This is a genomic window from Paenibacillus sp. J31R109 (genome assembly GCF_059692055.1).
Window position 1 is genome coordinate 1036677 of the sequence record NZ_JCAUAR010000001.1, and the last position, 57671, is coordinate 1094347.

Here is a 57671-nt window from a genome sequence, read left to right on the forward strand (position 1 = left end):
TAAAATGCAGAACGTGCCCACATCCGGCATGAAAGTGTCTGGTATAGCAGCCAGTTATTCAACATGATATCCATCTCAGGACTAGGTGTAGAGACCTTAATCGTACTCATTTCATCGTCCCAAAACTTGATCACATCCTCGTATGCCTGATCGCAAACATGAGTTTGACGATACTTCTGTGTAAGCTCAGCCGCGGTGTCACGAGAATCCTCACAGCCTAGTAGGATGTAAACAATTTGTTCAGAATTAGGCTTAATTACGAATTTGGATTGAATTGCTCCACAGCCCTCATAGGATGGCCCTGTTGTGCCTGACAAATGAAGTCGGTTCATGACAGAAGGATGGTCTATACTGCCGTTCCGGCCAATAAACTCCAAGCGATCCGATGTCCATGTCATGTCCCTATTGGTGCTAACAGCCTCCTGATGGTTTCCCTTCTCCCACTCTGCCGATGCTTCCATTTGCGGATGAATCGCTAAAAACGCGGTTGCGTCGCGGAAATTCTCTTGATACGTATTTCGTGCCATTAGTACTTCATTCTCTGAATCCCATTCCGAGACGATGAAAGAAGCATTCCCTTCACGATGCACACCAAGTACCCATTCCGCATAATAAGTAACCGATATTTTCCGCTGTTCGGACGTTGTGTTGTGCAATCGTAATTTGATTACTTTAATGGGATCTTCAAGGGGAACGAAAACGGTCATGTCTTGTTGAAGACCATGACTCTCATGTTGATAGCGCGTATACCCTCGGCCATATACAACCTTATAGTTGGAAGTCACTTGCTCGCGAGCTGGAGTCAACGACCAATACTCCATGCTTTCTTCGTCCCGTAAATAACATACTTCACCTGGTTGATCGATGGAGGGATCGTTTGACCATGGCGTCAATTTACATTCGCGGCTGTTGCGCCACCATGTATACCCTGTGTACAGTTCCGATGTTATACATCCGAATTTCGGGTTAGCCATGACGTTTATCCATGGTGACGGCAGGTAATTACCGTTTTTAAGAACGATGTGGTACTCGCGTCCATCTGCCGTAAAACCTCCCCAACCGTTGAAGAAGAGGAGATCATTCGTTTCAACAGCCTTTGCAGGAGCAAAGCGGTTTGGTGGTGCAGTTATCGGAATTGTCTCATCCGAAGTGTAGCTCGGAATAGATGCTTTTAATTGCGCCTTTAGACTTGGACCGTCCGCTCGCAGCACAATACGGGATATTGCATACAACAATGACTTGTCGCCATCTGCTAATTGAGTGACGGGCAGCACGTGAACGCCCCCTTGCCCTGATCCTTGTCCGCTAATGATTTGTTCGACCATGCGCCGAAGAGCTTCCTGCAAATCCTGCTGATATCCTTCGACCGATTCATTCAGTATCACAAGATCGATGAACAGCCTGTTATGGCGCAAGTACTCATAGCCAATGATTAGCTTGTTAATAAATGAAAGATTGACTGCATCTGAAACCCGTACTATGACGATGGGCAAGTCACCTGATATCCCATTAGCCCACAATCCCTGCTGTCCCTTTTCGTTAACAGCAATACTACTCTCCCGCTCTGGGTGTAAGGGTGCCGCGTATAACGTACAACCCGCAAGCAATTGAAAAACAGCTAGATCAGCAATAGATATATGTAAATGCTGAACTTCAATTTGACTCCTCGTCCAAGCAAGCTGAAAAGATCGTTCGATTTGTTGTTTCTGAGACAACTGCTGCACAATATCTATTGCTTGTTCCTTCGACTCTGTTACGCCAGTTAGAGCTGTCAATTCAACTTGTTCACCAGCCTGTAGCGTTAATCGCCGACGCATGATAAATGCAGGATCCGCCACCGACCCAACCGTGCTGCCAAGTCGGGTTGTAATTCCCTTAGGTCTTGATAACGTATATCCCCTACCAATAAACCGTGTACGATCGGTTTCAAATTCTACCGGCCCAAGTGACCTGCCGCCAGCTGTTAATATGTGGTACGCCCATACGGATTTCTCTCCAGCATCTCGAGGACGTTTACGGGCGAGCAGGCATTCTGCCCCTGCTTCAAATTGTGTTTCAATAAATAGTTTAGTAAACGCTGGATGCGCTTTATCCGCATTATGAGGTGCTAATGCGATTTCGAGAAACGTCGTCACCTCAAGCGTCCGAGCTTCACTCCCCTTATTGACAATCGTTAAACGACGAACTTCTGAGTTCGACTCAGGCGATACACAGATTTCAAGAGTCGTGTGCACATCCCCATCTTCACATAAGAACGTAGAACGATCTTGTGCGAACTGCGTAAGTTGCTTATTTGACGGCAAGCGACATGGTTGAAAAGTCGGAGACCACACTTTATCCGATATGACATCCCGAATATACATATAACTTCCCCAGTTGTCCGTCACTGGGTCTTCCCGCCAGCGGGTTACATCCATGCCTTCAAACCGTATGAATCCGCTGCCGCTATTAGAAATCATCGTGGTAAGTGTCCCGTTCGAATGGATATTTACTTCCGGTACTGCCGTATTGGCAGAGTCATATTCCCGTAGAGGAGCTATATGAGCCGGTTTCGGTTTTTCGATTCGTGACTGACCGGATAATTCACGATTTATTATTGTATTCCGCGGTGGAATCCGCTCTTGTAACAAAAGTTCAGCAGCCTGCACACGTTTATCGCGATGAAAATGATCAACCATTTTACTCGGCAGCAATACATTGGCAAGCGTCAGTAAACTCATTCCTTGATGATGCGCCATAAAACTTCGAATGATCTTGTAAGTATCCCCTTCCGGCATACGTCCCGGGGTATAATCAATGGCCTCGTAAAAGCCATATTGTCCGCGCGCACCTAGGTTCTCCATTTGTTGCAAATCCTTCAAGCCTTCACGCAGGGCAAAAGGAAGTGCCATGACTGTCGCATACGGCGCCAGAACCAAATCTTGCTCAAGACCGCGTTTGAAACCTAGGCCTGGAACACCGAAAGCTCGGTATTGGTAATTCATTTGGTAATCAAACGCGTAATAACCGGATTCTGAGATACCGAAAGGGACACCCCGCTCGTGCGCATATTCAATTTGTCGGTTCACGACACCTCGATACGTACTCTCCCAGATCGTGTTCCGATAGGTGCGCATAATCAGCCCAGGCATCAAGTATTCAAACATTGTACCGGACCATGAAACCAGAGAAATCTGATTCCCTTGCCTTTTTACCGTTCGACCGAGCGCATTCCAATGGGATACAGATATTTGCCCTAGTGCAATCGCAACAAAGCTTGTCTGTCTAGCCTCGGAAGCTAAGAGATCATAGAGAATGTTATCCCGCTGGTTCGAAGACGCATGAAAACCCAGTACGAACAGTTTGGCCTTATAATCATAAAGCGGTCTGAAGTCGGTAGCCATGATCAATGTCTCTAGACGATCGATCAGCTTGTTGCCGAGCTCTAGCCAATCACTAGAGGCTATTTCGGGTGATGAGTTCTTATCTTGCTTCACTTCGTTAAAAACATAAGGATCTTCTTGTCCGATGTATGTCACTTCTTCAGGACTTGTCTGATCGAGCTCAGCGGAAAACTCAACTTGTAAGCCCGAATTGCCTGCAATAATTGACGGAAATGGATTTTTGCCACGTGTGAAATCAATCTTTAGCCAATGGGCTAATCCTTGCTTAACTGTCATCAAGCTTGCCACGAAATTCCCCGAATCCACTGTTGAGACATAGGCCGGCGGCAGTACATCAAGGGAAATGGTATCGTACCAGTTATATAGATGCCCGTTCCATTTGTCTAACTTTTCGACGGTGCCCACAGTCCGTTCTAAACGCTCCACAAGCTCGGGAGTATTAATAAATCCGAAGTCCCGAGCAGCTAAGGCAGCTGTCAACAAGAAGCCAATATTGGTTGGAGACGTGCGATGCGCAACGCCATTTGGAGGATCCATTTGCACATTATCCGGTGGTAGAAAGTGATCTTGAGGCCCCGCATAATCCTCATAAAATGCCCAAATTTGTTTAGCCAACACACGCATTTGGTCTTCTTCCACTGGGGTGAACTGCAGCTCGTTATGTGCAATGGGTTGATCCAGCCAGCGTACAGCGAAAGGAGCTCCAGCCCAAATTAAACAGAGCGTGAAACCTATCCATCTTAGTGAAGTCTCCTGCTGCAGCGCTACAACGATCACAAAGAGAATAATTAATCCATATCCGACACGTGCTCCTAGAAGCAACGCCTGTGGTTTCCCCTTCGCATTTCGTTCAATTTGAGAAGAACTTGTCCATTCAAGCATATGACGTTTGCTAATCAACAGTCTGTATAGGGACTTACAGATCGCATCTAGAAGAACCGCACATTGAAATGGTAAAGTTACGATATTCATTAGCACGTGTAAAACCGTAGACACTATCCTACGTGGATGCGAAATGACGGTCTTTATGTGAACAAGTTGCCGGATGATCGGTAATAGCATGGTTACGAGAATGAAAGAAAACCAACCTATCGAGGATCCAGGCAGAACAGTTAAACCAAGTGCCAATAGTATTAAATAAGCAATTGGAAGTAAGCTGCGGCGCAAATTATCGATCACTTGCCAACGTGTAATAGCGGACAGATCTACGGGTCTTAATGTTCCGCGACGGTCGCAAACATGAGAGAAAAGCCAACAGAGCAGCTGCCAATCTCCTCGGACCCACCTGTGCAAGCGCTGTTGATAGGCTAGGAACTTTGACGGGTGGTGATCGATCAGTTCAACATCCGACAGTAGAGCTGCCCGCAGAAAGCCTCCTTCAAGCAAATCGTGGCTAAGCACTGTATTTTCAGGAATACGTTCGCATAGAAGCTCTGCAAATATATCCACATCAAAAATACCTTTTCCTGTAAAAATCCCCTGCTCCATTGCATCCTGGTAAGGATCTGAAGCGGCAAAGGCATACGGGTCCAATCCTGGCTCCGAACAAATGTAGGCAAGCCTCGATTGCATAGCTGACTCATAACTAGTTCCAATCCGAGGCTGCAGGACTCCGTATCCTTCAATGACCCTCGTTCGCGCTTGATTTAAGCGTGGTCTGTTGTAAGGAAGATGCAGCGTGCCAATCATCCTCTGTGCGCTTCCCATCGGAAGCTGTGTATCCGAGTCCAAGGTTATTATGTAGCGAAATGACCGTAGATTTTCCGTATCACCTATCAGAGAGTCGAAACTCGTCACCTTACTCCCTTTCATCAACTCGACGAATTCCACTAATTTCCCGCGCTTTCGTTCCCATCCCATGAAAACTTCCTCAGCAGGATTCCACTTTCTGCGGCGCTGAAAATAATGAAAGGTGGTTCCTTCTGGGATCGCATACATCCGATTGAGTGTAGCCATTTTTTCTTTGGTAAAAGTAACAAGCGCTTCGTCTTTATGAAGTGTTTCCTCAGCAGCATCAGTAAAATCTCCCAAAAGAGCGTAATGTATGTTTGGATCGCGGTTAGCTAAATAATGAATTTCCAGACGATCAACAAGCTCTTCTACTTCTTCTGTAGTCGACCATATGGCAGGAATGACGACCATCGTGGTTGCAGTGGAAGGTACGCTGTTTGAAAAATCATAACGCAGCAAGGGCCGAGGGCGTATCATTCGTTCAATGCCAAAGTGGAGCCAAGTAATGACCCATTCGCTTACAGGAAGGGAAAGCATAAGTAAAACAACTACCCACCCTACCGGTGTAAATCCTCGAGTTCCGCCAATCCAAGTACCAAAGGCAATAAGTACAAGCATGAACAGTCCGATTAACAGAGATAAATAGGTACCAGTCGATCTTTTGGCAATACCTGTTCCACGTAATGGTCTAGTTTTGCTGCATAAACGCAAGGCATTCTCTAACTTCTTGATTCCCGCTCGTTCAAATAAAAAATAGGCCACAAACGTCGATCGTGGTAAGTCAGTTGCCTGCCCTTTTTTTTCACTCCACTGTTCATGCTCTTCCTTCGAAAGAGCTACTGCATGTGTGGCAATCAAATTTTCGGGTATGCGCATACGGTGTGCTAATTTTTCAACTTGATTCAGGATTTCATTCCTGCTATAAGAATCAAGAAGCGAATAGTCATTCGTACTATCTTGACGAAGCGTTTGATCTAACAAGCTAATGCGTTCAAATAAGCTATTCCAATCCATACGCTCATTTTTTCGCAAGCTGCTGATTAAATTACCTGCCCTAACCTGAAAGGAGGATTGAAGCTGATGCTCGTACGATACAATGCGGTCCAGATCAATAGAACTATTCTCTAATTTGCAAACTAACCATTCCCGTACTGTCCCTGAATCCTCTGCCCACTCCCGCAAGTGACTAATTAAATGAACGATCCATGGACCTGATAGCGGTAATTTTTGCTCTGCTTCTTCTAAGACTGCGTTAATCGTCTCTGGATTTAACTTGGTAGGTTCTATTTTTGAAAGTAACTGCTCGACTTGTACGCAAACCTCCCGACGTTCCCGTACAAGTGCCATCGTTTCAGATAGCCTTCCAATTAAAGACATCCTTAGTATGAGTGAAATGGAACAGACTTCAGCAAGTTTCAACGCCGATACTTCTTGATATGCGTTCATATAGGATACAAGGGTTTCCTCATCCATTGTACCGTCAACTTGTTCCAAATAATCCTCACAAAGACTCTGGATTCGAAACATACCCTTCTTTTGTAAAGAAGGTAAGTAATCAAAAGAGCGGTTGGTAAGATTAGCTTTTACTTCTATTGCTTGTTCCTCAATAAATTCAGCATTATCAAGAAGCCATTCTTCCGCTGGTAAGGCACAACTCGCAGGACTGTTTTGCAACGATATAACAAAATCCCTTAAACTCTCTATGTTTTTCTCAAATTGATTCCATATGTATTTGGGTTGGACTCGCACTAACGTTGGCGTATGCTGTAAGGCAAGTTCTCGCGCTCTTTGACAAATTTTATCTGTATGATTTACCATTGGCCCCTCCGGAGATCAGTTTATACAATTTCTTGTCTTACTGTCGTCCGGTATAACGAGAATTCCGGGACATTCAAATTATCCCCAGTTTTGTATAATATCATTAGTAAAATTTATCTATTGGTTATTAACGCACCCTATCGGTACGGATGATAACCAGTTGACTGCACTGTGAATATTATCGAATTCACGATAAAGCAATTCAGTTGCATCTTTCTTTTCAATAGATTGTCCTACGTTGATATTAGGAACTGTTTTCTCTGGAAAGACGATAGCTATAATTTCTATGCCAGCGTCTAATAATTTAGGAAACCATTCGTCAGACAACCATTGTGTCTCCTTGGCTATAAACAGACTATGGCTTTCATCGAAAAATGCTTTTTTCGCTTTTTTTAACGCTGCAAGTTCAACTAATTTATTAAGGGGGAGGCAAAAATCTTCCTCATGAGCCAAATAACTCCATCGAATGACGACAGATTCAATCACATCATCCCAAAAAATATGAGCTTTCTCAGAAAAGTAATAATGTAACATGATTAATCTCTCCTCTCACTTGCTTATCGAATAACCGTTACTATCGCGATAGTAGTATTAGCTTCTCAAAATCAATTTATTATTTTAACTAGTGGTGCTGAAGCGAAAATAAAGAGGCCGCAGTATATGCAAGCCTCATCCTTAATACCTAGGTTTATCAAACGTCCATCCATTAGGGACTATTTAGTTCATCTTCCCTGATTAGAATAGCGCCTCCTATAGCGATAAGCAAAGGACTTGATACAAGCGCTATACAAAGCAAAATAAAAGAAATCAATGCTGCCATTCGTCCATCTCCTCTCAAATAGGTTATGACACCAACCGTACTACTCATAAATATCTTAAAATTATTGAGGACGAATGTAACCAACCAATTACTCAGTTATTACTGCCATCCACTATCGATACTTCTACAATTGACACTCACTTCATGTCCAACGATAAAGATGGAAAAATCGGTTACTTTTCATAGATTAGTGGTATTATAAATAGTAAATTTAACTGGTTCGATAGAATATTCAAGGGGATTTGAAGATGTGGAAACCTGATCGCAAAAGTCATATAGCTCTTTACGAGCAAATTGCCGACCATCTCGAGCAAAGAATCTCGTGTGGAGAGTTCCCTCCGGGCAGTTTGCTACCATCTGAACGGAAACTTGCTGAACAATTTGATGTGAATCGTAGCACTGTCATTTCAGCATTCGCGGAACTTCGATCCATGGGTATTATTGAAAGCCGCACAGGCAGCGGGACTCGAGTAAGTACCTCCAAATGGGGAGCTACTCCGAAGAATACTCCAAACTGGAGTCGGTTTGCCGAAGGAAGTAACTTTCTTCCTAACCCAGCATTTTTGAGAAGGATCCGTGAAGCACTAGCTCAAAATCCATCACTGATCGATTTTGCAAGCGGTGAATTATCGGCTGATTTAGCTCCAACTGATGAAATCACTGCGTTAATGCGTGAAAATGCCTATACATCTTATTTGGGTTACGATAACCCCCAAGGTTCGATGCCATTAAGAGAGGCTTTAGTAGAATATCTGAATACATATAGAGGTATCCGAACAACGGCATCCTCAATTCTCATCACTTCGGGATCTCAGCAATCATTATTTTTAATCGCACAGTGTATTCTGTCTCCGGGCGATGCAGTTGCAATTGAAGATCCATCCTATTGCTATTCGCTTCCTATGTTTCAATCGGCTGGGCTGCGTTTGTTCCGCTTACCGGTCGACAATCATGGCGTACAGCCTGAAGATATTCGCGCATTATATAAAAAACACCGTATAAAGATGGTGTTCTTGAATCCAAATTACCAGAATCCAACTGGAACATTACTAAGTAATGAAAGACGCAAACAACTTCTTGATATCGTTTCTGAATTAGGAATCCCCGTTGTAGAAGATGATCCATTTAGCTTAACATCGTATGAAGGCGTCCCTCCTCAGCCTCTCAAATCAATGGATACTACGGGTTCGGTTCTATATATTGGCTCATTCTCCAAGATTGCAGCTTCTGGTTTACGAATCGGATGGATGGTAGCACCTCACGCCATTGTGGAACGGCTAGCCGATGCTAGACAACAGATGGATTTCGGATTGAGCATTATTCCACAGCAGGTCGTCGGACAATTTTTTCAGTCATCCTATTTAGGTCCACATTTAGAGCGATTACGTATAGGGCTACAATTTAAGCGGGATTTACTCATTCAATCGATAGAAAAAGAGCTTTCAGGTCTAATCGAATACGTGATTCCAAAAGGCGGATTGCATCTATGGTGCAAATTGATACCGAATATTTCAGAAAGTAAATTGTTAGAAGAATCCATTAAAAAAGGGATTGTCTTTGTACCCGGAAGTGTTTATGGTTCCGATTTGGGTTATGTGCGGTTTACATTCGCCAGAACGAAGCCGGAGGAGATTGTACTTGGAATATCAAGATTTGCTCTTGTATTACGTCAGTTGATTGAATGAAGAACAAATGTGTTTTATTTTGAATGTTCCCTATATAGAGCCATCTTGTAGGATATTCGCGCCTAAAACCAAATTGTCATATTTATTTGCTTCATCGTAATTATTAACCCCTACTCTCAATCTCTTTACTTGATCAACTAGCATCACTTAAAAAAGACAACGAATTCGACTTATGCGAAGACGTTGTCTCTTAATTATTAAAAAGAGTACCAAATAAATGCGATTAGGGCTAATATTCCTGCAGCAATTGAAATCACATAAAAAGCAGTAAGTCTGACCCATTTCACACCCGTTTTTTGAAAATATGTTTGATCCCCTTCACGATTTTTACGCGAAAAACCAATAATGAGAGTAGTAACTAAACCGAATAATAAAATAATGGAAAATATTACATAATACAGTGATGAATTCATATGAAACCACCTTTCTTTTTCTTTACCCAATCTCAATCGAATTATAAATGAAATGCTTCTTCAACTCATCAACCAGTTGCGTTCAATTTATACCATCCAATTTCGCAAAGCGGATTATGTTTTACTAGAGACGGATCCTAACGCCAACGATTATTTGAAAAACCTGAAAGCAAGCCCTCTTTGGAAGAACACAAAGTTTGACGCAAGGCGGAGCTATGGCATATGAGACATTAATCATGGAAGAATCTTTGCTACCAGCGTTTGGTACACAAGAACGTGATCTTCAATTTAGAGAATATATGAAAAGTTTGCAAAGTCATACGGATCTACTTTTTCAAGCCATAGCTTCTCAAACAGGTGCTAACGTCAAAGTGATGTGGGCACTGGTCTCACACAATGTGCGGCAACTCTATTCTCGGCTTGTTGAGGATCAAAAGCACTGGCGAACGAAGAACCGTTTGGAAATTATCCAAAGAGATCAAATGCTCTTGTTTGAACCAGGAAACGATAATCGATTTGCAGTTAAGCTTCACATATTCAAGCATCCGGAATGGCACGGCTCACACTTCTATTTACGGCCATACTGTTGCTTAGCTTATCAAATTGATTCTGGAGGTGGGACAGAAGATTACTGCACGACCTGTCCTAAACTCAATCCAGAAGAAAGACTGCAGCTGCTAAAAGAAAACAAAAAGCATTAAAGTGTGGTGCCTCCACTTGTTTTGCGATGTGTCCATTCTCTTGCTTGCGTCGGATACGTGCCCTCTACCCCATGTCCAAGCGTTAAATTGCCGGTATTAGATGCTCCCCTTCAATTAACACGTCGTAGTTGGGAAAATGAAACACTCGAACATCTCTGGTATGAGTTCTTGCGCTAGAGGCCGCAACCGATCCGCTTCTGAGGCCGGGATCCATCGATATGGCCAGCGTAGTCGCGTACCTACGCTCGACCATCCGCCAATAGCTGAAAGTAGCTTGTCGCATGCTGCATTACAATAGCCTTGCTCCGTGATATAGGGAGTAATATACTGTGTCATAAATTGTACAATACGTTGTTCTTGTTCGATTGCTCCAGGCAGATCCGTTCTCATCCGCTCGTACCAGCGTTGAGCGCCAATCGGGCTTAGGCAGGCTACATTGGAATAAGCCCCATGCGCTCCACGCGCATAGCCAGATGCTAAGAAATGCCCTGGTACGAAGATTGAAATTCCTTTGGCATGCGTATTCATCGCATTGTACCAACGATCATCACCACCGGCGACTTTAATCCCGACGACTTCGGGTATTTCCGTATGAATGCGCGCATACAGCTCCGGTGGAATGATTCGCTTCGCATGTGGAGGATTATAGACCACAATTCCGATTGGATTCGCCGCCTCAGCGAACCTTTTCAAACACGCTAGAATCTCATCGTCCTTAAGAGGGAACCAATCGGCCAGAATGATCTGAATCGCACTCGGCTTCCATTCCACCGCGCGCTTGATTCTTGCAAGTGACAACTGAGGGCTCATATGGCTCGCACCGACTTGGAATGGCAACTCCGCCTTCTGACAAGCCTCAGCCAGCATCTCGTTCACGCGAACAAACTCCTCTTCGGATTGTGTATGGAACTCCCCAGCAGTCCCATTGGAATAAATCCCACTGACGCCTGAGGCGATTAGGTAATCAATTTCTTCCTGTAACCTTACATAATCAATAGAATCGTCCTCATTAATTGGCAACAGTAGTGTTGCGTAATTGCCGATAATTTCGTCTGCGTTCATTGGTTTCATTCGTCTATTCCTCTTCTTGGGACAATTCGTTCCCTCTTATAATGTGCATCTATACCTCGATCATAAGGGAAACTGTGAACAGAACGATGCCAATTTTCAAGGGAATACTCTCAATTTTTAAGTATCAGCCGAATTAGGGCTTCCCAGTTCTATTGTTGATGTTTGCTATCACGTATAATGGAACATATAGAATTAAAAGGAGCGTGCTTCATGCTGCCGCAATACTTATTTGAATATCCAAATATGCATAGCGATTTTCCTTTTTATATAAAAGAGAAACAACACACAGATGTCCCTATGCATCGGCACGATTTCATTGAATTACTATTCGTATTAGAAGGTGAAGGTACGGAGTGGATTAACGGTCATGCGCATACGATGAAGTCGGGCACTGTCGTATTACTTCTGCCCTATCAATTCCATAGCATCCAGGCGGATCCTAAGAATCCATTGAAAATGATTATCTGTAACTTCGACATGACCTTAATTTTTGCATGTCGGGAGGCCGAACTCGGTTTATTTCAACTTGTTTTTAACGATGAAGGTTTATCGCCTTACGTTCAATCCGAAGGGACCGATCTTGAACTTATTAAGGCTTCATTTCAGAATATGTTAACTGAGTATAACGACAATAAAATGTGGAAGCAGCTTCTCATTCAGGCGAATATTTTGGAAGCGCTAACGCGGTTCGACCGATTGCGCCGAAAATCTACCCATGTTGAGAAACCGGTTTCAAAAATAAAGAAAACAGACCGTTGGGAAATTATTCGTTATGTGTATGATCATTATTTGCAGCCCCTTTCCCTTGTCTCGCTTGGTCACGAGTTCAAGCTGAATCCTGTGCAAGTTAGTGAGATGATTAAAGAAAGACTGGGCATTGGATTCGCCCAATTTATTCAAGAATTGCGTGTGCGACATGCCTGCTCCCTGCTGAAAACCACGGAATTGCCCGTATTTGATGTTGCCATCGAATCAGGTTTCGGCTCATTCCAAACGTTTTTCCGCATATTCAAAAAGATGAAAGGCACCACACCAGGCAGTTATCGGAGTCTTCGCTAGATGCGATATTTGTTATCGATGCTTCAGAGTCACTACAAAAAAAGCCTTCATAGCCCTTATTGGGCCGAAGGCTTTTCGCGATTTATAAGACCATCATGAAGTAATTTTTCTTTAATTTGTTTGATAGTCAACCCTTCTTCTTCTTTCATTAGACGAATTTGCTCAAGCCGTTGTAAGGCTAATACACGCGGGTATCTTCTTGTCAGTCTAGTATCCTCTTGCTGAAATGAGATCATATCCTCTTCGGTGTAATATTTGATGGTACTGTATCGAACGCCAGAAAGTTCAACCAATTCGCTAATACTTACATATTCTGATGATAATATTGTTTCTAAACTTCGTTTTCTCCCCATATTTTCACCCCTACGTTGCTGCACTGCTCCAAGCTACATGCCAGATTCAAGATTTTGGATAGCAATATCAACCGTTCTAATTTTTTTATAAAGGTCCCCTTTGCGAAATATCGCTAGTCTTTGTTTTAACGTTTTTTGTTCGTAATCCGAAAAATAATCGGTAAGCATACTTTTACTGTGTAAAAATAGCACTAAAGCGACGGTATGTTCTTCTACATTACCATCTTCTAATAACTCAGCTCGAATTTTCTCGACGATGTGTTTCCGTGCATGTGCGACATCTGTATATTTTTTTGCTGGAACAACAAATAAAATCTCCGTATTTTCAATCTTCATTACTCCTTTATCTACAAGGCTTTCTAAAACCATTTTATAAATGTCTCTTTGATTATAGTAAAAATATGATACCCACTTTTTTAGTTTCTTTGGTTTTTCAGCAGCAATAATGTCGAGTAATTTGTCCAGATACTTTTCACCTGTTGATTCTGAGTTTGAAATTTTGACTGTCTCATCACCTTCAAAAATAACATTACCATTCAAAGAAAGTTCCACGAAACAAGCCATTACCGTATACAAGGCAATATTCATGCGAAAAATGGCCTTTATTTTATTCGTCTCACGATCTAACGCTAATAAAGTAAACTCTTCGGGGACTGATAAATTGTGCAACATGGTAATATCAACCATCCTTTCAATCATTTTTACTTACTACTTACTACTTACTACTTACTTTAATGTCTCAAATACAAAAAGTCAAAGGGTTTATTCATCAATTTTTAATTTGACATACGTAAACAGGCTACCGTTAATTACGGTAACCTGTTGGTATGGAAATTTTTAGTTATCATCAGCGTTTCTTTCCTGTTATTCCTTCACTGCACCCAGCATGATGCCGGATACGAAATATTTTTGAAGGAATGGATACACGATAAGCATTGGCACCATGGCAATAAAGACCTTGGCAGCATTGAGTGTCCTGTTGGATAACTCAGAGAGCTTTTTATATTGTTCTGGTGTCAAGTTGGTTCCAACAGGGATGTTAACAACCAACTGCTGAATATAGGTTTGCAGCGGATATTTATCAGATGTATTCATCAGCACCAGACCGTTAAAGAACTCATTCCAGTGATAGACACTGATAAACAGCGCTACTGCTGCTAAGACAGGGATAGAACATGGAATATAGATCCGAAACAAAGTGGCCCAAGGGCCTGCACCGTCTACAATTGCCGCTTCGCTAAGTTCTTTAGGGAGATTCCGAAAAAAATTCATAATCAAAATTACATTAAATATTGGAACACCACCGCCAAGCACTAGTGCCCAGATGGAGTTGATTAAACCATAATTCTGGATCGTGAGATACCATGGAATTAGACCACCATTGAATACCATACAAAAAACTAGGATCCACATAAACGTATTGCGTGCTTTAAATTCTCTCTTAGATCTGGCCAGAGGATAGGCCATCAGAATACTAATTAACATGGAGAATGCCGTACCTAACACGGTTCGTTGGATTGAAATCCAGAAGGAATTTAAGAAAAGTCCATCGTTTATGATCTCTTTGTAGGAGGCTAATGAAAAACCAATGGGATAGAGTGTGACCAACCCTGCGTTTGCAGCTGATTTATCGGAGATGGACACACAAAAGGTATACCATAACGGGTATACGCAGCTAATTAGCAACAATCCTAGGAGAGCCACATTGACAATCTCGAAAGTACGCGAACCTAACGTAATATTTCTTACCATTGCAATGCCTCCTTTTAAAATACGGTATAATCTGCATATCTGTACGCTAACCGGTATGAGATAACGATGAGCAAGAAGCTGATGACCGATTTGAACAAACCTGCAGTTGTTGCCAGTGAGAATTGCAGATTCTGCAAGCCAAGCCGATAAACCCATGTATCTAAAATATCACCTGTGGAGTAGACAAGTGGATTATAGAGATTGTATACCTGATCGAAACCTGCATTTAGCACGTTGCCAAGGCTCAGAACGCCCAGCAGTACGACGGTTGTCGTAAGCGCCGGAAGTGTTATATTCCTAATCATCTGCCACCGATTAGCTCCATCGATCGCAGCCGCTTCATATAAATTCATGTTGACGCCAGTCAGTGCTGCAAGATAAATAATGGCATTGTACCCGAACTCTTTCCACACATCGGTGCCGATAACCAATTGACGAAATATACTTGCATCTGCCATAAAAAGCTTGGGATCTCCCCCGAACATTTGAATGACGGTGTTGACAACACCGTAATACCCGAAAATGCCAATAACGATCGTCGCCATAATAACCCATGATAAAAAATGAGGTAAATAAACGATGGTCTGAACAAACTTTTTATATCGCAAGTTGGTAAGCTCATTGAGTAGAATCGCAAATACCAAGGGAATTATTAAATTGAATACAATTTTGCCCACAGCGATAATAATGGTGTTCATAATGACCGATTTGCTGTCATTTAATTGAAACATATATCTGAAATTTTCCAACCCAACCCACTCGGAACCGAGTATTCCCACTCCGGGATTATAATTTTGAAATGCCATCACGATGCCGAACATCGGTACAATACTGAACATAATAAGCCAAATCATGCCTGGAAGCAGCATGAAGTAATAATGCTTTTGAAAACCCATTTTCCTCATAACGGTTGTCCCCCATCTCAACAGCCATATTGAAATTTGCAAAAGGCGTTGAGTCTGCCAACGCCTTTTACAAGTATAGACAAGTTATTTCTTAAGGAGATCCGCAACTTCCGCTGAGATCTGATCCCCACCCTGTGCCTTCCAATCTTTAACAAACTTATCAAACGAATCGATTGGCGTTTGGCCAAGGATGATTTTTAGAACAGTCTCATCTTCCATCTTTTTCAAGTTCGCCCATTTGGTCTCCATTGTCGCTGTTTGGTTATAGGTTACACTGAACACTTTTTTATTGATCGGGATCGTTGAGAATGCACGGTCGCCAATCAGCAGTGAATAGAGACGTTGGAAATCGCCGAAGTTGGTCTTATCAAAGTTGCTGACGTTCAAGTTATCGTACGGCGGTTTAACTACGCTTTGTACCTTCTTTGCATCTGCGTACATCAGTTTATACAGGCTGTTCGGCACATTGTAATCTTCTGGTTTCTTTTGCCCGTTCAGGACTTTAAGAAGCTCGGTATATTCATACTCCGTTTCATTTGCCGCAGCCATGACGTTACGCAGCGGATACCAAGACACAGCAACGGATAGGTTGAATGTGGCTTCATCGCGTACAAGCGCGTTATTCATGATGAGAATCGCTTTGACAACATCTGGCTTCGCGTTCTTACTGATGAGCGTATACGTACTGCCTGTCGTTTTCATATGAGTGTTCCATTTCCCGTCATCCGTATAAACAGGATAGGCCTGCCAGTTGGCATTCGGATCGTTTTTGAAGGAATCCCCGTTTCCGTAACCGCCATTCCACCACGGACCAAAGAAGATTCCCGCCTTGTTGGCATTGATCGGATCCCCTACGTTGTCACGGGTACCAACCTCTGGGTCAATGAGTCCCTTTTTGTACCAATCAGCTAGTAAAGCCAATGTTTTCTTGGTATTGTCTGTCGTTGTTCCATAGGTAACCGAACCGTTACCATTATCTAGCCAGTAGCCTGGATAGGCATCTAAAGCACCGAATAACGGATCAAAACCACCCATGTTGTTGGAAGAAACGAGGAAGGTTGCGTATGGGAACGTATTTTTTGAAGGTCCTGCAATGCCGATTGTTTTGTCTCCGCCCAATTTGTTGTCAATGAAGGCTTTCGCTGTTTTCTCAACGTCTCCCACTGTCTTGGGCACCGGCATATTTAGTTTATCGAGCCAATCTTTGCGAATCCACATGATGTGAACACCATCTGTATCCACGGTGATATTAGGCAGTGATGTCATTTTACCTTTGTAACTTGCGTTTTCCAACGCACGTCCTTGTGTACTAGCCATAATTTCCTTGACTTGCGAAGAGGCATACTGGTTAAACGAATCGGTGATATCGTACAGTAATCCTGAACTGGCCGCTTTCGTCATAAAGGACCTGTCGTCTACAACCATGCCGTCTGGCAGTTTGCCGGATGCAATAGAGAGACTCACTTTTTGCTTATAATCATTACCAGTTGCTGCCGTCCAATCCACGATAATATTGATGTTGTACTTTTCTTTCAGATAACGTGTATATTGATTGTTTCCTACACTATCACCTTGCGGCAACGTTTTGTCTGTTGGATCCACAACCATGCCAATATGAACATCGACCGGAGATGGAAATTTGGAAAATGCTACATCATCACTAGTTTGTGTTGCGGTTGTACTTGAAGGCGCTTTCACTTCAGGTGATGCAGAAGCTTTCACATCTGATGTTGAAGGCGTCTTCGTTTCTTTTGTTTCATTTGGAGACGTACAAGCTGCCATGCTTGAAACTAGAAATGTCGTCAGGAGTACGCTTACAAGTTTTCTTTTCAACTTAATCCCTCCCTTGTATCTTTTCATCCCAATTATACATGGAAGGTTTATAGAAAAAGTCCGAAGGATGTATCGCGTTTAAAGTGAACGCATGCTCGCAGGGGGGGTATTTGTTAGATGTTAAGTGATCAAATCTCTCTGTGACGCTGTGCCCGAAATTCGGTTGGAAGCAGCCGCGTCTGCTCGTAAAATATTTGCGAGAAGTATTTTGCGTCACCATACCCAACTGCATGGGCAATCCATGTCACTGGCCGATTCGTTTCAGATAAAAGCCGCTCTGCAGCACGGATTCGTTCTTGCCGGAGATAATCGTTGAAAGTGGTTCCAGTTAATTTTTTAAAACACTGACAAAAATAACTGCGACTCATATTCACATGCTCGGCAACATTCTCTGCATGTAACGTGTCCGCTGTATGTTCGCGAATAAATTGGACGGCCTTGAGCATGCAGATCATCGTTTTCGATAAATCAGTTGACTTCGTCACTTGCGTATAGATGAGCATCCGATATCGGCGAATCCATTCCACAGCTGACCGGATGTCGTCGATTTCAGACCAGAACCCCGTGTCGAGCTTAGCGGCGATCTCTACTTGTGAGATTACACGCATAAATAGCGCTTCAAGCCTACGAACTGAACGATTCATCGCAATCGTTTGCGTGCATAAATGCTGGAATATAGCCTCATTATATAGCCAGTAAAGGGAGTGCCAATCGTGTTCGAGCTTGCGCCATTGCTCATCCTCTACGCTATCATTTTGGATTAACAATGAAGTCGTGGCCCCAGTAACCGATATGTGCTGTGGAAATTCGTCAGCTAATTTAAGACGGATTCGTTTGAGAATTTGTTGGTCATCCTCTAGCTCTAGTCGTACTTTAGAAATATAATCGAGAACCCCCAATCGGTAAGCGGATTGAACAGTTTCAAAATCTTCATGAAACGTTAACATCACAGAACGCAAAGTCGGGTGTTTGATACGTGCTGCCTGTATCAATTCGATCCCTGACATCACGGGCATGGAAATATCGACAAACATCAGATCCACCGTATGCTGGTCTAGAAATTCCAATGCTTTCGCGCCATTTGCAGCTTCCCCAGCTACGGTCATGCCATGCTCGGACCATGGCATGATGGAAATAAGTCCTTTTCGCGCGAGTTTATCGTCATCGACAATTAATACTCGAATCATATCAGTTTCTCCTTTCAATAGGGGAGATACATGATTACCGTTGTACCTTGGTTCGGAGTGCTGTCAATCTGTAGACGGGCTCTATCTCCATAAAACGATTCCAACATAGATCGTACATATCGCAGGCCGATCCCCCTCCCTCCCTGCTGTTGATCAGGCGTTTCACGTTGCAACAAGGCAAGTGTCTCTTCGCTAAGTCCTTTGCCATCATCGCGAATGATGATTTTGATGATTCCAGCTATTTCGTAAGGAGCAATTCGCACTTCCAGCTTGCCTTGATCATCAAGGCCATGACAAACGGCGTTCTCTACGAGAGGTTGAAGAATAAAACGAGCGACAGGACTATCGAGATAATCACCTTCCGGAATATCCAAATTCACTTGAAAATCGTATCGCTTTTGCTGAAGATCAAGATAAGCGCGCATAACTTGTGTTTCGGTTCGGAGTGTCGCTGTTTCCTGAGTTTTCCCTAAATTGTAGCTAAGCAAAAAAATCAATGTCGATACGAACTTGTCGATTTCAGGCTGCCGGTGCATGACGGCTAGCCAACGTACCGAATTTAGCGTATTCATCAAAAAATGCGGATTTATTTGATAAGCCAGTTTCTCTATTTCCAACTGATGACGCCGTTTCTCTTTATGTTCAACATCAATAATTAATTGTTGAATCTGTTGCTTCATTTTATTAAATTGATCAAAGAGCTTGTCAAACTCAGAAATGCCAGTACGATACTGCATCGCATCCATGTGCCCTCTTCCGAGTGCTACCATTTCCGTTTCGAACACGCGGAGCGGTCTGTTGATCAGTCGCAGCAGCAGTAACGCGATGGATAAAAGGATGATTAGAGCGATTCCCAATATTATCAACATATGATTTTTCCAAGTGTAAAATTCGTGGTTATAGCTCTCTACAGGCAGCATAAGGGCGATATGATAACCATAATCACTCACTAATTGATCCCATATATATCCCTCGCTTATACCCGAACTCCCGCCAAGTACCAAGTTTTGACCGACTGTAAACACACTTGGATCACTGCTGTATTTAATTTGCTTCTCTTGATCACTCAAAACCAGTACATACGGTAAATTTAGACTGGATGAAAGCTTACTAATGTCCGTCGCGAGATCGGACTTGGCTTCGACATAAATCACTTGCTTCGTTCCATCGGAAAAAGTAATTTCGCGTGTCACCGACACGACTTGATCATCGCTGAATCTGCATAGGGACAAATGTGGCGATTGGTAATTGATGCTCTCGTTGCCAGCTACAATAGGTAAGGATTGCAAGGTAAAATCTTCACGTAACGGTAAATTAGAATAAAGCGGGTGCTTGTCCTCGGGATTATAGTACATCACCAACTCCATTGCAGGGTTTGAAAAGGAAATCAGTCCGATATTGTTCGATACACTTAGGGAGAGCTGAAGTCGTTTGTAGAGATCGTCAGTGGAGAAATACGTATCCATGAGGTTGCCGACATTACCTTGAGGTGTCATTTGTTGAGTGACTTGTAGCAGATTATAGTAAACCTGCGTGAGTTTCATAGATTGCTGGTATAAATCGAAGGCCATATTCGTTTTAATCTTGTTTTGCTGCATCGTGTTAATCGCATTGTACGAGACAGACGCCATTAAAATGGAACATCCCAGAAAACTCGAAATGAGCGTAACAACAATTCGTTTCCTGAGTGAAGAAGTACCGAAAGGGTTACGCAATAATCTAGCAAAACCTGTCTTACTACGAATAACTTTCAAGGTCAAAGTATTGATCAATGTAATGCTGCGCACATTCACCACCCCATAGTTGAACTACCTTTAGTAAGTTAATTCTCCAAATACTTCCTTAAAGTTTTACGTTATGAGTATTCGATGTGGATTGAATTTCTCCTTCTGTGCCTTTGTGAATCATGTGCAAAAGGGATGAAGAGCTGCCTCGGCGGCAGCTCTTCATTTGTTAATGTTATATCTTAAGCTACCGTCACGATGATGGGTTGCTTCTTTGTAATTATGATGGTGTGCTCATGTTGCGCCGCAAAGCCGCCGTACGGTAGACATAAAGTCCACCCATCTGACTGCTCAACAACGTAATCCGCACCGGTTGATAAGAAAGGTTCAATCGTAATGACTAACCCCTCCTTCAATACGCGTTTATCGTGCTTGTTATAGAAGGGCAGAATATCTGTTGGCGCCTCATGCAAGGATTTCCCAACACCGTGGCTGCACAAATTCTTTATGACCGCGTAACCTCCTATTTCAGCTTCGGTTTGAATAATTCTACCGATTTCATTCAGTCTTACGCCATGTGTGAGTGAAGAAATAACCTTCATCATCGTTTGGTGTGTATAATTGCAGAGGCGCGTTAAAGACGTATGATAGGGTGGCATTTGAAAAGAGTTCCCCGCATCTGCAAAATAGCTTCCACGTTCTGCAGAAACATCGATGTTAATAAGATCGCCTGGCTGAATTTTCCGATTTCCTGGTATACCATGAGCAACTTCTTGGTTGATGCTGATGCATGTGTTGCCCGGGAAGTTTTTGGTTGTTTTTGGTGCAGAGACGGCTCCATGGCTATTTAAAAATCTTTCTCCGATATCATCCAATTCATTCGTCGTCATTCCGACACGTGCTTGACGTTTCATTTCTGCTATTGTCAACGCAACGATTTTACCGATTTTCATAAGTTCATCGATATCTTTCTGGGAACTGATTGTCATAGAAAGACCTCCTTTATTATTCTCTTCCAATTTTACATTCGCGAAAAGTCTAAATCAATGTAACGTGTTAACTTTGTTTATTTAAACAGAAGAAAAACAAAACGCCATCTTCTGTGTTCGCCGCGCCATAGGGTACGTCATGTAACTCCAAAATATTCTTGGAAATCGCGAGCCCCAATCCAGTTCCGCCTTGTGCGCGGTGACGTGCCGCATCGCCTCGATAAAAGCGGTCCCATATTTTATCTAGCTGGTCTGTAGGAATGTGAGCACCTTTGTTTTCAATACCCACCTTAACCTGATCGGGTTCTTCCAGTATGGAAATGATTATGTGCCCTTGTTCTGGCGTATAGCGAATCGCATTGGTTAAAAAATTCGTAATCACTTGCTCGATCCGATGTGGATTGGCCAATACTGAAACAGTTGCAAGCTCGGTATGCACATGAAGTTGTTTACTACTGAAAGCCACGGATAGCTTTTCACACATGTCCTCGATAAGCTTATCGATGCGGAACGTTTCCATCTTCATGGTATAGGTGCCGGACTCAAACTTAGCTAACTCCAGCATATCCTCAATCAACAGATTCATCGTATCTACTTCTTTATCCATGGCATCGAAATAATAATCTTTTTTATGCGTAGCAACGCCATCTTTCAGAATTGAAATACAGCTTTTCACAATACTTAGCGGCGTTTTCAGCTCGTGAGATACCCCCGAAATGAATTCTCTTCGTGTATTTTCCAATTGCTTCTCTTTCTCAATATCACTATGCAGCTGTACGATATAGGAGTTCAAGGATTGGGAAAGGGAATTAATACTTTGAGATAAGTCGCCGATTTCATCATTGGAACGTATAGTAATCTTTTCCGAAAAATCTAAACTTGCCATCCGCTTAGTCGTCCTATTGATTTGCAGCAACGGGTTCGCGATCTTTCTCGAATAATACCAAGCAGCAAGAACAATAAGAAGCATGACAAGACCAATCAAATAGACATAATAATCTTGGAGCATCTGCACAGCTTCATCTACGGGTTGTAGGGAGGCCATGGCGAAAATATATCGTGTAGTCCCATCTTGATCTTGGATCGGGTCAATGAATAGTTTGTATTTCACATCATTTTGTGTAAAGTCAAGAATTTGCAAAGATGAATTGCTGATTTTCGCACCATCGAATAGTAAATTTGTTTGAAAATCCTTCAATCTGTCCATAAACAAACGATTGGTATAAATAAAGCTAGAAGATTCATTGCCAGTTGGGAATTGAACTTTGGTAATCGTACCGCTCAGTACAGTGTCCGGGGGTAAGGTTTTCTCTGATTTATTAAATTTAATATCGATTTGTAGATCGTAAATCCTCTTGGATAACAACTCATTTTCCCACAGGATATTCCCTTTTTCCACTAACTGTACACGATATGGAATTAACGCAAGTTCCTTCTTATACGTTGAAATAGCAACACGTGCTTTCGGGACCAGTAGCGATTTCGCTTGACTTGGTGTGCTCGACAAAATCTCATCGATGCTGATCATATGATAAAGCGGAATTTTTACCGTTTTACCTGCGAATTCCGAATTCAGTTTCGATTCATCAACCTTGACTTCCACATAGAAATCGTTCTCATTTTTCAGGTTACCAAAGTTATCTAGCGTAGTAATCCAAGCATTGTTTTCCCTATAAAAATCCTGTTCCAACTTCTGAATAGAAAGTACATCTCCACTACTTTTTAAATAGTTTTCTTTATAGGATTGGATGTTCGTTTGAATGTCGTTCACTTTTCGGGCGGCGTAATATTGCTTGAAAAAAATCGTTTGCCCTAGATAAATTGTCATTAAGATAAATAGGCATAATAAGGTGGTCAGCGAAAATAGTTTAACGACAATACTCGCTCTCATATGTGCCCCTCAAACTTATAGCCTGTTCTCACGATCGTCGTAATCAGCTTTGATTTATCTCCCAGTTTACTTCTTAGATTACGGATATGCGTATTGACTGTCCGATCATCCCCCTCATATTCATAGCCCCAAATTTTTGAGATGAGCTGATCTCTCGAGATGACAATGCCTTTATTTTGCATAAGGTAGGCTAATATTTGAAATTCTGTATAAGTGAGATGGACTTGTTCCCCGTCTACAATCGTGGTTCGTGAAGAAAAATTTATCCCGATCCCATGTATAGTTAACGTATCGCTACTGGCTTGAGACACAGGGACATTCGATCGTCGTTCTTCCCTATTCCTGCTATCAATCAGTCGTTTAGCTCTGGCTAATAAGACGGCAGGACTGTATGGCTTGGTGACATAATCATCAGCACCGAGCTCAAAACCTAACAAGGTGTCATCTTCATCCACTCTTGCTGTCAACATAATGATGGGGACATTCGAAGTTTTTCTTATTCGTCTGCAAACAGCCCAACCATCCAGCTCTGGCAGCATAATGTCCAACATAATTAAATGAACGTCATTGGCTTGAAACAATAATAATGCCTCTTTACCTTCTGCCGCTTCTAACACCTGATAGCCTTCATTTATGAGATAATCTTTAATAATTTCACGTAAAATATCTTCGTCTTCTACAATTAAAATAGTCTTTTGCATCTGATTGCTCCTACTAGGATTTTGATTACTATTCTTACCTACTTGTTTGTAACATAGCCAGATGAAGATGGTGTAAAGAAAAAAGAACAGCTGCCTCTGTCGGCAGACCTGTTCCTTCTTTGTGGAGCGATTTATTTACTCCATGGGGTTTCCGTTTTATGTTCGATAACCTGTTCTACTTTTCTTGCAACTTCGTGTTTCATGGAACTGCCGCTTTTCGGAACTTGCCCCTTATTTTCAGCTTGAATTTGTGCGTCAACCTGTGTTTGTCCGATTACATCTAGCAGTTGCTGCTTGGAAACATTTCTCGACGCTGCAATCTCAACGACAGATTTTCCAGTAGCTAATTCTTGTTTTAATTCTTGCGTGCTCATTTTTAAAAGGGAGATTAATTTTTCATCGTTTAGGAAAAAATCTGCCGTATGATCAGCTTTGCCATCTGTTGAAAATAAACCTTCCACTTTAACCGTATCAGGCGTTGGTTCACCTTGTAATACAGTTTCAATTTCTTCAGGTGTTGGTGTATGAGCAGGCGCTTGTGTCTGTATGATTTCAATTATAGGCTTTGGGGTAGCAGTTGAGGAATTCGATGCACTCGCTGCATAAGCACTAGCAGCTCCTACGACTAAAATGGCTGAAATACCAAGTGTCGTGAATAGTTTTGTTTTGTTGTTAACCATGTTAATAACCTCTTTTCATTGTTTTGTTTGCTGTTACAGGTATAAATATAAGGCTTGTATGTCAAGATGAAGTGAAGTTCATATCAAGTTGAAATGGAGATTTGATTAGCTTGAGATGCAAAAAGCCAGCAAACTCACAGTTTGCTGGCATCTCATATAAAATCGATTTATGATTCCGCTGTATTTAGTCTCGAACAACAGCAATCCCAGGTGGGAAGCTTTCGTTCCACTCCCCGTTCTCATAACGGAGTCGAATCGTGCCCGTTGGCACATTCAGCTGCAATGAAAACGATGTCCAAGTCGCTGGAAGCTGTGGACGAAACGCAATTTCTTTCCACCCCGGCTTCGCAGGTTTTAGGCCGATAATGTCTTCGATCAGCACAGGAACCGGTCCGCTGGCCCATGGATGGCACAAGCTAGTGTTCCATTTCTGATCTTTCCCCCATGCTTCGAAGCAAGTGGTCGCGCCTTCTTTCAGCATATTGCCCCAAGAATGCTCATCGTCCGCTGAGAGCAAGTCATAGATCAACGCATACTCTGCCACCTCAGCAAGTGCTTTCATGACAAAGTAAGAGAAATAAACGCCACATGCGAAACGTTTGGTCCGGATCATGTCTACAATCGTGGTGACCGATTCCTCTGGGGCTATATGGTATAGCAGCGGAAGTACATTGGCATGCAAGGCATGATGCGTACTTTGCTCTGAATCCGTAAACAATCCTTTTTCCTTATCATAGAATGCCTCAATAAAGCTCATCTTTAATTGCGGCAGTCGATTCTCATAGTCAACATGAAGCAAGTCTCTTATCTCGTTAACGGTACTTACACAGCCGATATACAGCGCATTAATGACGTTATGACAGCCAGGACTGACTGGCCTGCTAAGTTCAAAATCATAGTTGTCACGTAAGTTTTGTGGCCAATCGACCAGATTCCATTTGTCCATGACATCCTTTAGCAATCCATCTTCGCGCTCAAATTGCGTGAAATGCTGTAATAAACCTTCTGCAAAAGGGTACATTTCCTGAAGAAATGCCATATCTCCACTGTATCGGTAATAGGTCATGAGTTGCATCGGCCACTGCAAAGAGAAATCAGCGATTTCTTGCATATAATGTCCAGGTACAACAGCCATGATCCCTTCACACACGAACGAGCTGCGAGCGAATTGCTCAATAGCTTTACGGAATAGCCGCAAATCGCCACTGAGAAGCATATGTGAGTGACCAATAATCGTATTGTCTCCCAAATATTGACCTTTTTCTCGACTAGGACAATCTACATAATTCTCCTGCGATCCATAGCGGACTCCGTTTTTACAAATGTCAAAAATTTGATTCATCCGCTCATCCGAACTATGGAGCAGACAGCTTTGTTCATCCATCGGATAATGTCTGACTACAGCGTGGAATGATTTTGGTATCAACGCTTCCTCGGGTCCCTGCACTTCCACATAACGAAATGCTTTGTAATCATATGTTTCAAAGTAATCGATATCGCCAGATAACGTCCACTGATCATGGTAAAGGCAATTGCAACGCATTTCGTAGCGAACTGCTTGATCCCCGGTCATCAGTTCTTCCCCTGAGAATATATGCACCAGATCTCCCCCATTTCCATGGGCACTCATGGCGAACTGGCCTGTCAATTCACTCCCGAAATCAATCAAAAAATGACCTTCCCCAAGCCGTTTGACATGTGCAGGTTGCTTTTTATAGACGGCAAGCAATGGCGTTGGTTGCTGTACGAACGTATAATCCGTTCGCTCCGCGGCTTCTGCATAATCCCATTCGGAATCGTCGTAACTGACTTCAGTCCAGCCCCGATCGGTTAGCCTTGCGTCCAGATTTTCTGTAAATTGCGTATCATAGCCGAATTTTATGCCTGGTTGATTATCTTGAGCTCGTTTCACTTTCCAGGTACCATCAGTTTTAAGCAGAAGATTCTCACCTGCCCATAGTTCAGCTATCAAACCTTGCCGATAGTCGGCGCTGTTATACGCACGATTTAACAACCCTTGATAATAGACATGAACGGCAATTGCATTTTTGCCTAATTTCAAATAGGAACGTACATCTACTTTATTGAAATAGTAATGATTCGCATCATTCTGTGCTGGCCCTTGAGCAACGAACTCGCCATTGATGTACAGCTTATAATAATCGTCTGCCGTCAGGTGAAACCAAATTTCTTCCTCATTCATCGCCTGACTATCTAATGGAATTGCAGTTCTTACATACCAATGATGATGCTGTAAATCAGGATCGTGTGGTTCGATTTCAACCACTTCAAGTTCTTTATGGAAGAGATAGGATTTTTTCAAATTAGCAAAAGAACGATCTGTCAACCAACTTGCCTGCCACTCCTGTGTCAACCAAACCAACTCCACTTCACTCAAATGATATACAACTATGGAGTCATCATAACGTGCGATCTTATGTGAATCAATATACACTTTTTCGCTTAGATCACATTTTTATAATTACGTATTATTTTGTATACACAACGGGAAAATCGGCTCCGGTCAAAAGTTCACCTGGTTGTACATGGATATGTTTCCGCATAGGGTGATTCCCGACGGGCACATAACGAATGTTACCCGGCATGTAATGTACAGCAATCGCACGACGCTTCATCTCCGAGTGATTAGGCAACGAACCGTGCCAGGTCATACAGTGATGGTAGCCGACCTGACCTTTCTTGATTTCAAACGGTACTGGTTTTATCTCCACACCTGGGGGTAACAATTCAGGGCGTTTATGCTGCGGCATATGATCTTCACCGTGAAGCAAATGTCGTTGATGATCTCCCCAAGTATGACTACCGGGTACCATCCACATGCAGCCGTTCTCAATAACGGCATCGTCCAACGCCACCCAAGCGCTAATCAGCTCTGATGGTTGAATGATCGGCCATAGGGGATGATCCTGATGCCACTTCGTTGGGCCACCTGTGAGTGGCGGCTTATATTGAATTTGATCATGCCAAATCCGCAATGTGTCAGTACCCGCGAGTTGTGCAACATCTTCGCATAAGGTGCGATTAGCGGCATGCTGCAAATAAATATCACTGGCCATCCAAATGTTAACGACCTGAACAATGGTTTCATTTGCTTCCATGCTCATGCCATATTCACTTTTTTCTGCTAAATTACGATTTAAAACCGGTTTCTTCACCGTTTTCCCTTCCAATACGAGATCCAGTTCACGACGCAGAAGCTCTACTTCCTCATCGTTTAGCACTACCTCACCTTTTATAAAACCATCTCGCTCAAAAGCCTTCACTTCTTCCACTGTCAGCATGTCGAATCCCCCATCTACGATTTGTTGGTAGCTGTTGTTCTTGCTTACAAGATCAAGTGTAACAGTCTACTTGCCACAAGTCGTTGCAGGAATGATTAGAATTAGTTGCACTTTCCAAAGGTTTTCAAGTACAAATAGCGAATTAGGTGAGAACAAAAGATCGATAAGGGAGACAATTACATGGAACATTCTCGTTCACTAGGGCCGATGAGCTTATTGCTTCCTGCTGTGAACTATGCCAATATACAGAACGCTGCGGCCGGTACAGCTTACGGTCCTCGAACCATTCCTGATTATCAGATTGTTTATGTCATTTCTGGGCGCATGAATTTGTTTATAGGCTCTGAAGAATATGAAATTTTGCCAGGCGATTGTGCTTTTTGGGGAGCAGATACGCTGCATAAACTTACCGTTCATCCAGATAAGCCCGCCACGTTCATCAGTCTTCACTTTGATTGGACGCGTATGTCTCCAGAGCCTATTCATCCAGGTCCAAAGCTGAAAAACTTTCATGAGAACCCGCCATATGAGCCAGCGCTGCCCTATACAGTTGAAGTTGAGAGTTACGGCAGCGTGTCGTTCCCTGTTCATTTTAGATTCTTGGAAGGTGAACGGATTTTTCATCAAATTGTTCAAGAATACAAAGAAGAAGATCATGGCTACGCCATCGTATTAAGAGGACTTCTACTACAAGTCTTAACTCAAATCATACGTCGTGAGTTAGATGTTGCTTCCACGCATAGTTCTAAACGAACCATGATTAGCAATGCTTTACAGATGATTAAGGAACATCCCGAGCAAGCATGGAGTATAACAGAACTAGCCAAGAGCTGCGGCTATCATCATATTTATTTTTCCCAGTTGTTTAAAGAGGTCATGGGTGTTTCACCGAAGCGATACATGATTCATAAGCGAATACAATTGGCAAAAAAGTTGCTTTTAAAAGAAGAAAAAGTCGAGGTTGTTGCTAGTAAGCTTGGCTATACTTCTATCCATTACTTCAGTCGGCATTTTAAATCCATAAGCGGAATGTCACCGTCTACTTTTAGATTATATGGGAATGAAGTGGGCGACTTATAAGCTAGTTTTTGTCAGCCAGTCATAACTCTCTCTATCGGATAATGGACCTTTGCATCCTTTAATCCGCCACCAATGAAATACAAGCAGGTTGTCAATCCGATCCTACCGAAAAACATCAGAAACATGAGTATACATTGGGCAAATATGCTAAGTTCCGGCGTTATCCCAGTAGACAATCCTACCGTTCCGAAGGCGGAGCAAACCTCTAATACAATAGCTATAAGTGAATGTTGCTTGTCGGTCACACAAATCGCAATGATAGATAGGCTGCATAGCACAATCGCGAGTAGCGTAATAGCTAATGATTTCAGAATGTCATCCGGATGGAGCTCACGATTCCATATTTTGATCGAGCGGTTTCCTCTCGCAAAGTGATAAATATAGAGGACATTTAAGGCGAAAGTGGTCGTTCGGATTCCTCCACCTACCGAATTTGGCGATCCACCAATAAACATATAGAAACTCATAAGCAGGAGTGTTGGCAATGTGAAGTCATTAATATTCATCGTTGTTAAACCGGCACTTCTAGTCGTTGTCGATTGAAACAAAGCATAGAAAAAACTCTCGTGCCACGACAGATTTTTAAAATAATATTGATTTTCAAACAATAAGATAAGGATTGTTCCAATCACAAGTAAGATCCCATAGGTTAGTGTAGTTAACTTAGTAAATAAAGAAAAGCGGAAAAGGTAATCTGCCTTTCTTCGACGATGTGAGAAATAGGCCTTCACTTCAATTAACACAGGGAACCCTATCGCCCCAAAAATAATGAGAACCATCGTGACCAACTGGACAAAATAATCATGTGCATAAGGGATAAGAGATTGCCCAGTAATATCCATGCCAGCGTTCGTCGTCGCACTGACTGCTGCAAATAATCCTTGAATAAACGCCTCTTGCCAGCTATCATAATAGGCCAAAAAGCGCACACCAAATATCAATGCCCCGACCAATTCCGTCAGGAGAGTAAACCTCAAAATCTCTTTAACTAATTGGACAAGGCCAGATAACGCGAACTGATTGTTATCCACCATAATCATGCGACGCTCACGCAATCCAATTTTTCTACCAACCAAAAGCCAAAAAAAAGTACTCATCGCCATGATGCCGATACCTCCGAATTGCAAGACGAGCATAATGACAAAATAGCCGAATGTGCTGTAGGATTCGGCCACATTAAATACACCAAGGCCCGTGTCGCTTACAACACTGACAGCTGTGAAAACAGTATCAAACATGGTAATGTTAACGCCTGGCTTATGCACCGCTGGAATACTGAACAGTATGATGGATAACAGAACTGCTACTAAATAATAGCCGGTAATCACTTGGGCAGGTGATCGCTTTTCAATCCAATTCCGCGTTGTACTCCACATGGGTAACCTATTCCTTTCATACTCTTCAATCCAATACTTCTTGAATTTCCATTATTTTGGTTTGCCCAGCATGCGGATTTAATATACCCAAACAAGAAGCCGTCCCCAAGTAGAAGAATCTACTTATGGAACGGCTTCTATACAAAGTTAATATATGACATCTACCCCTGATTGCCTTCGACAGCGATTAGAACTACTGCTGCGGCTAAGCCTAAGCGGCGATCAAGCTTGTCGTTCGTGTCAGCGGAAAAATCAAGGTTTAACTTTTGAACGAACGGATTAAAGTTTTGTTTGAACTCAGCGACCTTTGTTCCGTTTAACTCTACATTGTAATGCTGAGGAATCAAATTTGTCAGAAACCTCCGTAGTAGTGCTAACAGCGCGTTATCTTCTTTAATCAATCCAATCTCCGAATCATTAGGGCCCAAAATCGCCCATTCATCTTTGAAGATCGACTTTAAGCCTTTTCGTTGCAGAGAACCTACCTTTTGCCCGGATTCTACATCTACTACGTCAAAGATGGACGAGAAATCAATAACACTTCGCGCTTGAATGCTGATCAACTCTTGTTGCATGGTTTCATCCCCGTAAATTCGGATGTCTTCCTTCAACTTGAAGGCTTTCATCTTGGAGAACAGAATAGCCCTATCGTCCATGTCGAAAATATCAATTTTAGCGCCAAGTAGAGAAAGGATCTGTTTTCTAACTGCGAATTTTTGTTGTTTAAATTTCGGATTCAAGTCTTCACCCCTCTCTGTTATATGACATAATAGTTCCACATTTTCGCTTCATATTCCTGCATCTCTGTCGATTAATGTCGGTATTTTGTATTTTTTGTTGTTTTAAAAAGTAACGGGGACCTCTACTAAATCTTGAATGCTGCCGTCGCGGGCACTGCGTGTGTACACCATCAATGAACCGTTTGGTGTAGTAGGTGATCGATCAAATTTGAGTTGTACGTCAAATAATCCGAAGGCAGGAGCACCCTGAGCAGCTGTTGCGGCTTTTTCTTCTGTAATGGAACGTCCCATTGCGTCGCGAATTTGGTAATTGATCGTCGCTTCGAAAGCTCTGGCGCTCCCCATCAATCGTTGTCCGGAGGCAATCTTCGTTCCAGGTAAAGGCTCATATACGACGATATTCGTCGAGGATGGCAGCGGGATGACCAACCGGAATCCGGGGTAAATGACATCAGGTGATAGCCCCTGACGATTGCGGTTAGCTCGAATTAACTCACTCATCGGTGTTCCGAAGCGGCGGGAAATACTGAACAGAGTGTCCCCCTGCTCTACTTCGTAGGCAAAAGAAGCAATAAACAGCAACTGAGCGACTTTGAGAACGTCCGGTTGCTGGATTTGATTAAGTCCCGCCAACATATCAACGCTTACAGAGAAACGCTCTGCGATCCTAAATAAGGAATCACCCAGCTGAACCTGATATAGAACAGAGCTTTGCTCCGCCATTCCTGGCAATCTGGCTAACAGCACTTGACCAGGGTAAATTCGGTTAGGGTCTGATAAAGGTGGATATAGCGCATTAATCTGAACTAGCGACGGTACGTTGGTACCCAGTTGTTCAGCAATCGAATACAAGGTGTCCCCTGGGTGAACGGTATACAGCAAGTGGGTTCCTGATGAAATCGGCATGGAAACGCAACTCCTTCTTCAAAATAGGTATATACCCATCATATGCCGTATTCGTCTTTTGTTTCGGAGGAATGATACCCTCCAATGACTAGGAATGAGATCCTCTTCGCTATAACATATTCCCACCAGGGTTCGATCCAGACAAGATGTCCAAATAAAATAAAGCCACAAGACAACCCAGCATGTCTGGTTGTCTTGTGGCTTTATAAGGTTTTTTTATAGTGGATTCGCTTGCGACTGTTTTTTACTTCCTGGTGCAAACCAACCTAAGAGAGCTATCGCAATCAAAACGCCATAGAAGATTAGCGTCCAGACTGTGCCATGTGGGAAGCTATGATCCAATACACCGATATCTTCATGGGATAGTGTAATGACAGCAAGCTTCACGCCGACCCAGGCAACAATCGCGTAAGCCGTGGTTTCGAGTGCTGGCCGCTCAGCAAGCAGTTTCACAAACCACGTAGCAGCGAATTTGATTAAGACGAGTCCAGCGATTCCGCCAAGTAAAACAACTAGGAATTTTCCTCCGTCCATACCGCCGAAATCAGCGAGCGGTGAGTCCGGTAGACCAAGTGCTAGCGCTACTGCGGCAAGAATGGAATCAATCGCAAATGCGAGATCAGCAACAGCAATTTTTCCTACGGTTGGCCAAAATCTTTTTCCTGCTGCATCTTTCTTCAAGTCCTCGCGATTATTTTCATTTTCCTTGAAGAACCGAGCTTTGATAATGTGCTTTAACCCGAGATATAACAGGTAAGCCGCACCGATCGCCTGTATTTGCCAAACGTTCGCAATAAATGATATGGCAAACAAAGCCGCGAAGCGGAAAACAAAGGCCATAATGATCCCATAGTTGATCGCTTTCTTTTTCTCATTATCCGGTAAATGCTTCGCAATTACTGCCAAAACAAGCGCATTATCCGCAGATAACAAACCTTCCAAACCGATAAGTATCAGTAAAGCCCATGCATACTCTAACCAAATTGAATCCAACTTTCCATCCCCTTTCAATGTCAAACGTCACTTGTTAGCTTGTCCGAATATAATATATCACTTTGCTGCTGTCAAATAGTTTTAAGAATAGTCTCCCTTATATTACCACAACTTCGTGAAAACATCCCCTCCGGTGTTTCAAGCACGAAAAAAAGCCTGATTCCTCAGGCTTTTGCATGTATCCAAACTATAACAACCATTCTCCCACAATGCCTGCAATCTCCCACTGACCATCTGATCGTCCCAGTAACGTGACGGAATTGCCTTGCACAGCTGTACCGATAAGGGATTTCCCTCCACTTGGTGTCAGAATGCTCTTACCAGGCTGTGTCACGAGATTAAGTCGATTCGAGGCTTCTACAAAAAAAGTATAAGTAACGGATGCTTTTGCTATGGGTAGTGTCAGACTAACCTCTCCAGATGAGCCGGCATTAGTGATTTTGAAACCGATGTAATCGAGAGTGATGGCGCCGGAGGACGTGAACGTTTGAATGGGCAGCGGACTTTTTTCTGCATAAATGTCCTCTGAAGTGGGATCTATCGAATAAATGCTTTGACCTCTACCTTTGATGGAGCAGTTGAGATAGGCCACGTTCCGTATGATTTCTGATTTGTTTTTCTTTAAAGAAAATCCTCGTTTAATCAAGGGGACTTGTCGTGAATCAATGGATTCACAGTCCATATAGACCGCATTTCCAATAGCGGTTCGTACCTGTGCGGGCACCGTTGTAAGGATGAACGAGGAACCATATCCGTAAGGATCATCGGGCTGATTAACTGTATTGCAGTTGATCGCTTTACAGCGAATATAGGATCTCTTCGCACTGTCTGCGGAGAATGATAAGTCAGAAAATCCGCCGTACTGCTCACTATCTGCAATACAATCAATCAATTTAATTTCACCTTGGACGGCTTTGGCGCCATCTCCTCCATAATTCATGGAATAACCAAATGAATTGCCTTTCGTGATGCAGCGATCAAAAACGATATCAATTGGCGCACTAACCGCAGTTGGTTTCAACAAAGTGACTAGGAAACCACGACCTGTATTCCCTTCCGCCACACATTGGATGAAGCGAATATTTTTCAGCAGATCCAGTTGGCCATTCGGCTCAATATCGACGCCACTCTGCGGAGCTGTCCCTTTCGTGTTGGTGAAGCGGCAATTTTCCACAGTAAGGCCATCTACCGAAATAACGGATAAACCTTGTCTGCGGTTATTGTCCGCTCGGCAGTTTCGGATCACAATATTCCGGCAGAAAGCTACTGTCGATTCAAAATATCCGATATAAAACCCGTCTCCACCACTGTCATTGGCATTGATATTCTCAATTACAACGTTCTCGGATCCGCTAATATCGAAAATGTGAGCCTGTTCACCGGACGTATACGCCACTTTGTTCATACGAAATATGGCACCATTCCCATTGATATATACGTCTTTAACGGTTTTGATACGTATTAACCGTTCGTAAGTAGGACTTACCCGGCTTAAAGTATCTATCGCTTGAATAATCGTCCCCGGCTCTAGTTCGATCGCGATTTGGCTTGGAATGAACAATTGTCCCGTTAAGTAAAAGCCGCTCCGCTGCTTAGGAATAAACAACTTGTGGCCAGAAGCAGCGTTCAAAGCTGTTTGTAAAGCCAACGTATCGTTCGTCAAGCCATCCCCTTTAGCACCGAACCAAGTTGCGATAATCGTATCCTCATACATGCGTTTGAATCGCTTGCCATTCGTAGATACAAGTACAGTTCCCGTGTTATCCGCGGTACTCGTGTCATTCGGATCATACCGGAAGAAACCTTCTTGCATCTCATTCGTTACGTAGTAAGCCAAACTCGGATTAGGATCAAGTTCAGTCCTCAGATCCTCTAGTTTGACTGTGACGCACAATTGCATATCCAGTAATTCCAGCAATTCTTTCTTTCGATTTTTATTCGCTATACCGTATACGGAACCGGTTACTGTCTGATCTTTGGCGAAGACTGTGGACCTTCCCGCTCCCTCCCACAGTCCTGTAGAGATTGCAGCAATTCCTCCCAGTCCTAACGTGGCGAGCAGCTTCCTGCGACTAATTAATGGTTTATTCCTCTCTTCCCGAACTGTTGTTCCCTCTGCGTCCATGTTATGTGCAGCTTCTTCTACATCATTTGATTGGTTAGATGGTTTAGACATAGCTATCGTTACTCTCCTTTTCCCGACATGCGGGGTTTAAGTAGGGTTGCAGGAATGTCAGCCTTTCAATCCAGTCGAAGCGATTCCTTGGACAAAGTATTTTTGAGCAAATAGAAAAACGAAAAGCACAGGCACAATGGTAATAACGGCTCCAGCCATAACGAGCGTCATCCGATTTTGAACTTCGTTTTTCAGAAACAGCAGTCCGAGAGGCAGTGTAAACATATGCTTATCCTGTAAGTAAATTAGAGGTTCTAATGTGTTATTCCAGGCGCTCATGAAGGTGAACACAGCTAACGCTGATAAGGCTGGTTTCGCTAAGGGAAGATAGATCTTATAGAAAATTTTCCATGGATTTGCGCCATCTACCCAAGCTGCATCATACAGCTCTTTCGGCAAAGTCTTATAAAACTGGTGCAGCAGGAAGATACCAAATGCCCCGCCGAGAAAACTCCTCACAATAAGCGGATAATACGTATCAAGTGCACCGACGGACTTCCAGATAAAATACGTAGGAATCATCGTAATTTGGGATGGCAGCATCATCGTACCTAACATCGATAGGAAAATAATGTTCCTACCGCGAAATTGAAAGAAAGCTAAACCGTAGGCTACGATCGCACAGGAAGCTACGGTTCCAACCAAATCCATCAGCGTGACAAAGATGCTGTTCATGGTGTATTGCAGGAAATTTACCTCGATCCATACCTGCGTATAGTTATGCCATACGAAAGGCTCTGGTATTAGTTTTGGTGGTAAGGTTAACTCAGAACCCGCTGCTGTCAAAGAAGTTGAAAGCATATACAAGAAAGGAACAAGCATGATAAAGGATCCAACTCCTAATATCACATAGGCGGCAGTTCGTAAACCAGGGTTTGTTTTATTCATAATGCACCCACCTCTTTTCCGTGACCTTCTGTACAATCGTGATGAGCAGAATGATCAGGAACAGTCCCCACGCCATGGCGGATGCGCTGCCCATTTTAAAGTTTAGGAATGAATCGCGGTAAATCAGGATGTTCGGCACCATATTCCGATCGGCTACAGAAATGACATCACCTAGCATAACTAGAAACACGTCAAATGCATGAAAAGCAGAAATCGTTGAGAGAATCATCACCATATACAACATAGGAGACACGATTGGCATAATGATTTTAGTGAATAGAGTCCAACCTGTCGCACCATCCATCCGTGCCGCTTCCAACATTTCTTCCGAAATATTCTGCATGCCAGCTAAAATAATAACCATCGAATAGCCGGCCCCTTTCCAGACGTTAATGAGGGCGATAGATCCAATGACTAACCACCATTTTCCGCTGCGTATCCAATCAACCGGCCCAACCCCCATCGTATGTAAAATCCAGTTTAACAAGCCAAATTCATTGTTAAAGATCCATAGCCAGATCATCCCCCCTGCTACCCAAGGTGTGATTACAGGGAGAAAAAAGATAACCCGGAACAAGGATTTACCTCGAATTTGCTGATTAAGCAAATAGGCTAGAATGAGGGCAACGAACGTCTGAAGCGGGACGAATAGGATGGCAAAATAGCCGACATTACGCATGGAAAGCCAGAAAACTTTCTGATGTAGGAATTGGTTCCAATTGCGCAAACCGATCCATTGCGGCGGGTTGAATAAATCCCACTTCGTAAACGTGATATATAGTGAAAATACGAAGGGAAACAAGAAGAAGATAAGCAGCTGCAGGACAAAAGGTAAAGTGAAGGCGAAGCCCCACCAGCCTTGTTTGCGCATTGGAACACCCCTTTTTAAGTACAAGCAGGTTTATTTGTTATCGTCGAGAACTTGTTGGACTTTTTGTTGAATTTCTTTGGCTCCGTCTTCCGGTGCACGCTTACCGTCCATGATATCGTTCAAGATCGGGCCGGCGGCCGCTCTCCATTCGTTCCAGGATGCGTTCTCATCCAGTGTACCACCCGCTTCTTCAATCCCTTTGGTATAGGCCTTCTTGTTTAGCGGTTTGCTCGTCGATTTCTCAAGCTCCGCCAGAGCGGTTTTCTTCACAGGTAAACTTGTTCCGCTTTCCATAAGCAACCCTTGCCCCTCATCACTCAAATAATACTTGAGGAATGTCCATGCGGCTTCTTTCACATCAGGTTTCGATTTGGAATATAAAACCCATTGGTTCACAACCATCGGAACGAAGCGTTTGCCATCCATACCGATCGGCATCTTAACCGTGTCCCAATCAAGGTCCGGTTTGCTCTTATTGAGTGAAACTTGCGTTGCATACTGCATGAATGTCATCGCCGTCTTCCCATTTTCGAAAAACTTGCCTGTAGCTGCAGCTTCTCTAGTAGGACTAACCTTCAGTTTATTGATCGTATCGGACCAAGCTGTTAGCCCTTGAATCGATTTGGGATCTGTGAAAGTTGCTTTGGTTAATGATGAATCGAGTGAGGAACCGCCATACGCCCTCATCCAAGGCAGCCAGCCTAGTGTGATATTACTTCCTGCCTGGAAGCCGTAAATATCTGCTTTCCCATCTCCGTTCGTGTCTTTTGTCAACTTCTTAGCAGCTTCTATCATATCATTGTAGGTCCAATCATCCGTCGGCAATGGGATGTTATTATCTTTGAAAATTTGCTTATTAAAAGCCAGCGCCCCAGGGTTGATCCCGTGCGGAATTCCGTATATTTTACCGTCCAGTTTGGCGGACGTAAGAGCACTTACATAGTCATCGGTCTTCATATCGCGCTTAATGTACGGTTCTAAATTCTCCGCAACACCTCGTTTCCCATAACCAAGAACAACAGCATTTTCTTGCAGCCAAAGATCTGGCGGGTTATTTCCAGCAATGCGAGTAACGATCTTCGTAACAAAATCCGCCCAAGGCGTCTCCTCAATTTCCAGCGTAATGTTCGGATACTTCGCTTGAAAGTTCGTTATGATTTTCTTACTAGTGATGTCATAACCGCCGGGCAAGCCAATTTTCAGTGTGACATCTTTTAATGGAGCTGGTGTTGCTGATGCCTGGGCCGTTCCACTTGTGCTGCTAGGTAAAGTATCCGCTGGTTTCTCGTTTGAACAGGCCGTGAGTGATAGTGCTGCAATGATGCTAATGACGATTGTCTTTTTGTTCATGAGTATGACCTCCCTTTTAAGAACAATTTCGAATCCATGACATACGTAACTTATTTAGTTACTTGCAGGATTTGACCATCCAGCAGAAGCTGTTTTCGCAAAATGCCATAATCCAGATCCTGCAATGCACATTGATGCTCTAGTGCCAAAGCGGCAGCTGTCGCTGCAGATTGACCAAGAATCATAAACACAGGTTCCATTCGAATAGAACCATAGGCGATATGTGAGGAAGACAAACAGACCGGTACGACAAGGTTTGTGCACTCCTCCCCTTTGGGAATGATAGATCGATATGAAATCGGATAAGGCCCATTGGGACTAATTTCAACATTTCCTTCATTGATACAACGACCATCAAGAACCAATCGCCTGCAATTGTGGGAGTCCATGGTATAGGCGGCTAAGCCAACCGAATCCTCTTCTACTGTGAAGTGGCGACAATGATGTTCTGTCATGACGACGTCTGATATCATACGCCTTGCCTCACGAATATACAGTTGGTGCGGCCATCCGCCGGTAGCCGTAAACTCATCAGCTGGCAGACCCCACATCTTAACCTCTGCTCGAATCGCTGCTGGGATGGTGTCGTCATTGGCCAAAAAATAAAGCATGCCCATATTGTAATGAAGATGCTCTTGAAAGAGCTGCTCACGAATCCTATAGCTTGCTTCGGGCCAAGCATAATTACGTCCGATATAATCGGTTGAAATGGCTCCCCAATTATTCAAGTCACTCTTCCCGCCGGGCATCACCTTATTGAGCTTCATGGCATCCCAGACGCCGTTACGGATATATCTCCCCAGCAAAGCGAATTCATCACGATTGTAGTTAGGTGGTTTTGGAAATGGAAGTTGGTTATCCCGGTTACTGCTCAAACAAATGCGGAAGTTATAAGCCTGAACGGAACTATCTCCCTGTCCTTGCACGCCAGGTGCAGCATCGGATATACCCGCGAGCAGACCGCTATCTATTTTGCCTTCTTGTACATAGGGGTCAACCCAAGCGGTAAAATTATGTTTCGGATGACCAAAATGAATGCCGTTCAATATCTCTTTATATACTGTGTTGGATTCTCTGCCCACATGATAGGAAACGCCTGCCCGCGCAAGGAGATCACCTTCATAGGAGGCATCTATGAACATAGGGGCTGTATAGATGGTTCCGTCTTCCATATGGATTTGTGTAATACGACCTGATTGAAGTTCTACGCGATCTAAATGCTGTTCCAAATAAACAGGTATCTCATCTCGTTGCAACCAACTCCAATAGATGTCTTCCGCGACATGAGGTTCTAAGGCCCAAGTCCTTCCATCCGGCTCGTCGCTTCCATAGTGTTGACCCAGTGCTTGATAGAACTCGCTGGAAATCCCGCCAATCGCCACGGTATTACCAACATCCGTACGTCCGAGACCGCTGGCTGTCATCCCACCAATATGTTGGCTGAATTCAGCAATCACAGCTTTGAGTCCCATGCGACTAGCTTGAATGGCTGCTGCTATGCCTGCTGGCGTACCGCCATAGATGCACAGATCAGCCTGAATATGATTAGCTTGCAGAGGTAGAGGTGGTTTGGGCTTATAATAATACAAATGTGAAAAAGAACTCATACTGGATCCTCCTCCGTATAATTTGTTAGTAAATGTGTTAAACAACTGCATTTCTTCTATAAAATGAAGCTCTCAACAGGAGAGTAACAAATAGATTGGAGCTGAGGCGTATCTACCTTTCTTCCTAGATGAAGAGATTCCATGCCATGATTAATCATTCCGGTTGTGAGAAAAGTACGCTCCGCACGGACAGCTGAATGATTGGTAAGTACCATCTGCTCAATCAGTCTTGTCAGTTTCTCGAAATGCTTATAGGGTCGACCCAGTCCACTGTCACAACGAGCCGCTGTAATTAAGCCATCAGCCGCACGAAAAGCAAGCCCCCACTCTCTGATAAAATGCTGAAGCTGAAGAACATAGCCTTTCAAACCATCGTTATATGCAATAATGAACAAGACAGGTACGTCTACATGATCCCTAGGATGACCAGGTAATACATCTCTAAGTGTGATAAGTGCCTGAACCATGAGTTCCTCTGGGACTTCTCCCCGATCCATAGCCGCCCACACGGATCTCCCTTCCAGTGCTTGAATGGAGCGGATCCCGGTCTCACCGCCATGTCTCTGCTCAGCTAAGGCTTGCAGCACCTCCATGCCATGAAACCCATAGGATTCGACTCCGAGCCAACTAATGACAAAAATCTCCTTCACCTGATGAAGTTGATTGGGTGAATAGCTAGGTAATTGAGGAGCATGTGGAATTGAGGATCCTCCGAGAAAAGGCAGTCCCCTTCGCGTGAGCTCGTTATAGATCCATTCCGCATCCTCCATGAGATAAGATAGATGCTTATCATTGAAAATCGGTATCGTTAGCCCCAAACGATCCAATGCACGAAATGTTTCTTCAAAAAAACGACGGCGTGGATACCTTTTTTGACGCTTCTCGTTCCACGGGTAGTCGCCATGTTCACCAATGAGGAGAACGCCATCAATTGGAATTCCGATATGTGGAGCGGCAATAGCTTCCTCAATGGAAGTGTAGATAGGTATACCACGTGATTGCGCTTCTGCTGTGCCGATATCGTTAGATGGAACCTGATCCAGATAGAGTGAAACCACTTCGATTTGCGGATTATAACCGAACATGCCTAGCAACCGTCCGATGATAACTTCTGCATGCGAATCAGGACGATATTCTGTGACGATGGCAGCTACTTTTTTTCGCGCGTTCCACGCCTTCATTTCATTGAGACACAAGTTGTTTCCTCCTATGCCTGTTCCATTAATAGGCAAGCAGTCAAGGCAGCCGACCAATGAAAATCTCTGACAACGTCCATCTTTTGTCGAATATTATAGTTGCCCAGGTGTGGCCCTTTTCGATCGCATGCTACAGGCGGTACATCGTCTGCCGAATCGAAATATTCAAAGATGACTCCGAACTGCTCATAGTATTTCTGCACCATCTCGATACTTTGCTGTGCAAGCTTATCTGCTTCCTCGTTTCTACCTTGCCTCTTAAGACCTATATACACAAGGTAGTTCATATTCATCCATACAGGACCTCTCCACATATCCGAGCTGTACGTTTTTTCAGAGGCTGCCGTCGTTGGAATCGGGAATTTTGTTTGAAAATGTTGGGTATCCTGCAACATGGATATCAATTTGTCTGTACGCTCTTGGGGGATCGTATGTAGGAGCAGTGGGAGAAATCCACTTACCGCCTTCACTCGTGTAAAGTTTCCATCCATGTCGCGATCAAAGTAAAACCCTTCACTCTCATCCCAAAGTAAATCTTGAATTTGACTAGTTATATCAAATGCTTTTCTCTGCCAATATTGAGCTAGCTCAGTATCACCAAGTTCATCAGCGATCAATCCAATGCAGTAAGCATCTTGAGCGACAAATACGGAAAAATCTACGGCGTCCAATACAGCCGCTTGATCAAACCGTGGAGAATTATCCATTCCGGACTCTCCGGATCGGCAAAGTGGATTGCCTTCAATCATCCACTCCAGCAATCCATTCCCATTGCGATCACGGTGCGTGATATCCCAATTTACATATCGTTCGAGTATAGGGAGTGCATAACGTAAGTGGGAACTTTGTTTGGTATGACGGTAGTTCTCCCAGACACCCCAAGCCAATATAGGTGGCTGGGTTATACCAGAGCCTGATCCATCCACTTTATAGGTATGGGGAATCATGCCATCATCCCGCTGTGTATCCAATACGGATTTGAGAAAATGCCATGACAGCTCTGGGTCCAACAGATTCATAGCAAGTGAATGAAAGACAGAGTCCCATAACCACATCGCTTTGTGAGGAACACGATCCGGCGTGGACCAGTGCTGACGAATTGCACCTTCAGGAGCAAGGGTATTGACTTTCATCACACTGAAGCATTTGAGAAGCAGCCGTTCTTTCATCGGATCACGAAGTCGAGGTGCCAGTTGATAATAGTGTAGTCTGGCTTCAACTTCTTCCAATGAATCGTATGACAATCCCTTCACGACTCGGCTAACAGCTTCTTCCCTCTGTCGTCCGTAAGATAATGCCCATCGTTCCTTATCTCTTAGCAAAACGATGACATCCTGTCCATTCGCCGACTCTGTAATGAAAAGTGAATCATCGGTCCAGGCTTTACCACCGTCTTCTTCTTCAAAACTTAGCACAATGTCAACAGACGAAGGAGCCTTTCCAATAAGCGTATGCCAGCTCTGATAAACTGCCAACAGCGGACCATCCTCCGATTCCGTTACAAGTACATCTCCTGTCGCAATTTGAACAACTCCTGCGTGCGGAACGAGAAATTGTAAGCTTCTTCTTTGAGGTGTATGAAATAGTAGACTGTACGCTCCTTCGCCCACCGTAGCAACGAACTGAGAGTACGAATCCGTCTGCCCGTCATAACCGGAAAAAGCAAACAGAGCACCTTCTTTCCATAGGTTAGGTAAATTCTCTCGGACATTTAGTGCGATCTTGCTCCCCGTCAAATGTGCTCTCTCCCTTATGAATGCATTTTATTGATATTATTATCTCGCAATTCAGATAAAGGGTTATATAGAACAATTTGCTCAATCGTTACATGATTTTGCTCTTTTCCTCATTTCGGTACAGAAATCACTATGGTATACTCAGAATTATCTGATAGATAAGGCGGGTGAACGGCAATGGATGTTTTGAAGAAAATTGAACCTTTTGAAGGTAGACGCTTTCCATTACGAATGACGGAAGTCATCAGCTGTTTTCACTTAGTTAGACCGCACTGGCACGAACACCTTGAATTTATTCAGGTTATCGAAGGTGAGGTTCAAATTCTTATCGACAATCGAACCTTTATTGCGCATGCACCTTGTATTCTTTTCATAAATAGTTGCAAGATTCATTCCATGCATTCGCTAAACGGCAAGAACAGCATCATCCACGGGATGATATTCGACATGTCCTTATTAACTGGCTCTTCAGAGCATTCCGAATTACAGCATGCACTGGCCCAATTCATTCAAACAGCTCCAATCCAAGATCCCATCCACCCCGAACATCCGTTATGGAACGAACTGAATACCCAATTTGAAATCGCATACAAAGAATACGTGGCGCAACATATCGGTAGTGAGCTCATCATCAAGTCGTCGCTATATCGCATGATGATCCCTTTACTACGGAACTATCAACAGGAACTTTCCCTCTCAAAAGACTTCAACAAAAGCTTTGATCAGTACAAACGGTTGAAACCCGTTATTGATTATATAGAGTCCAGTTACGCTCAAAAAATTTATACGGACACCCTCGGTGGACTTGTTAATTTAAGTCCTTTTCACTTTACACGCTTTTTTAAAAAGGTAACCGGGCTTACCCCGATGAACTACATTAATCGTTATCGGGTAGAAATGGCCAAACGATTATTAATCGAACATAACTTAAGCATCACCCAAATTGCTGAACGTACAGGCTTCTGTAATGTTAATTACTTCGACAAAGTATTTAAAGAAATGAACGGATTCACACCACTCGAATTAAGGAAGCAATTTACCGATGGTTAACCTTACAATTGTCATCAAAATATTAATCTGTCCACTCTCTTTAAGAGAGAGGTCACTTCACTATTTTACCATAATTTGGACCCATTAGAATGCAAAAGGCAACCGATCCACTAAGGTCGGCTGCCTTTTGCTTATGTATTGAACACTTGTCTTAACGTTGGATTTCATTGTCTGTTTGGGACATGTCCCTGAAATATTCGATAACGACCTCACGAAATTCCAGCGCAGCTGGTGAGATATATCGACTCTTGTGCCACAACAACGCAATTTCCCTTACTACTTCGTGCGTCTCTACTTGGAGATATTTGATTTTTGCTAGTTCATTCCTCGCCGTGCGTGGTATGAAAGCTATGCCAATTTCGGCTTCCACCAGATTGACCAGCCTTGCTGGTTCATCCCCCTCGTACACATAATGTGGAGTAAATCCAGCAGTTTTGCATGCCGCGTCCATTAAATCACGCGTACCGTAACCCATTTTTAACCCTACTAACCATTCATCCCTCAACTCAATCAGTGACACACTACTTCGATCGGCCAGCCGATGCCCTATTGGAACAGCGACAAGGATGGGATCGATATACAGGATTTGACATTCGATGTCATCCCGTTTCACAGGCGGCGAGGACAAACAATAATCTACCTCACCTCTGTCTAACAGATTAACCATCTCCTGTGTGGTCAGCATTTGCACATGAAATTGAATATGGGGCCGCTTTTGCCGAAATTTTCGAAGAATGTGATGCAGGACACTTGCACTCGTCACCCCTAGTTCAAGTGTGCCATGATCAGGGCTTGATAAATTGGTAAGTTCCAGCCTCCCCTGTTCCAATTCGAACAAAGCTCTTTCTGCTCGTCGAAGAAATATTCTCCCGAACTCATTCAGTTGCAGCTTTCTTCCTACTCGATCGAATAGTGATACTCCCAGATCTTCTTCGAGGCGTTGAATGGTTTTACTTAATGATGATTGTGTAACATGCAGCCCCCGGGCAGCTTCGGTTACATGCTCTGAACGAGCTACCGCGAGAAAATATTGTAATTGAAGAAGTTCCAATTTCGCACACCTCATTCATTCCTTCTAGTCAATGAGATTATAGCATGCAATGCGTTGGAATATATAATTCATTTCAAGTAAGATGACAATAATATTTCATAGGAAAGGATTGAACATCTTGAATCGTAAATTGGTACTTTACATTGTAGCTTTTGCCGCGTTTCTTGGGCCGTTCACGCAAACCATTTACACGCCTATATTACCTGAGGTTGCAAGTGAGCTCCACTCCACCTCATTCGTCGTAAACTTAACGATTTCAGTGTTTACCTTATTTCTTGCTATCATGCAGATGATCTATGGTCCACTCACAGACTTAAAGGGACGACGCAAAGTCATGCTATTTGGAGTAGCGCTGTATGTTATCGCTTCGATTGGCTGTTTTTTCTCAGACACGATAGCCTTTCTGGTGATCTTCCGAGCACTGCAAGCAATCGGCATCGCTGCTGGATCCGTCGTAGCCGTTACTGTCATTAGTGATTTGTTTGAAGGGAAAGAGCGCGGCCAAGCCATGGGGACATTTCAAATGTTAGTATCGTTGGGCCCTGTACTCGGACCGGTCATCGGCGGGTTTCTTAGCAGTTTGTTCAATTTTCACTCCGTGTTTCTCGCTCTTGCGGCAACCGGTATGCTTGTTCTAGTTTTCAATTATCTTTATTTGAAGGAAACAAAGCTAGAGAATGTCGAAGCAAGACGTTTTCAACTACGAGATTTTGTATTGATTCTCCAGAATCGGATCGGATCGTCCATTATTTATCTTGGGTTTATTCAATATTATGTGTTTTACTATTTCCTTGTTTTACTGCCCAACATTTTAACTGATATTTACGGCTTGTCAGCCCAGCAAAAAGGACTTGTATTTCTGCCAATGTCGCTTGGCATTGTTATAGGTAGTTATTTAGGGGGGAGAATACAGGCGAGATTTGAAGGGGAAAAGCTTCTCGTACGAACCACTTATCTAAATGCCATTTCGGTAGTACTATTTCTCATATTCTACACGATTTCTTTGCCATTCCTGCTAGTTGGAATTATCTGTTTTGGATTAACGCTAGGGTTTTCGCTCCCCGTACAAACGACACTGTTAACCAGCGCTTTCTCGCATAACCGTGCAACCGCCGTCGGCGCATATAATTTATTCCGTTATATGGGAATGGCCGTGAGCCCAATCGTTGGCAGCCTATTCTATCCAATCGGCGGCTATGTTCTGCTGTTTGGTTTTATCATTGTCATATATCTGGCTTATGCTTTACTGTTGTCGCGTCGGCTGCAGGGTGCTCATGCAAATCGTCCCTCCCTGAAAAAGGAAGGCGTGGAATCGCCGTGAATTTCGCTGATGCTATCCCACCCTACGGCGTGTATATCATGTCACCCTGTTGAGTTACTTGCATACCATAAGAAGATTACCATCGGGATCCCTAAAATTGAACCAATGATCATTCTCGATACCCGTTGTTAATTGCACATTTTTCGCTCGCATAAATTCATAAGCTTGCTGGATATCTTCTGTACGAAACTGAAATGCGGGTACTTGATATACGTTTTCTGGCGAGAAAATTTTACTGTCCAAAACAATATTGGGTCCTTCCATCGGAAGAACATAAATATGACCAAAAAATAGTTCACCGTCCGTTGGTAAGCCTAAAATGTCACAGTACCAATCACGTGCATTTTCAATATTACTTACCGGAATAAAAACGCCACCAATTTGATTTTTTACCGGATTCATCGTAACCTCCAGAGTCATTTATGATACCAAACCTAAAGACAAGCCATTTTAAAATTTCAACATAATTGTCTAACTCATATATTCCATATTTTCCCTTGAAACTCCTCTTTCGCTGCGGAAAGTCAGAAACTAAAAAAGACGCGAATATGCATCAATTTCTGCTAGAGAAGTCACGGTTTATTAGGAAAGATGCGAATATGCATCTTTTTCCACCGCATGTATCCTTTTTAAGCAATATCGACAAAAAAAAGGATGTATTTTCGCAGCAATTCCTCGATAAACGGTCTATTCTACTTAAAAAAGATGTATTTTTGCAGTTCTTTGCAAGCTTATCTACCTCGTCATCTGTTTGCTCAGTGTTTCTTGCGGCAGATAAGCATCATGTTCTCTCAAGGTTGTTATTAACTGCTCCGTATCCAGTTCACAGGCCGATTGTCCTGTGCGAATCGTTTGTACAGCTGCCGTTCCAGCGGCTTGACCCATCATCGCACAAGCGGGCTGTACTCGAATAGAACCGTGTACCTGGACATCACTGGATACACATCGCCCAGCTACCCATAGATTTCTCCAACCCTTCGGCACCAGTACGCCATAGGGAATACCGAAGCATTCGCCAGGGTTTAAGCGACCTGCTTTTTCAAATTCATCATAATACCGTTTGTATTCTTCTTCGGAATTGTTGTAAGGATGGATATCGATGGACTTGTTAAAGAGTCCGATTTGGTCCGGAAATTGGCGACGAGCGAAATAATCTTGTACATTCAGCTCATATTCGCCAACGATGCGGCGTGATTCCCTGATTCCGATAAGCGATGCGGTCGTAACATGCTCAATATGCTCAAAACCAGGAACATACTTTTTATAAAAGTCCATGTATTCCCTTGCAAGTCTACGCCCCAGCATGACGCCGTCCGACAAATCCTTGCAGCGTAGTGCATTTAGGTTAAACAGATGCCCACCGTTCAAATAGCCTACCGTGCGATTGACCTTTGCCATCCCTGGCAAATGACGATCTGGCTGTGAGAAATGTCCGTCCCGAAGCGCAATTTGCAGCATCTCCTGTTGGATTTCATAGGATTTACCTTTCGTGGGATCCCAGTCAATGTTAGAGAATAGAGAAGCAAGTGTCGCAGGCATAATGCCTGGTGTATCCCGTCCTGCTTCCACACAAGCGACACCGCACAATTCCGATAATACCGCATCACCAGTACTGTCAATAAAGGTTTTGGCACGAACATAAGTAAAGCCTTCAATGTTATGCAGGACAACTCCTTGCACAATACCAGTTACGGAATTCGCTTCTGCATCTACGACTTTCGTAAAAAATCGGACTTCCACGCCTGCATCTACGGCAAATTCATCAAGGACTAACTTATAGCCCTCAACTTGAAAAGCAGTCCATTTGTGATAATGTTTACGCCAACTGTCTGGGTCGATGTCAGGACGTAAGAGGCTCCGTCGATATAAGGTTTCAACAACTTCTTTCATAAAGCCGCCCACCAGCATGCGCTCGCCGTTTGCCATCGGATCGAACGCCGTTACCAAGCCTGATGTGCCCATTCCGCCTAAGCATCCGGTGCCTTCGACCAGAAGAACCTTTGCACCTTGTCTTGCGGCACTGATAGCAGCCGCTGCGCCGGCAGGGCCGCCCCCAGCTACAACGAGATCATAGTATTCCTCCGCGATTGGAATGTTGCGATGAAATGAATACGTATGCATGGAATAAGTACTCCCTTCCTTTTCACGCTTACCGTTCACTTTCTATCGCTAAGTATAGGTGAACTAAAACGCACGTTATAGTTTAATATTTGTTTAACTCTCGAGGTTCTCAGTATCTGGTTGCGTGAATACCTCCTCATCGCGTCCGCTTCTTGAATTGAGACAGGAAAAATTGCAGAGATAGAATCAAGAGAGCGAATGCTATTCCCGTTTCGATTACGAGAAAAGGATAAGCTTGGATGTACTTAGCTCCGTAAGCGATCAACGAGGTCCACTCACCCGTAGTCGTCAAATAAATAAAATAAGGCGCTTCACCAGGAACTAACTTATCTACCATATCCAACGTTTCAGCCCCTCCAATAATGATATTGAAAATAGCCAACTGTCCCATTAGGAAGAGAATGAGGATGAACTCACTTATCACCATATAAAGCAACTCAAGTCGCATACTTGAAAAAATATGCTTTACAATTCTATGAAATGACGAGCCACCCATCAACCGGGAAGCAACGACGTATGGTTTGGAACTGTACAAATAGGCTCTTTCAGCAATCTGGTATGCAAGAGGAAAGATGCCTAGGACAGTCACCATGATGATAAAGATCATATTAAATAGTATCAAATTGTGTGGATTCGCTTTGTCCACATTGTTCAAGCCAAGTTTGAAATACAACCCCATCAGCGGTGGATACAAGAACAAAAATGCTGGCACGGCAGAGATGACCCATTGCATCGTACGCAACGCGCCTCCTCCTCTTCCCGTCGTTCCCGACCACATGCCAAGAGGCACAGCGATAATGAATCTTAATGCCGTTAATAAACCTGCATACGCCAAAGTGTACTTCAATCCGTTCAGCAGCAAGCTCAACATATCCAATCCCCTGTGGTCGGTACCTAGAAGATAAGCAGCATTCGGATGTAGAGGAGGGCTTTCATAAACCATTTTTCCGTCGATTATGTTCGAAATTAAGTAGACTTTATCCGCGTTAGTAAGTCCATGGGGTTTAACCATCCCGCCGAATGCCGCTAGTAATACGATGAATATGATCACCGCGCAAGCGAAATAAAACATTTTCGATGATTTCTTTTGCAAGGTCATGCTCCCTCCCTTATTTGTACGACAAAGAGCTTACTGAGCCATGCGTAGATAACATGAAAAATAATTGCAAGAGTAACAAGAACGCTACAAAAAATCGGAGTAGCACTAATATTTTGTACTCTGGGACTTACAATGTAACCGCCGAGCCCAAGAATATCGCACATCGCTTCGGCTACTGCCATGCTTGCGATAGCCAAAGTCGTCGCTTTTGGCATCACCATCAACAAGTCCGACATTATGTTCCGAATAACGTGATGAAAAAGTACTTCCCTTTTGGTCAAACCCTTAGCCAACGCTGTTGTGATATAATCCTGCTTCATCTCACGTTCGATTGCGAGCCGCAGCGTTCCGTAAATCAAAACCCCGGGAATTAATGCGATCGCAAGAAAAGGAATCATAAACGGAATATGATTACCGTAATGTGCTACCAGTATGATGTTTCTACCCGTCAATCGCGTTAAATAAATGGACGCAAGCTGGATAAGAATGATGAGTAGAAAGTCCGGTAAACCACTTAATAGCGCATGCACCGAATTCAACAATCGCCCTAACGTCCCCCACATCGAAGCCAGCAGTGATAAAAAGGTGGAAAACAGGACTCCAACGATCAGACCAGGTACTAAATACGTACAAGTTCGGACAACCGTTTCCTTTAAAACATTCTTTACCGTAATGTCATAATTTCCAGTGCGGATTAAACCAAAATCGCCATGCGAGTAATTAAGTACGAGTTCCTTTAAGGAAAACAAATAGTAGTGAAACGAAAATTCTGGTTTCTCAAGTTGTACTTTTCTCGGAAGGAATACACCGGGTAGTTTAATAGCCAGTTTTCCATATTCGTCGACTCTTCCGTAAGGTACGGATATAATGTGTAACTTCGCGTCAATCATCCTGCTTCCAGGAAGCTGCGAGACGACCTCTTCGTTCGTTGATTCAGAACTAAGGTTAATCCTTAACAGATCAGGAGCCTCTAGTATGAAGGCTTTACTGATAGTACTCATCAGAATGACAGTTGTGATGGTTATTAAACTTAGAAAACCCCATTTCATAATGAATTTCAATAGGCTCAGACTCCTTTCTGGCATAAATAAGACAATTGGAAACTTCAATATGTGACTTCATTTTTATGGAAAATTAATATATAAAAAAAGCACCCCCGCGTATGATTTCATGAAATTAAAAATTCATGCTCATCCACTGAAGTGCTGTTCGATTTCCAATCATCATTTCCTGATACCCATTTCCTTAATATTCACGTTAACAACCAAGCCAATTTTCATGGATTGATATTGTTGTTTCCATACCTCTTCGTTCCAATTTCGCGTTTTACTTCTAACGAAATCTCCTATTCCGAGCGGGTCGATCCCTTCTTTTTTAAACATTTCGATGAGATCCATGCCAGTTGTAGTTAGATCTTTTTCGAAAACAGCTTTAATGTTATCTTGATCCTGTAAAGATAAGTAAATCCCCTTTGAATCAATAATTTCAACATTGATATGAAGATCTAATGTCACTTTTGAACTATTCGAATCTTTACTCAAATGATATCTCGTCTTTGAACCTACATTTTTCACAGCTATGTATGTATTGTTGTCTAACTGTGTCTCAAGAACACCGTACCTCGTATCTTCCAAAAGAAGCTTTATCACTCGCATCTGTTTTTCGTTCAAGGACTTTACGTATTTGTCGGCTTTAAATAAGGCTAATCCTGTAATCATGACTGTATTGTTTTGCAAATTCAGAATCGGCAAAAAGGGGTCTAAACCTTTGCCCAAATAGGAATACTCAAAATCGTGAATATTTTGCCTCGGAACAAGCCCGCTCCGCACATTCGTGTCGAGTAAATTGCACAAGTACATCCCTTTTTCTTCATTTGAACTAAAATTGGCCTTCAATATATCCTTTGCTTTCCCATCAACTACTGCCAAATACATTCGTCGAGAAGTTACTGCATCGCGTAAGAACACATCCAATTCATCGGCCAAGCCGTTAGCCGCCAACTCTTTTCCAATTAAAATCACCGAAAGATTTCCCGGTTTAATAGGCCGATTTAATTGCATGTCCATTAATTCGGTTATGTTCCTAGTTGTGTGACCAATTTTTGAGTGCAAAGTATTCGAAATGGTATTCGATTTACCTGCTTGAAACTTAGGCGCGGCGAGCGTTAATTCGATTTGATCATCTGGTGCTTCGTCTAGGGCGCTAACAAAAGAAATCGTAATTTTCTCTAACGTTTGTTGCTTGACGCACCCTGTTACTAGGATGCTCAGAAGGAATAAGTAGACAAAAGTACATCTCATACGGTCCTTCTCACTTTCAGTCTGATAATATCGACGATGTATAATAATGGAATGTACACTAGAACAATGTAGAATCCGATTCCGGATAGCATGCTTTGAACAGATGAAATACGGGTATGATTTGGAATTAGGCATACAATGGTAAAGACGAGCACTAGTAAGATAGGCAGAGCTGTCAATTGTTTAACAGTGAACATCAATTTACACATTCTGCTTGCTGCCCAAAGACCGAAGCAAATGATAGGGATTACCCATAATATCTGAGCAACTGCGCCGATATATTCAAATCGTTCAATAAACGGAAAATGAATAAATTTATATTTGGTTAATTGTGGCCATATTTCCTTAGATAACTGTTCAGGCTTGAACATTAGTAGCGCGAAGATAATAATTAATAGATACGACACTGTTGAAAGTACATTAGCAATATGTGCCCATTTTTGAGATTTTTTTGGGCTTTCAATGAATGTGTAACAGAAAAATAACGACTCCACGCCCAAATAGGGAAATGTCATTTCTTTGCCTGCTTGGATGATATTGATAACCGAATGATCAAATATGGGGGTTAAATTGTTGAAATGAAAATAAGCCACGGGAAAAAACAAAGCAAATATGGTTACATATCGGACCAAGCTAACCATACAAATGCCAACGATGACTCGAAAACCACCTGCCACGATGTAATAAACAAGCAGAAGTAAAGCTAAAGCCAATGTCCACGTCACTAAGTCAGGAAATAGCCATACTTGTATGATTTCTATAAATTGCCGTATGAGGTAACTCGCAACAAGCAGGAAGTAAATGATAAAGCCAAAGTTAAGTACTCCACCTACCAGTTTTCCAAAAAAATGTTGATGAATATGCACAAGATCCGTCTCATTATGATTGAGAATCTGATACATCATCCAAATAATGACATGGAAAATGAGTCCCCATAGAACGACTGAGACCCAAGCATCTTGGCCAGCCAATTGAATAGGTTTGATCGACATCGCAAGATATTCGGGTCCGAACTGCATCGAATGAATCAACACGAGTACTAGGAAAGGCGAAATTGTTAATCTCGGTTGTTCTGTTGATTTCATCTATGTTCACTCCTAAAGCTAACTCATTCATCTATATCTTTTTTAGAATTTGCTTTTTTCTTATTAAATCTTACAGGTTTCCTAGTTCTTAAAAACGAAAACCGATGTTCAAATTTTGAATACGGTGGACGTATTAAGGTATCAAATAAGTCTGCCGTGCGAAATGGATAAAACGGAACCAAATAGGGCATCCCGAGAGAAGTTAATCGCAGTAAATGAGCAATTAGGGCTATGAGACAGATGATAATTCCGAGTAAGCCCCATAATTGTGCTGCGAAAATAAATGGGAAACGCAGGATACGTATCGTAGCGCTCATTCGGAAGATCGGTGTCGTGAAAGAAGCTAGAGCCGACAATGCTACTATGATTAATAAAAAATTACTTGTAAGCGCAGCCTCAACAGCGGCTGTTCCAAGTACAATACCTCCAACAATACCAATGGTTTGTCCGATTTTCGTAGGTAATCTGGCTCCTGCTTCCCGCAATAGTTCAATGACAAGCTCCATAATGAGCACTTCCACGATTGGAGGGAATGGTACATTAATTCTCGAAGAGATGATCGTAGGTAAAAAAACGGATGAAATACTCTGACCGTGATAGGTAATAACGGCAACATATAGGGGCGAGGCAAATACCGAAAACATCACCGAGAACATGCGAATCAACCGTAGTATTGACGCTATGATCCATGGCAAATAGTAATCTTCATAGGTAATAAAAAATTGCCAGAAATTAACCGGTGCAAAAAATGCAGTCGGTGCCCCATCCTTTAGAACACATATTTGACCCGAGGATACGGCCCAGGCAACGTAATCAGGCCTTTCGGTCCCAATGGTCTGAGGAAAGATCGAATTGGAATTATCTTCGATCATTTGCTGAAGCAAAGTCGTATCCGTAACTTGATCAAAATCTACATCCTTAATGCGCTGCATACATGTTTCTAAATATTGTTCGTTCGTTAATCCCTCTATGTAAATAATTGCAACTCTCGATTTGGAAATACTCCCTGTTGTTAGTTCTTTGATGCGTAACTCAGGAATGGGAAGCCGCTTACGGATCAAGTTAAGATTGACATCCAATGATTCAACAAAGGCTTCTTTCGAACCTTCTACGGTGAATTCGGTTTCAGGTATTGATACGTTGCGACCTTTTAAAGCAGCTGCATTGACCAATATACAGTCATGGCTTTGAAATCCATATTGGATTACAACATAACCCCGATAAAATTTGTTTTGAATGATGTCCCAATTGGAAGATACTTCTTTTTCTGGTACAGGGATGCATCGATACAAATCCTCAAAGGATATATCCGAATTATTTTTCAAGCAGCCAAGGATATGCCATTGCAGTAATTCTGACTCTGTAAGAGTTTTGAAATACCCGATGAACAAAGAAATCTCATTCAATTTATGTTCATAGCATACGAAATCCGCTGAATCACTAAGCTCCTTCCATAGCCGAGGGATTGAATTCATTTCTAATCACTCTTTTCTAAAAATTATTACTCATTCATTGTGTCTCTACGAGCGAATAATTATTCAGAATTAAAGCACAAAAAAGAGCCCCGTAATTTCTCGGGACTCCTATATATGCTCGTAACTATTTAGTTCTTTACATGATTACACTTAAGCGTAGTTACGGCTAATCCAATCTTTCAAATGCGTAGTGGTAACCGTTGTTGCATGTTCTCCGATTGGAACAAGGGATTGATCATTCACCTGAACGGAGCCGTAGTAAGGCGCGTTGGCATCCGTAACAACCTGGCGTGGATCTTTCGTTGCTTTGAAAAATTGTCGAACAAGCTCGTCCATGCGAATCTGATCGGGTCCAGCCACGTCAACAATGCCATTTGCTGGTGCTGCAAGTGTGAAATGAGCTACCGCTTCTGCAACATCATCCGAAACGATAGGTTGCATAAGAGCGGAAGGCAATCGTACGGTATCGCCTTGTGTTGCCACATCGGCGATGCCACCAATGAATTCGAAGAATTGGGTAGCGCGGACGATCGTATAGGGAACCTTGGACTTCTGGATAAGCTCTTCTTGCGCCATTTTTGCACGGAAGTAACCGCTTTGGAGAAGTCGTTCCGTACCTACAACCGATAAGGCAACATGATGACTTACACCTGCGGCAGCTTCAGCAGCAAGTAGGTTCGTATTGGATGTAACGAAGAAATCCAATACAGCTTGATCTTCCCACGAAGGTGCATTTGACACGTCTACTACAACCTCTGCGCCGTTAAGTGCTTCTGCAAGCCCCTCACCCGTGATTGTGTTCACACCTAAAGAAGGTGAAGCAGCTACTACCTCATGACCAAGTTGACGCAAGTTGTTTACAAGTTTTTTCCCAATAAGTCCACTACCACCGATTACGACTATTTTCATGTTAATTCCTCCTAGTTGTTATTGTCATCAATCACTATAAAGACAATTGGCGATCTGAATGTGTGACATCAATTGATTTATATTTTCCCTTGCTTATATCCGATATCCATTTTACTTAAACGCCTCACCAGTAAAAGCATAGAGTGAAAACAAGAAAAGCAATGAAATAAGCACAAAAACACCCATACAGATATAAGAAGATATTTTTTGAGAGCGTGCTGAGATCGTAATCCCCCAGCTAATTAAGAATGCCCAGAGACCATTGCTAAAATGGAATACAGCCGACAATACGCCGATGACGTAAATGATAAAGTACACAGGATTCGTAGCGATCTCATGCATCGTCGAACCCAGTTCCTCATGCGTAATATTCCCCAAGTAAATTTGAAAACGAGTATTAAAAAAATGCCAAAATACGAAAATAAATGTAAGAACCCCAGTAATACGTTGCAAAGTAAAAGCCCAGTTACGACCGTACGAGTATTGGCCAGAGTTCAAATTGGATTGATAGGCCATATAAAGGCCATAAATCCCATGAAACAATATCGGAAGGTATATCCCGAAAATCTCCAGCAATGGCTTAATTGGCAAACTGTTGATGAAATGCACGTAGGTAGCAAAGCCATCTGGTCCGCGTTCAAACGCTTGAAAATTGATCGACACATGCACAAGAATAAAACCACCAAGTGGAATTACCCCGAGTAGCGAGTGCAGTTTGCGCCAGTAATATGAATTCCCGTTCATTATCCACCTCTCTAAGTTGACTTGTTCACACTACTAAGACAATTGGCAGCTTCAATGTGTGACATTCCCCTAAATGAGTGTGATTGAAAGTTTTTGAGCCATAAAAAAGAGGCTGTCAGAGGTAGATTTCTCTACATTTGACAGCCTCTTGCCTTACAATACTTTTGTTTGATTAATTGGAAGGAATGACTCGAAATTCTTTATCCAAATTAACAAGCATGATGAAATTTGGATTGAATGTAAATATACGTTTTACTTGGTAATAGGACATGGTCACTGCAGTGAATGCTTCACTAAGAGAGAAACGGAGTTCTGGCCTGTCGATAAGCAGTCTGCGTGATTCACCTTCGAACTCTTGACCGCTGGAAATCACGACTAGCTTGCCTTTACTTACTGATTTATCAATCGCACTCAGAAAGTATTCCGCCTGCTCGTAGCCATATTCATTGCGAAGCCATTCATGAAGATTAAATATAATGGAATTCGTCGTCGTGTAATTACGTTCAAGATCATGTAAATCTAAAAAAAGGGAACGAGCTTTAGCATAGTGCGGATCTTCAGGATTCATTAAAGCGGCTAAAGCAGTTTCATCCAGAAAGATGGCATCCTGAATGTTCAAGTGATTATCCATATAGCAGCACTCCTTAAACCTCTAGTTTGCAAAGACCATCCAAATACAGAAGTGGGTTATCTTCCTTTTGATTCACTGAGATGGGGGTTGATCCGTATGTAGCATCTGTCAGGTACTGAACAATGATCCCATTGACGACCGCTTGTACCGTCGTATGTCGCATATCAGCGATGGCTTGCAGTTCATCATAATATTGCGGATTGAGTTCTATAATGCCTTCTTCTTGTTTCTCATTTCGTGGAGAAATGAGTTCAGAAGCAGTGGACATCGCTTTTTCGTATTGATTCTGAATGAATCGTTTGTAATTATTCGCCAATGTGAGTCACTCCTTATAGCGTAGCCTCTCAAACGATTCGTCTGTTTTTGTCGATTTAAGGGGGTACCACAGGATGACCTTCTCCACCGCGGCAGCCAGTATTATCTCCTCGTCACTAGCGGTATAAACACCGTATCCACGATTTGCGCGATTGTCTCCTCGGACATCGGTCTATTATAAAGAAACAATTCATGGCGAGCCAGATCAATCGGTACATTCATCTCGCGTTCTGTTAGAGGACGCGCTGGCAGTTCTCCCCTTTCAATTGCGCGCTGTAGGATAACGGACATTGACCTACTTTGTCTGCCTTGAGGAAACATGACTTCAGCGATCGTTGTCGTGCCAAGTTCCATGACGAGCCCGAATAAAGCTTTCGAAAGCAGCTCCGATGCGTTCCGATTCATGGATCGCAGAGCGTCGCAAACATCGTCCCGCAAATTACCGTGATTAGGTATTTCATCAAGAGGTAAGGGGATGCGCTCACGAACAGCTGCTAACACGATCTCCGCCCGGTTGGTCCATCGCCGATATAAGACGGCTTTACTTGTACCCGAACGTTCTGCTACACCCTCCATTGTAAACTGAAAATAACCCCGTTCATTCAACTCTTCGCGTACCGCCTGCATGATCGCGGCTTCCAATTCCTTGCCTC

47 protein-coding genes (2 of these 47 cut by a window edge) are annotated in these 57671 nt (G+C 42.9%); 6 read left to right on the forward strand and 41 right to left on the reverse strand.

Going from position 1 to position 57671, the window contains the following annotated elements:
- Together AC58QT_RS04715 and AC58QT_RS04720 are read right to left on the reverse strand one after the other, a co-directional pair.
- On the reverse strand, positions 1 to 6932 hold the 5' portion of the coding sequence (locus AC58QT_RS04715; protein ID WP_497407909.1) for a glycoside hydrolase family 94 protein. Its footprint begins 1417 nt before the window's first position; 6932 of the gene's 8349 nt are visible here — the first part of the coding sequence; its start codon is at positions 6930 to 6932; its stop codon lies off the left edge, out of view.
- Positions 6933 to 7049: 117 nt separating this feature from the next.
- On the reverse strand, positions 7050 to 7466 hold the full coding sequence (locus tag AC58QT_RS04720) for a hypothetical protein (RefSeq protein ID WP_497407910.1): 417 nt from the start codon (positions 7464 to 7466) through the stop codon (positions 7050 to 7052).
- 534 nt (positions 7467 to 8000) lie between these two features.
- Here AC58QT_RS04720 and pdxR point away from each other — a divergent pair.
- Positions 8001 to 9437, forward strand: a complete 1437-nt coding sequence (gene pdxR, locus AC58QT_RS04725) for a MocR-like pyridoxine biosynthesis transcription factor PdxR (RefSeq protein ID WP_497407911.1) — start codon at positions 8001 to 8003, stop codon at positions 9435 to 9437.
- 197 nt (positions 9438 to 9634) lie between these two features.
- Here pdxR and AC58QT_RS04730 read toward each other — a convergent pair whose 3' ends face one another.
- Positions 9635 to 9850: a hypothetical protein gene (locus tag AC58QT_RS04730; protein ID WP_497407912.1), complete on the reverse strand. Its 216-nt coding sequence runs from the start codon at positions 9848 to 9850 to the stop codon at positions 9635 to 9637.
- A gap of 236 nt (positions 9851 to 10086) precedes the next feature.
- On the opposite strand from AC58QT_RS04730, the gene AC58QT_RS04735 reads away from it, so the two are divergent.
- Positions 10087 to 10551, forward strand: coding sequence for a hypothetical protein (locus AC58QT_RS04735; protein ID WP_497407913.1), 465 nt, complete (start codon positions 10087 to 10089; stop codon positions 10549 to 10551).
- A 114-nt stretch (positions 10552 to 10665) separates the two neighbouring features.
- On the opposite strand, the gene AC58QT_RS04740 is transcribed toward AC58QT_RS04735, so the two are convergent.
- On the reverse strand, positions 10666 to 11622 hold the full coding sequence (locus AC58QT_RS04740; protein ID WP_497407914.1) for a dihydrodipicolinate synthase family protein: 957 nt from the start codon (positions 11620 to 11622) through the stop codon (positions 10666 to 10668).
- Between the two features lie 210 nt (positions 11623 to 11832).
- Between AC58QT_RS04740 and AC58QT_RS04745 the strand changes: the two genes are divergently transcribed.
- Positions 11833 to 12681: an AraC family transcriptional regulator gene (locus AC58QT_RS04745; protein WP_497407915.1), complete on the forward strand. Its 849-nt coding sequence runs from the start codon at positions 11833 to 11835 to the stop codon at positions 12679 to 12681.
- Between the two features lie 56 nt (positions 12682 to 12737).
- Here the strand turns inward: AC58QT_RS04745 and AC58QT_RS04750 are convergent, their stop codons facing one another.
- From AC58QT_RS04750 to AC58QT_RS04810, 13 genes are all read right to left on the reverse strand, one after another.
- Positions 12738 to 13034 carry a MerR family transcriptional regulator gene (locus AC58QT_RS04750; protein WP_497407916.1) on the reverse strand — a complete coding sequence of 99 codons (297 nt, stop codon included), beginning with the start codon at positions 13032 to 13034 and terminating at the stop codon, positions 12738 to 12740.
- A gap of 33 nt (positions 13035 to 13067) precedes the next feature.
- Positions 13068 to 13706 carry a GOLPH3/VPS74 family protein gene (locus AC58QT_RS04755; RefSeq protein ID WP_497407917.1) on the reverse strand — a complete coding sequence of 213 codons (639 nt, stop codon included), beginning with the start codon at positions 13704 to 13706 and terminating at the stop codon, positions 13068 to 13070.
- A 192-nt stretch (positions 13707 to 13898) separates the two neighbouring features.
- The gene (locus AC58QT_RS04760; RefSeq protein WP_497407918.1) at positions 13899 to 14786 is read right to left on the reverse strand and encodes a carbohydrate ABC transporter permease; all 888 of its coding nucleotides are present in this window, start codon (positions 14784 to 14786) and stop codon (positions 13899 to 13901) included.
- A gap of 14 nt (positions 14787 to 14800) precedes the next feature.
- A complete protein-coding gene (locus AC58QT_RS04765; RefSeq protein WP_497407919.1) occupies positions 14801 to 15691 on the reverse strand; it encodes an ABC transporter permease in 891 nt (296 codons plus the stop codon).
- An 84-nt stretch (positions 15692 to 15775) separates the two neighbouring features.
- A complete protein-coding gene (locus tag AC58QT_RS04770; RefSeq protein WP_497407920.1) occupies positions 15776 to 17524 on the reverse strand; it encodes an extracellular solute-binding protein in 1749 nt (582 codons plus the stop codon).
- Positions 17525 to 17652: 128 nt separating this feature from the next.
- Complete coding sequence (locus tag AC58QT_RS04775) at positions 17653 to 18711, reverse strand: response regulator (RefSeq protein ID WP_497407921.1); 1059 nt, start codon at positions 18709 to 18711, stop codon at positions 17653 to 17655.
- A gap of 14 nt (positions 18712 to 18725) precedes the next feature.
- The gene (locus tag AC58QT_RS04780; RefSeq protein ID WP_497407922.1) at positions 18726 to 20498 is read right to left on the reverse strand and encodes a sensor histidine kinase; all 1773 of its coding nucleotides are present in this window, start codon (positions 20496 to 20498) and stop codon (positions 18726 to 18728) included.
- A 179-nt stretch (positions 20499 to 20677) separates the two neighbouring features.
- Positions 20678 to 21424 carry a type I methionyl aminopeptidase gene (gene map / locus AC58QT_RS04785; protein WP_497407923.1) on the reverse strand — a complete coding sequence of 249 codons (747 nt, stop codon included), beginning with the start codon at positions 21422 to 21424 and terminating at the stop codon, positions 20678 to 20680.
- A 67-nt stretch (positions 21425 to 21491) separates the two neighbouring features.
- Positions 21492 to 23315 (reverse strand): sensor histidine kinase, encoded by a 1824-nt coding sequence (locus tag AC58QT_RS04790; RefSeq protein ID WP_497407924.1) that lies wholly within the window; start codon positions 23313 to 23315, stop codon positions 21492 to 21494.
- Positions 23312 to 24016, reverse strand: a complete 705-nt coding sequence (locus AC58QT_RS04795) for a response regulator transcription factor (RefSeq protein WP_497407925.1) — start codon at positions 24014 to 24016, stop codon at positions 23312 to 23314. The genes AC58QT_RS04790 and AC58QT_RS04795 overlap by 4 nt, the downstream gene beginning before the upstream one ends.
- Before the next feature lie 131 nt (positions 24017 to 24147).
- Positions 24148 to 24696 carry a hypothetical protein gene (locus AC58QT_RS04800; RefSeq protein ID WP_497407926.1) on the reverse strand — a complete coding sequence of 183 codons (549 nt, stop codon included), beginning with the start codon at positions 24694 to 24696 and terminating at the stop codon, positions 24148 to 24150.
- A 184-nt stretch (positions 24697 to 24880) separates the two neighbouring features.
- A complete protein-coding gene (locus tag AC58QT_RS04805) occupies positions 24881 to 27070 on the reverse strand; it encodes a family 78 glycoside hydrolase catalytic domain (protein WP_497407927.1) in 2190 nt (729 codons plus the stop codon).
- 115 nt (positions 27071 to 27185) lie between these two features.
- On the reverse strand, positions 27186 to 27998 hold the full coding sequence (locus tag AC58QT_RS04810) for a phytanoyl-CoA dioxygenase family protein (protein WP_497407928.1): 813 nt from the start codon (positions 27996 to 27998) through the stop codon (positions 27186 to 27188).
- Between the two features lie 180 nt (positions 27999 to 28178).
- Between AC58QT_RS04810 and AC58QT_RS04815 the strand changes: the two genes are divergently transcribed.
- Positions 28179 to 29078, forward strand: a complete 900-nt coding sequence (locus tag AC58QT_RS04815; RefSeq protein WP_497407929.1) for a helix-turn-helix transcriptional regulator — start codon at positions 28179 to 28181, stop codon at positions 29076 to 29078.
- Between the two features lie 11 nt (positions 29079 to 29089).
- On the opposite strand, the gene AC58QT_RS04820 is transcribed toward AC58QT_RS04815, so the two are convergent.
- The 11 genes from AC58QT_RS04820 to AC58QT_RS04870 all read right to left on the reverse strand — a co-directional run bounded on the left by AC58QT_RS04820 (position 29090) and on the right by AC58QT_RS04870 (position 42917).
- A complete protein-coding gene (locus tag AC58QT_RS04820) occupies positions 29090 to 30454 on the reverse strand; it encodes a TrkH family potassium uptake protein (protein ID WP_497407930.1) in 1365 nt (454 codons plus the stop codon).
- Positions 30455 to 30615: 161 nt separating this feature from the next.
- On the reverse strand, positions 30616 to 31194 hold the full coding sequence (locus AC58QT_RS04825) for an LURP-one-related family protein (protein ID WP_310224848.1): 579 nt from the start codon (positions 31192 to 31194) through the stop codon (positions 30616 to 30618).
- Between the two features lie 102 nt (positions 31195 to 31296).
- Positions 31297 to 32100, reverse strand: coding sequence for a LysM peptidoglycan-binding domain-containing protein (locus tag AC58QT_RS04830; protein ID WP_497407931.1), 804 nt, complete (start codon positions 32098 to 32100; stop codon positions 31297 to 31299).
- A gap of 216 nt (positions 32101 to 32316) precedes the next feature.
- The gene (locus AC58QT_RS04835; RefSeq protein WP_497407932.1) at positions 32317 to 33093 is read right to left on the reverse strand and encodes a TerC family protein; all 777 of its coding nucleotides are present in this window, start codon (positions 33091 to 33093) and stop codon (positions 32317 to 32319) included.
- Positions 33094 to 33280: 187 nt separating this feature from the next.
- Positions 33281 to 35269 carry a putative phage tail protein gene (locus tag AC58QT_RS04840; protein WP_497407933.1) on the reverse strand — a complete coding sequence of 663 codons (1989 nt, stop codon included), beginning with the start codon at positions 35267 to 35269 and terminating at the stop codon, positions 33281 to 33283.
- A gap of 57 nt (positions 35270 to 35326) precedes the next feature.
- Positions 35327 to 36157, reverse strand: coding sequence for a carbohydrate ABC transporter permease (locus AC58QT_RS04845; protein ID WP_497407934.1), 831 nt, complete (start codon positions 36155 to 36157; stop codon positions 35327 to 35329).
- A complete protein-coding gene (locus AC58QT_RS04850) occupies positions 36150 to 37028 on the reverse strand; it encodes a carbohydrate ABC transporter permease (protein WP_497407935.1) in 879 nt (292 codons plus the stop codon). Before AC58QT_RS04850 ends, AC58QT_RS04845 begins: the two co-directional genes overlap by 8 nt.
- A gap of 30 nt (positions 37029 to 37058) precedes the next feature.
- On the reverse strand, positions 37059 to 38378 hold the full coding sequence (locus tag AC58QT_RS04855) for an ABC transporter substrate-binding protein (protein WP_497407936.1): 1320 nt from the start codon (positions 38376 to 38378) through the stop codon (positions 37059 to 37061).
- A 50-nt stretch (positions 38379 to 38428) separates the two neighbouring features.
- Entirely contained in the window at positions 38429 to 39985 is a 1557-nt protein-coding gene (locus AC58QT_RS04860) for an FAD-dependent oxidoreductase (RefSeq protein ID WP_497407937.1), read from the reverse strand.
- 56 nt (positions 39986 to 40041) lie between these two features.
- The gene (locus tag AC58QT_RS04865; protein WP_497407938.1) at positions 40042 to 41181 is read right to left on the reverse strand and encodes a hypothetical protein; all 1140 of its coding nucleotides are present in this window, start codon (positions 41179 to 41181) and stop codon (positions 40042 to 40044) included.
- An 11-nt stretch (positions 41182 to 41192) separates the two neighbouring features.
- Positions 41193 to 42917 (reverse strand): amylo-alpha-1,6-glucosidase, encoded by a 1725-nt coding sequence (locus AC58QT_RS04870; RefSeq protein WP_497407939.1) that lies wholly within the window; start codon positions 42915 to 42917, stop codon positions 41193 to 41195.
- 177 nt (positions 42918 to 43094) lie between these two features.
- Here AC58QT_RS04870 and AC58QT_RS04875 point away from each other — a divergent pair, with 177 nt between their 5' ends.
- The gene (locus tag AC58QT_RS04875) at positions 43095 to 43967 is read left to right on the forward strand and encodes a helix-turn-helix domain-containing protein (protein ID WP_497407940.1); all 873 of its coding nucleotides are present in this window, start codon (positions 43095 to 43097) and stop codon (positions 43965 to 43967) included.
- Between the two features lie 151 nt (positions 43968 to 44118).
- On the opposite strand, the gene AC58QT_RS04880 is transcribed toward AC58QT_RS04875, so the two are convergent.
- Positions 44119 to 45018: a LysR family transcriptional regulator gene (locus tag AC58QT_RS04880; RefSeq protein ID WP_497407941.1), complete on the reverse strand. Its 900-nt coding sequence runs from the start codon at positions 45016 to 45018 to the stop codon at positions 44119 to 44121.
- A gap of 118 nt (positions 45019 to 45136) precedes the next feature.
- Here AC58QT_RS04880 and AC58QT_RS04885 point away from each other — a divergent pair, with 118 nt between their 5' ends.
- The gene (locus AC58QT_RS04885; protein WP_497407942.1) at positions 45137 to 46339 is read left to right on the forward strand and encodes an MFS transporter; all 1203 of its coding nucleotides are present in this window, start codon (positions 45137 to 45139) and stop codon (positions 46337 to 46339) included.
- Positions 46340 to 46393: 54 nt separating this feature from the next.
- Here AC58QT_RS04885 and AC58QT_RS04890 read toward each other — a convergent pair whose 3' ends face one another.
- The 12 genes from AC58QT_RS04890 to AC58QT_RS04945 all read right to left on the reverse strand — a co-directional run.
- Entirely contained in the window at positions 46394 to 46741 is a 348-nt protein-coding gene (locus AC58QT_RS04890; RefSeq protein WP_497407943.1) for a VOC family protein, read from the reverse strand.
- 333 nt (positions 46742 to 47074) lie between these two features.
- The gene (locus tag AC58QT_RS04895) at positions 47075 to 48460 is read right to left on the reverse strand and encodes an FAD-dependent oxidoreductase (RefSeq protein WP_497407944.1); all 1386 of its coding nucleotides are present in this window, start codon (positions 48458 to 48460) and stop codon (positions 47075 to 47077) included.
- 136 nt (positions 48461 to 48596) lie between these two features.
- Entirely contained in the window at positions 48597 to 49553 is a 957-nt protein-coding gene (locus AC58QT_RS04900) for a hypothetical protein (protein ID WP_497407945.1), read from the reverse strand.
- A gap of 2 nt (positions 49554 to 49555) precedes the next feature.
- On the reverse strand, positions 49556 to 50620 hold the full coding sequence (locus AC58QT_RS04905) for an ABC transporter permease subunit (protein ID WP_497407946.1): 1065 nt from the start codon (positions 50618 to 50620) through the stop codon (positions 49556 to 49558).
- A 162-nt stretch (positions 50621 to 50782) separates the two neighbouring features.
- Entirely contained in the window at positions 50783 to 51859 is a 1077-nt protein-coding gene (locus tag AC58QT_RS04910) for a Ger(x)C family spore germination protein (RefSeq protein ID WP_497407947.1), read from the reverse strand.
- A complete protein-coding gene (locus AC58QT_RS04915) occupies positions 51856 to 52944 on the reverse strand; it encodes a GerAB/ArcD/ProY family transporter (protein ID WP_497407948.1) in 1089 nt (362 codons plus the stop codon). The genes AC58QT_RS04910 and AC58QT_RS04915 overlap by 4 nt, the downstream gene beginning before the upstream one ends.
- A gap of 23 nt (positions 52945 to 52967) precedes the next feature.
- Entirely contained in the window at positions 52968 to 54419 is a 1452-nt protein-coding gene (locus AC58QT_RS04920) for a spore germination protein (protein WP_497407949.1), read from the reverse strand.
- 150 nt (positions 54420 to 54569) lie between these two features.
- Entirely contained in the window at positions 54570 to 55328 is a 759-nt protein-coding gene (locus tag AC58QT_RS04925) for an SDR family oxidoreductase (RefSeq protein ID WP_497407950.1), read from the reverse strand.
- Between the two features lie 111 nt (positions 55329 to 55439).
- Positions 55440 to 56072, reverse strand: a complete 633-nt coding sequence (locus tag AC58QT_RS04930) for a succinate dehydrogenase cytochrome b558 subunit (protein ID WP_497407951.1) — start codon at positions 56070 to 56072, stop codon at positions 55440 to 55442.
- A gap of 172 nt (positions 56073 to 56244) precedes the next feature.
- Positions 56245 to 56703, reverse strand: coding sequence for a hypothetical protein (locus tag AC58QT_RS04935; RefSeq protein WP_310224806.1), 459 nt, complete (start codon positions 56701 to 56703; stop codon positions 56245 to 56247).
- Between the two features lie 13 nt (positions 56704 to 56716).
- Entirely contained in the window at positions 56717 to 57019 is a 303-nt protein-coding gene (locus AC58QT_RS04940; protein ID WP_497407952.1) for a hypothetical protein, read from the reverse strand.
- A 101-nt stretch (positions 57020 to 57120) separates the two neighbouring features.
- Positions 57121 to 57671, reverse strand: partial view of a TetR/AcrR family transcriptional regulator gene (locus tag AC58QT_RS04945; protein ID WP_497407953.1) — the 3' portion only. 55 nt of this gene lie beyond the right edge of the window; the window shows 551 of its 606 coding nt (coding positions 56-606); its start codon lies beyond the right edge, outside the window; its stop codon occupies positions 57121 to 57123.

What these genes read in the sequence shown, in the direction of transcription:
- AC58QT_RS04720 (WP_497407910.1), bottom strand. Translation starts at nt 7,466, where the DNA reads ATGTTACATTATTACTTTTCTGAGAAAGCTCATATTTTTTGGGATGAT.
- pdxR (WP_497407911.1), top strand. Translation starts at nt 8,001, where the DNA reads ATGTGGAAACCTGATCGCAAAAGTCATATAGCTCTTTACGAGCAAATT.
- AC58QT_RS04730 (WP_497407912.1), bottom strand. Translation starts at nt 9,850, where the DNA reads ATGAATTCATCACTGTATTATGTAATATTTTCCATTATTTTATTATTC.
- AC58QT_RS04735 (WP_497407913.1), top strand. Translation starts at nt 10,087, where the DNA reads ATGGAAGAATCTTTGCTACCAGCGTTTGGTACACAAGAACGTGATCTT.
- AC58QT_RS04740 (WP_497407914.1), bottom strand. Translation starts at nt 11,622, where the DNA reads ATGAAACCAATGAACGCAGACGAAATTATCGGCAATTACGCAACACTA.
- AC58QT_RS04745 (WP_497407915.1), top strand. Translation starts at nt 11,833, where the DNA reads ATGCTGCCGCAATACTTATTTGAATATCCAAATATGCATAGCGATTTT.
- AC58QT_RS04750 (WP_497407916.1), bottom strand. Translation starts at nt 13,034, where the DNA reads ATGGGGAGAAAACGAAGTTTAGAAACAATATTATCATCAGAATATGTA.
- AC58QT_RS04755 (WP_497407917.1), bottom strand. Translation starts at nt 13,706, where the DNA reads ATGTTGCACAATTTATCAGTCCCCGAAGAGTTTACTTTATTAGCGTTA.
- AC58QT_RS04760 (WP_497407918.1), bottom strand. Translation starts at nt 14,786, where the DNA reads ATGGTAAGAAATATTACGTTAGGTTCGCGTACTTTCGAGATTGTCAAT.
- AC58QT_RS04765 (WP_497407919.1), bottom strand. Translation starts at nt 15,691, where the DNA reads ATGAGGAAAATGGGTTTTCAAAAGCATTATTACTTCATGCTGCTTCCA.
- AC58QT_RS04775 (WP_497407921.1), bottom strand. Translation starts at nt 18,711, where the DNA reads ATGATTCGAGTATTAATTGTCGATGACGATAAACTCGCGCGAAAAGGA.
- map (WP_497407923.1), bottom strand. Translation starts at nt 21,424, where the DNA reads ATGACAATCAGTTCCCAGAAAGATATCGATGAACTTATGAAAATCGGT.
- AC58QT_RS04790 (WP_497407924.1), bottom strand. Translation starts at nt 23,315, where the DNA reads ATGAGAGCGAGTATTGTCGTTAAACTATTTTCGCTGACCACCTTATTA.
- AC58QT_RS04795 (WP_497407925.1), bottom strand. Translation starts at nt 24,016, where the DNA reads ATGCAAAAGACTATTTTAATTGTAGAAGACGAAGATATTTTACGTGAA.
- AC58QT_RS04800 (WP_497407926.1), bottom strand. Translation starts at nt 24,696, where the DNA reads ATGGTTAACAACAAAACAAAACTATTCACGACACTTGGTATTTCAGCC.
- AC58QT_RS04810 (WP_497407928.1), bottom strand. Translation starts at nt 27,998, where the DNA reads ATGCTGACAGTGGAAGAAGTGAAGGCTTTTGAGCGAGATGGTTTTATA.
- AC58QT_RS04815 (WP_497407929.1), top strand. Translation starts at nt 28,179, where the DNA reads ATGGAACATTCTCGTTCACTAGGGCCGATGAGCTTATTGCTTCCTGCT.
- AC58QT_RS04820 (WP_497407930.1), bottom strand. Translation starts at nt 30,454, where the DNA reads ATGTGGAGTACAACGCGGAATTGGATTGAAAAGCGATCACCTGCCCAA.
- AC58QT_RS04830 (WP_497407931.1), bottom strand. Translation starts at nt 32,100, where the DNA reads ATGCCGATTTCATCAGGAACCCACTTGCTGTATACCGTTCACCCAGGG.
- AC58QT_RS04840 (WP_497407933.1), bottom strand. Translation starts at nt 35,269, where the DNA reads ATGTCTAAACCATCTAACCAATCAAATGATGTAGAAGAAGCTGCACAT.
- AC58QT_RS04845 (WP_497407934.1), bottom strand. Translation starts at nt 36,157, where the DNA reads ATGAATAAAACAAACCCTGGTTTACGAACTGCCGCCTATGTGATATTA.
- AC58QT_RS04850 (WP_497407935.1), bottom strand. Translation starts at nt 37,028, where the DNA reads ATGCGCAAACAAGGCTGGTGGGGCTTCGCCTTCACTTTACCTTTTGTC.
- AC58QT_RS04855 (WP_497407936.1), bottom strand. Translation starts at nt 38,378, where the DNA reads ATGAACAAAAAGACAATCGTCATTAGCATCATTGCAGCACTATCACTC.
- AC58QT_RS04860 (WP_497407937.1), bottom strand. Translation starts at nt 39,985, where the DNA reads ATGAGTTCTTTTTCACATTTGTATTATTATAAGCCCAAACCACCTCTA.
- AC58QT_RS04875 (WP_497407940.1), top strand. Translation starts at nt 43,095, where the DNA reads ATGGATGTTTTGAAGAAAATTGAACCTTTTGAAGGTAGACGCTTTCCA.
- AC58QT_RS04890 (WP_497407943.1), bottom strand. Translation starts at nt 46,741, where the DNA reads ATGAATCCGGTAAAAAATCAAATTGGTGGCGTTTTTATTCCGGTAAGT.
- AC58QT_RS04895 (WP_497407944.1), bottom strand. Translation starts at nt 48,460, where the DNA reads ATGCATACGTATTCATTTCATCGCAACATTCCAATCGCGGAGGAATAC.
- AC58QT_RS04910 (WP_497407947.1), bottom strand. Translation starts at nt 51,859, where the DNA reads ATGAGATGTACTTTTGTCTACTTATTCCTTCTGAGCATCCTAGTAACA.
- AC58QT_RS04915 (WP_497407948.1), bottom strand. Translation starts at nt 52,944, where the DNA reads ATGAAATCAACAGAACAACCGAGATTAACAATTTCGCCTTTCCTAGTA.
- AC58QT_RS04920 (WP_497407949.1), bottom strand. Translation starts at nt 54,419, where the DNA reads ATGAATTCAATCCCTCGGCTATGGAAGGAGCTTAGTGATTCAGCGGAT.
- AC58QT_RS04925 (WP_497407950.1), bottom strand. Translation starts at nt 55,328, where the DNA reads ATGAAAATAGTCGTAATCGGTGGTAGTGGACTTATTGGGAAAAAACTT.
- AC58QT_RS04930 (WP_497407951.1), bottom strand. Translation starts at nt 56,072, where the DNA reads ATGAACGGGAATTCATATTACTGGCGCAAACTGCACTCGCTACTCGGG.
- AC58QT_RS04935 (WP_310224806.1), bottom strand. Translation starts at nt 56,703, where the DNA reads ATGGATAATCACTTGAACATTCAGGATGCCATCTTTCTGGATGAAACT.